We start from the raw sequence: 57,671 nt of genomic DNA on the forward strand, positions 1-57,671 counted from the left end.
GACGATTGAAACCGGGGCGAAGATCTGGTTGCGAACCAGTTCCATGCTGCACGACTATCCACCGGAAGGAATCGATCTACCGATTATACTCGGCGATGCCACCGTTATCAGCACCAAGGTGGTTAGTTCGTCGCCGGGCAGAATTATCATTGAGTTAGACGACGGTCATCTCCGACGTCTAACGCCGGGCGCTTCCGGCTTTTCGGCTCGCGGATTTCCAGGCGCGGAGTGGATCGTGCAGCGGCGCACGTAACTAGTCGGTGGGTCGACTATTGCGCGTCGAGAGAAGCGATTGATACCGATCAATCTGATTTGCGAGCCGAACCCAGCTTTGCGACAGAGATTTGAGAAGTCTTGCCTCGGTTTCGTTCCGCGTTGCTTGCATCAAGCTGAGGCATTCAATCGATTGGGCTCGGCACTGTTTCGGGGTTTCCACGAGCATATCTCCATCCTAACCACGAAGTAGCTTCCACAAATTTCGACCGAAAATCTGTATATCAGTTCACATTTTCGAAGATTCCACTTACGCCCGCGTTCACTCCCTCAGGGCGGGCCGCCGCTCCCGGCACTTCTCTCAGGATGGCGGTCGCCGGCGGCCTCGCACGAAGTGCCTGAACGCATCGATTGCTCGAGCTACGGGCGATAATGGTCTGCTGCGGCGTGGTGGAATGACGATCAGAAGATAAAGCACATTCAACAGCAACCAGCTGCCGAGCGCGAGCAAAATAGCCTTCATAAAAGCTTCCGGAGCAACCGGCGATAAACGATCTTTGGAAAAAACGCCGCTATCGAAGCGCAGCTTGCTCCCGACTTCAAGCACAACCTTTGGTCAAAGGCTGCCGCGCGCCCTCAGGGCTGCCGCCACTCCTTCTCGCTGCACTCTCCGCGGCCGAAGCTCAGGAACGACGCCCCCTTTAGTAGCGACGCTTGTTGCTGTCTCGGGAGACAGTTTTGGACGCTTCAAGCCGTGCGCGTCTCCGTTGATTCCAGCGGGCCAGCATTTCACCAAGCTCGCCCTGGGGAGGCGCTTTATCATTGCGGTTGGCAGCCGGCGGACGCAACCATTCGGGCTGGGTGTAGGCGGTCCAGATCCGGGCTTCGGCGCGCCGTCGACGAGAGATGAAGTCTCTGGTCAGGTACCCGGCCCCAAAAGAGACCGATAGCAAGGCTAACAGAATGCCTACTGCTAGCACGCAACCAAACTCCGTTTAATCACTGGGGATGTGACTGTTAAGCCGGTGCGATCAAAGAGCTCCTGCAAATGGCCGAGCTTAAGGATCTGAGATCCCAGCGAAGTTGATAACCCTCAAATTGCGCGACACCAGGCAGCGCTCTCAATTCTTGGAGGAACCAATGGGAAAGGCCGCGAGAAACGAAGTGCGAAGACACCGCGCTCTGTTCTTCATCTGTATGAGCGCCGGGGCCGCGCTCTTGGCGATGGCGATGATGGCGGCGCCGTTTTTCCTCAGATCGATGCTGGCGTTGAATTTGAGGGCGATGCTTTTGGCTGCCTGCCCAGCTCTATTGTTTTCTGTACTGTCATGGTTTTGGCATCTGCAAGCGATGCATATTGCGTCTGAGCTTGAAGACTGAGCGCTGCTGAGGCCTCGGGCTTGCCTGAATGCTTCACTTGGAGAGACGCCCGGCTATCCCCTCATGGCACCTGCTTAGTATGCGCCGCATATCGCTCGATCTGATTGGCCAATCGAAGCCAACTTTGAGCCAAATCTCTCAGCATCCTGCTTTCCGTCTCGTCCTGCGTCTCCCGCGACAATCGATAGCATTCCAACGATTGATCTCTGCAATGTTTTGAGGTGTGCATCAGTCTCCCCCTGGAACGGGAAGGCAGCCACGCTGTTCGAAACCGTGCATTTAACAAAGTTAATGGCACTTCACTCGGCTTGGCTTTCGCTTCTTGGTCACGTCTTGCGCCGTGGGCATCCAGCGAGGATTTCGTCAGGCGCTGTCATCAGCGCAGACTAGCTCGCGCAGCAGGCGAGGCATATGAACTGGATAACAACTCATAGCCAGTTCCTCAGGGGGGTATCACGCCCACTCCGCTGTGGCCGACAGCGAACCCCTCAATTATTGCTCCGGTTCGCGCTGCGAAAGCTCTTGATCTCCGACACGCTGCCGTCGCGATAGGTCAGCTCCACCGAGACGGATTTCGTGCTCGGCGCGAGCTTCATGTAGAGCGGCATGCCGGCGCTGACCGCGCCGGGGTCGCGCATGTCGCAGGGCGGCATCTTCAGCACCTGGTTGGGCACGGCGGTGTCGATGCCGATGCGCACCTCGCGGATGGCGCAACGGTAGGAGACGAGATGCGTGTAGTAGACGAGCAGTCCGTTGAACTCGCGGAACGACAGCCAGCTCGTCGAGGTCATGTCGAGGATCTTGCGCTGGTCGCGGATCAGCGCGGCCTCGGGATCGAACCTGATCGGGAAAGGGCCCTGCATGTCGCCGGACTGATCGACGTAACGGACCTCGATGGTCCCGGCCTGCGCATCCGGCGGCAGCTCGATCGACGGGTTCGGCATCCGCTTGCGGGTGCGCGGATCGAGCGTGTCGATGAACCCGGTCTCGCGGAAATCGCCCGTGCCGGCCATGCGCCAGGAAATGCCGAGTGTCGGATCAGCGAAGGAGAAGGTCACGCTCCAGCCGCCATTGTGCCGCGAGAAGCTCGCGATCGGCGCGTTGAGGGTCTCCTCCTTGGGCATCTGCGGCACCGACACCGGCGGCAGCGCCGCAAGCTTCGTTGGCGGCGGATCGTCCGAACGCGCGACGGCGTCCTTGGCGAGGCCGCTGAGGAACACATCGTCGACCATCTGGTCGAAATAGACCGGCACCTGCCTGTGCTTCACGGTCTCGGCCATCTCGCTGACGGCGCGGCGGGTGCGCTGCGCCACCTGCACCAGATTCTCGCCGGGCTTGAGCAGCTCCTTGGCGAAAGTGCGCGTGAACACCGAGTTTGGATTGGCGTCGTCATTGGAGAGGCGATCGAGCGCGGTCTGGCGGGGACCCGCGGAGAACACCGAGAACACGCCCTCCGGCAGCTGCGTCATCGGCGCGAGCCCGCCGCCGCCGGCAACCGCGCGAGTGCCCTTGCGCTCGAACGGATTGTTGCGGCAGGCGTCGAACACCAGGATCGAAGTCCGCGCCTTCTTGTTCTGCAGCCGCTCGACGATGCGGTCTGCCAGGATCGAGGCGTCGCGGACCAATTCTTCCTGCCCTTCGGTCGCCGCCGGCACGTCGGTCGGCAGCAGATAGTTCTGCCCGGCGATCTCGAAGCCGTGGCCGGCGTAGAAGAAGAACGCGGTGTCGCCAGGCTCGATGGCCTTGTCGAAGGCGAGCAGCGTCTCGGAAAATTGCTGCCGGCTCTGGTTCTCGGCGACCATCACCGAGAAGCCGAGCTGCCTCAGCGTGTCGCCCATGGTGCGAGCGTCGTTGACCGCCTTGAGCAGCTTCGGCACGTTCTTGTAATCGTTGTTGCCGACGACGAGCGCGACGCGCTTCTCGGCCCAGGCGGGCGCTGCGAAACTGCTCAGGCCCGCCACGAGGCCAAGGGCCGCCAGAATTCTGAAAAGCCGACGCGTCATCGCAAGATTTCCCGTTGCAGACCCGGCCCTGCCGCCGATCTTCGAACGGCAGTTCATGGGGACCCCCTGCCGCTGTGTGATAGTCGGCCCAGACCTGACCACGGTTCAAGGACCCCGGGGCTCCGATTGTGCGATCCACGCCATGGCCGATTCCGCTGGAATCTGCTTCCTTTTAAACCATTTCGCCGGGAGCGAGGGGCTGCCGTGTTGCACTGGTGTACGGACGAGGTCGACCCGAAGGATCGCTTCGACTATTGGCGCGAGGTGCGCGCCAAGGGGTTGTTCGGCGTCACCGCCGAGCTCGCGCGCGAGCGGCGCGCGGACTTCTTCGGCGAATTCTCGCTGCGCCAGCTGGGCGGCGCCGGCCTCGTCGAGCTGAAGGCCTCGCCCTACACGGTCGAGCGCAGCGCGTCGGACATCGCCGACGCCCCGGGTGAGGCGATCTGCGTCTACCAGCAGCTCGGCAGCGGCGGCTGGTTCGGCGGCATGCGCACAAGCGACTTTGCCATTGCCAATGGCAGCTTCGCCACTAGCCACACCGACCTGCCCTACCGCACCGCCGCGCTGGTGGGCACCGGGGGCTTCCACCTGCGGATCCTCAAGATCCCCGTGAGCAGCATCCCGGTACAGGACAAGCGCCTGCGCGAGCTTGCACCCCGGACCTTCAACGATCCCGCCCTGGCGCCCCTGCTCGCGGCCTGCTTTGCCGATCTCGGCGAAAGCGCCGCGGACGATGCGGCCTCAGCAGTCAAGACCTCCCCAGGCTTTGGCCCATCTGGCGCTGATCGAGCGCGGCATCGTGCGGCCCGGCAGCCGGCGCGGACAGGCGGCGCTGCGGACCGCCCGCCTCTCGCAGGCCCGGCGGCTGATCGCGCGCCACCTTCAGGACCCCAATCTGGCGCCGGCCATGGTGGCCGACCTGCTCGGCGTGTCCGTGCGTCACCTGCACATGCTGTTTGAGATGGCGGAGAAGAGCTTTTCCCAGACGGTGACGGACGAGCGCCTGAAACAGAGCCGCCGCCTGTTGCGCGAGGCGCCGGAGCGGCTGATCGCCGAAATCGCGGCCTCGTGTGGCTTCGAGAGCCTGGCGACCTATTACCGGGTGTTCAATGCCGCCTATGGCATGGCCCCCGGTGATTTCCGGGCCGAAGGCACGGACAGGCGGTAGCTGCCGTCTTGGCGGTTTGCGGCCGGGCCGCGGGGGCTCGGGGAAAACCCCAGCCGCGCCCGTGATTTGGGCAAAAACCTCAGGTTTTTTAGGCTCTTCCCGCGCCCGCTCCATTGACTTTGGCCAATTCCCGCCTATGTTCCGGGTCGACGCGGCTCAGATCGAAGAGCGATTCCTGAGCCTTGCGCTTTGTCCGCGTGAGTCAGCACCCCCAGCTTCTTTGAGAGCGCGCCGTTTCGGGGTGGAACGCGACAGCCTTATTACCCTCGATTCCGAACGGCGGTTTCGACCAGAGGCTCAATGTCCTTTTCAAATCTCGGACTGTCCGAAAAAGTCCTCGCCGCAGTGGCGGCCACCGGTTACACCACCCCCACCCCCATTCAGGAACAGGCGATTCCCCACGTCCTTGCACGCAAGGACGTGCTCGGCATCGCCCAGACCGGCACCGGCAAGACCGCGGCCTTCGTGCTGCCGATGCTCACCATCCTCGAAAAGGGCCGCGCCCGGGCGCGCATGCCGCGCACGCTGATCCTCGAGCCGACCCGCGAGCTGGCGGCCCAGGTGAAGGAAAACTTCGACCGCTACGGCGCCGGCCAGAAGCTCAACGTCGCCCTCCTGATCGGCGGCGTCTCCTTCGGCGATCAGGATGCCAAGCTGATGCGCGGCGTCGACGTGCTGATCGCAACCCCGGGCCGCCTGCTCGACCACACCGAGCGCGGCGGCCTGTTGCTCACCGGCGTCGAGCTGCTCGTCATCGACGAAGCCGACCGCATGCTGGACATGGGCTTCATCCCTGACATCGAGCGCATCTGCAAGCTCGTCCCCTTCACGCGGCAGACCCTGTTCTTCACCGCGACCATGCCGCCGGAAATCCGGCGCATCACCGAAGCCTTCCTGCACAATCCGCAGAAGGTCGAGGTCTCAAGGCCCGCCACGACCGCCGTCACTGTTACGCAAGCCCAGGTGCCCGCTGGCCGCGAGGCGCACGAGAAGCGCGAATTGCTACGCCGTTTGCTGCGCGAGGCCAAGGACCTCAAGAACGCGATCATCTTCTGCAATCGCAAGCGCGAGGTCGCGATCGTTCACAAATCGCTGCAGAAGCACGGCTTCAGCGTCGGCGCCCTGCACGGCGACATGGACCAGCCGGCCCGCATGGCCGCGCTCGACCAGTTCCGCAAGGGTGAGCTGCCCCTCCTCGTCGCCTCCGACGTCGCCGCCCGCGGCCTCGACATTCCCGAGGTCAGCCACGTCTTCAATTTCGACGTTCCCCACCACGCCGACGACTACGTCCACCGCATCGGCCGCACCGGCCGCGCCGGCCGAACCGGCACCGCGATCTCGATCGTGACGCCGCTCGACCAGAAGTCGATGGCGGCGATCGAGAAGCTGATCGGCCAGAGCATTCCGCGCGCCGAAGGCGACTATGACGTCCACGCCGAAGCGGGCGAACAGGGCGAGCGTCCGCGCGAGCAGCGCGGCCGCGAGCGTTCACGCGGCGGACGCGGCAAGTCGCAGCGCGGCGAGCGGCGCGGTCATGACCGCGAACGCGGCCACGAGCCGCGCGAGGCACGTGGCGAGGCACGGCCGGCTCCCGAGGCGAGGCCCGCACGCGAGGCACGGCCTCCGCGCGAGGCCAGGCAATCATCCGAGCCGCGCCATGGTGCGCGCCCGCAAGCGAATTCGTCGCATGTGCCCTCGATCGGCCGTCCCGAGCCGCGCCGCCAGCGCGAGATCGACAGCGAGCCGGGCGATCATTCGCATCTGCCGGCGTTTCTGCTGCGGCCGGTGCGCTCCCCCGCCGGCGCCTGAAGCGCGCCGGCGCTCCAGATTTCGGTTGAAAGCCCTCGATTTGCAATTTTTTGGATACCCCGTGAACGTATATTTACGGGGCGTTCACGATCGTCCGTTAGCCTACGAACATAATTTAGGGATTGCTGCGGTCGATGGCGCGTCGGCCGCTGTGGGGATGATCAGTGATCAAGGTGCTCGACGAACACGAACGCACGCTGGCGTTCGCCGAGGTGGCGCTCGGTCAGATCCGATCGCTCAGACAGACGGCCATTCCCCGCAATTACGAGATCTGGTACGTCTACGCCACCGGCTACAACGCACCACTCAACAAGATCATCAATGAGACGCTGGCGCGCAGCGGCAAGCTGACCGAGGCCGATCTCGAGCAGATCTACGAGACCTATCTCTCCCACATCAAGACCACCGACCGCATCGATAAGGTCGGCGCGCGCGTCGTCGGCGAGATCGACGACGTCGTGAAGGTGCTGGGCGAGGCGCTCGGCATGACCGGAGCCTACGATACCAGCCTGTCGGACGCGGCCGAGAAACTGTCCTCGGCGGAAAGCCGCGACCAGATCAAGGCGATCGTCGAGGCGCTGCTGCGCTCCACCAGCGAGATGCGCGAGACAAACAAGGCGCTGGAAGACCGGCTGACGCTGTCGAAGAACGAGATCAGCAATCTCCAGCAGAGCCTGGAGGCGATCCGCGCCGAAAGCCTGACCGATCCGCTCACGGGCCTGGGAAATCGCAAATATTTCGACCGCATGATCGGCATGGCGGTGCAGAGCGCGCTCGCCTCGGGCGAGCCGCTGTCGCTGCTGCTGTTCGACATCGATCACTTCAAGTCGTTCAACGATTCCTACGGCCATCTCACCGGCGACCAGGTGCTGCGGCTCGTCGGCCTTTCGCTGAAGCAGACCATCAAGGGCCAGGACATCACCGCGCGCTACGGCGGCGAGGAATTCGCGGTCGTGCTGCCCAACACCGCGCTGCGCCAGGCGCTGACGGTGGCCGATCACATCCGGCGCGCGGTGATGGCAAAGGAATTGAAGAAGAAATCCACCGGCGAGCTCCTCGGGCGCGTCACCATCTCAGTCGGCGTTTCCATGCTCAGGGAGGGCGACGACACCGACGCGCTGATCGAGCGCGCCGACGCCTGCCTCTACGCCGCCAAGCGCAACGGCCGCAACCGCGTGATCTGCGAAGTCGATCCGGAATTCGCGGTTGAGAGCCACAGCCGGGTGGCGTGACGCGGCCGTCGTCCGTTCTTGACATTCCAACTTGCCAACCGACATCTTCCTCGCCGCCGTGGCGCCTGACCGCGGCTTCGAGGACTTACGCCTTGCCCAATCCTCATGATTTCCATACGCCGCAACCGTCCTACACCAGGGGCGAGCTGCTGAGATCGAGCGAAGGCGGCTATTTCGGTCCGGGCAACGCGCAATTGCCTGCGCCGCCGATGCTGATGATGGACCGGATCACGGAGATCAGCCTGGACGGCGGCGAGTTCGGCAAGGGCCATATCGTCGGCGAGCTCGACATCACGCCAAGCCACTGGTTCTTCGATTCCCATTACCGCGGCGACGCCATTATGCCTCCGACGCTGGCACTGGACGCCATGTGGCAGATGGTCGGCTATTGGCTCGGCTGGTCAGGTTCGCCCGGCAAGGGCCGCGCTATCGGCGTCGGCGAAGTTGAGGGCACCGGCGAGATCACACCGAACACACAACGCGTGCGCTACGAGGTCGCCATGCGCATGGTCCGGCGCGGCAAGCTGGTGCTCGGGATCGCTGATGGGCGTGTGCATGCGGATGGCATCTGCGTGTTCACGGCGAAGGACATGAGGGTCGGCCTGACCAAGGCCACAGACTGAGGTCTCGTAGGGTGGGCAAAGGCGCAAAGCGCCGTGCCCACGATTTCGGCACGATTATCTTGAGCCGTGGGCACGCTTCGCTTTGCCCACCCTACGCACCGTTTTCCTGGCAACCTTCTTCGCCACATCCTTCTTCGGCAGTACCTTCTTCTTCGCCTTCGGCCGCTTTTTCACCTTGGCGCGCTGGGCGGCGGCGAGGGCCGCCCTCGCCCATTGCGCAAGCTCCTGGGAATCGTCGAACAGGCGCGCCGGCAGCTCCCAGTAGGAATTCACCACCACGGTCTTGGTACGGGTCGAATACTGGAACGGCTTCGAGCCTTCGGCTTCGAAGTCGGGAATGGTCGTCTCGTCGGCGCGAAAGAACAGGCCGGCACGCAGCGACAACGCGAAATTGACGCCGTCGGCGGAGATGCCGTAGCCGGAGAACATTTTCCGGATGGTGACCGGGCCGAAATCGGCGAACAGGTCGATCAGGAATTCGCGGTCCATCGGAGGCTTCCCTGCCCAAGCAAGTGAGCCTTCATAGCATTTCCGTCATTGCGAGCGAAGCGAAGCAATCCAGACTTCCGCCGCGGAGACAGGCCGGATTGTTTCGTCGCCAGCGCAAAATTGCTTCGCAATTTTGTCGCGGGCTCCTCGCAATGACGCTGGAGAGTCTACCCGTCGATCTTGGCCGGCCGCAGCTCGACCGATTCGCCGCAACCGCAGGCGGAGATCTGGTTGGGATTGTTGAAGACGAACTGGGCCTGCATCTTGTCGGCCTTGTAGTCCATCTCGGTGCCGAGCAGGAACAGCACGGCCTTGGGATCGACCAGGATCTTGACCCCCTTGTCCTCGACGACCTCGTCGGTGGGGCGGATCTCGTGGGCGTATTCGACCGTATAGGACTGACCGGCGCAGCCGCCGTTCTTCACGCCGACGCGCAAGCCCACGATCTCCGAGTCTGCACGTTGGGTCAGCTCGGTGATGCGCTGGGCAGCGGCATCCGTCAGCCGCATCACCTGCGGGCGCGGCCGCCGCGGCTTGGAAGTGGATGCTGGTGTTGCCTGGGTCATATTGTCTATGTGGTCCGTTGCGGAGCGAATTCAATGCGGGCCGAGGGCGTCACCACATGTTCAGCACGAGGCGGGCCTCGTCGCTCATGCGCTCGGGCGACCACGGCGGCTCCCAGACGACCTTGACGTCGACCACGCCGACGCCGGGCACGCTCGCCACCGCGTTCTCGACCATGGTCGGCAGCTCGCCTGCGGCCGGACAGTTCGGCGTCGTCAGCGTCATCTGCACGTCGACGGAGCGGTCGTCCTTGATCTCGACCTTGTAGATCAGGCCGAGCTCGTAGATGTCGGCGGGGATTTCCGGGTCGAACACGGTCTTGAGCCCGGCGATGATCTCGCGGGTCAGCCGCTCGGTCTCCTCCGGCGGCAATGCCGAATGGGTCTCCATCGGATTGGCTTTGATTTCGGCCGTGTCACTCATGCGAACAAATCCCGCGCCTTCAAAAGCGCCTGTGCCAGATGATCGACTTCTTCCCGCGTATTATACATGCCGAACGAGGCCCGGCAGGTGGCCGTGACGTTGAACCGCTCTAAAAGCGGCATCACGCAATGGGTGCCGGCGCGCACCGCGATGCCCTGGCGGTCAATCACGGTGGCGACATCGTGCGCGTGCGCGCCCCTCAGCTCGAAGGAGATCACCGGACCCTTGCCCCGCGCCGTGCCGATCAGCCGCAGCGAGTTGATCGCGCGGAGGCGCTCCTGGGCGTAGGCGGTGAGGTCGGCCTCGTGGGCGGCGATGCGCTCCTTGCCGATCGAGTTGACGTAGTCGATGGCGGCGCCAAGGCCGACGGCCTCGACGATCGCCGGCGTGCCCGCCTCGAACTTATGCGGGGGATCGCCATAGGTGACGACGTCGCGTGTGACCTCGCGGATCATCTCGCCGCCGCCGTTGAAGGGGCGCATCGCGACGAGGTGGTCGTACTTGGCCCAGAGCACGCCGATGCCGGTCGGGCCGTAGACCTTGTGACCGGTGAAAACGTAGAAGTCGCAGCCGAGGTCCTGGACGTCGACGGGCAGATGCACGGCGCCCTGGCTGCCGTCGACCAGCACCGGGATGCCGCGGGCATGCGCAATCTTCACGACATCCTTGATCGGGACGATGGTGCCGAGCGCATTCGACATCTGCGTGATCGCGACCAGCTTGGTCTTCGACGTCAGCAGCTTCTCGAACTCGTCGATGAGGAAATTGCCCTCGTCGTCGACCGGCGCCCATTTGATCACCGCACCTTGGCGTTCCCTTAGGAAATGCCAGGGCACGATGTTGGAATGGTGCTCCATGATCGAGATGACGATCTCGTCGCCTTCCCCGATATTCGGACCACCCCAAGAAGACGCGACCAGGTTGATTGCCTCCGTCGCGTTGCGGGTGAAGATGACTTCTTCGGTGCGCCCAGCGTTGATGAACTGCGCCACCTTGGTGCGGCCGCCCTCATAGGCCTCAGTCGCGGCATTGGCGAGGTAGTGCAGGCCGCGATGCACATTGGCGTATTCGGATGTATAGGCCTGCGTCATGCGATCCAGCACGGCGCTCGGCTTCTGCGCCGAGGCGGCGTTGTCGAGATAGACGAGCGGCTTGCCGTAGACCTGCATGGCGAGCGCCGGAAAATCCTGGCGCACGCGCGCAACGTCATAGGCCCCGTTCTTGACTGCCGGATGCGTGCTCATGACCGCCGCTCCAGCCAGCGCTCGGCGATGCCGATCACGTGCTCGCGCAAGGTGTCATCGGCGATCTGCTCGATCGCCTCGCCGACGAAGGCCTGGATCAACAGCGCCTGGGCCTGCTTCTCCGGCAGCCCGCGCGCCTTCAGGTAGAACAGCAGGCTGTCGTCGAGCGCGCCGGCGGTGGCACCGTGGCCGCAGGAGACGTCGTCGGCAAAAATCTCGAGCTCGGGCTTGTTGTCGGCCTCGGCTTCGTCCGACAGCAGCAGCGCACGAGTCATCATCTTGCCGTCGGTCTTCTGTGCGTCGGGACGGACGATGATGCGGCCCTGGAACACCGAATGGGCGCGGTCGTCGATCACGGCGCGGAAGGTCTCGCGGCTGACGCAGTTCGGCACGGCATGGTCGACCACGAGCGTGGTGTCGCCATGCTCGGTCTTCTTCAAAAGATTCACGCCGTTGACCGAGAGCTCGCTGCCCTCGCCCGCCAGCATGATGAAGCCCTGCAGGCGGCTCACCGCGGCGCCGGTAGTCATGTTGAAGAAGTTGAACTTCACATTGGCGCCGATGGTGACGAACTGCGAGGTGACGTTCACTGCGTCAGGTGCGTCGTCCATCAGGCGGATGTGTGCGACGTCGGCGTTGTCGCCGACCGAGACGATGACGGCATCGTTGACTTGGTAGGCCCCGGCTTCCGCCGCAACAAAAGTCTCGACGATGGTGACGCGAGCGCCCTTCCCGACCGCAACCTGCGAGCGGGTGAACGCCGACGCCGACGCAGCAGTCGCAATGTGGATGATCTGGATCGGCGCGGACAGCTGGGCGCCGTCAGCGATCGACAGCACGACGCCGTCGGTCGCCAGCGCCGCGTTCAGCGCGATCACGGCATCGGTGGACGTGGTCTTGAGGAGACCGGCGTCCTTATCCAACACCTCAGGCAGAGTCTTGAAACCTGCCTCGGCGGCAAGCGCCTTCACGTCGGAAAGTTCAGCAGCGAACACGCCATCGACCAGCACCAGCTTGCTAGCGCCGTCGACCGCATGCGCCTTCACCGCGTCCGCAGCGCGCTTCAGCGCGGCGGCATCGGGGGTGGCTGCCAGCGGCAGCACCTCGCCGACCAGCGCACGCAGGTCGGTGTATTTCCATTCCTCGATCCGGCGGTGCGGCAGCCCGAGGCGCTCATAGCTCTCGAACGCCTCGCGGCGCACCGCGATCACGTCAGGCGAACCCGGCAGGCGGCCTTCAGCGCTGGCGAAAAGATCGCTCACTGCGCGGCCCTTTCCGGTCTTTGCCACAGCAACGTTCATTGCAAACAATCCTTACGCGGCGTCCTCGAACTGGGCGTAGCCGGACGCTTCCAGCTCCAGTGCCAGCTCCTTGTCGCCGCTCTTCACGACGCGTCCCTTCGACATCACGTGCACGAAATCAGGCACGATGTAGTTCAAGAGCCGCTGATAGTGGGTAATCACGATCATCGCGCGCCCCGGCGAACGCAGCGCGTTGACGCCGTCGGCGGCGATGCGCAGCGCGTCGATGTCGAGGCCGGAATCCATCTCGTCGAGGATGCACAGGCTCGGCTCGAACAGCGCCATCTGCAGCACCTCGTTGCGCTTCTTCTCGCCGCCGGAGAAGCCGACATTGACGCCGCGCTTGAGCATGTCCTGCGGGATGTTCAGCGACTTCGAAACCTCGCGAACCTTCTTCAGGAAATCAGGCGTCGAATATTCGCCCTCGCCGCGCGCCTTGCGCTGCGCGTTCAGCGCGGTGCGCAGGAAGTTCATGGTGGCGACGCCGGGGATCTCGACCGGGTATTGGAACGCCAGGAACACGCCCTTGGCGGCGCGCTCGTCGGGATCCATCTCCAGCAGGTCCTCGCCCCTAAACAGGATCTGGCCGTCGGTAACTTCATAGCCGGGCTTGCCGGCGATGACGTGCGAGAGCGTCGACTTGCCGGAGCCGTTCGGCCCCATGATCGCGTGCACCTCGCCCTCGTTTACGGTCAGCGTCAGCCCGTGGAGGATCTCACGCTCCTCGACACGAACCTTGAGGTCTTTCACTTCAAGCAAAGCCATCTTGGTATCCAGTCTATTCAATTGATGTTGGAGCGCCTGAGCGCACCGCGAGGGTCGGCGATCAGCCGACCGACCCTTCGAGCGAGATCGAGATCAGCTTCTGCGCTTCCACCGCGAACTCCATCGGCAGCTGCTGCAGCACGTCCTTGACGAAGCCGTTGACGACGAGGCCGACCGCTTCTTCCTGGCTGAGCCCGCGCTGGATGCAGTAGAACAGCACGTCCTCGGAGATCTTCGAGGTCGTCGCCTCGTGCTCGAACGTTGCCGACGAGTTCTTCGCTTCGATGTAGGGCACGGTGTGCGCGCCGCATTTGTCGCCGATGAGCAGCGAGTCGCAGGCGGTGAAGTTGCGGGCGCCGGTCGCCTTGCGATGCGCCGTGACGAGGCCGCGATAGGTATTCTGCGACTTGCCGGCGGCGATGCCCTTGGAGATGATCCGGCTCGACGTGTTCTTGCCGAGATGGATCATCTTGGTGCCGGAATCGACCTGCTGGAAGCCGTTCGAGATCGCGATCGAGTAGAACTCGCCACGGGAATTGTCGCCGCGCAGAATGCAGCTCGGATATTTCCAGGTGATCGCAGATCCGGTCTCGACCTGGGTCCAGGAGATCTTGGAATTGGCGCCGCGGCAGTCGCCACGCTTGGTGACGAAATTGTAGATGCCGCCCTTGCCTTCCGAATTGCCGGGATACCAGTTCTGCACCGTCGAGTACTTGATCTCGGCATCGTCCAGCGCGACGAGCTCGACCACGGCGGCATGCAGTTGGTTCTCGTCGCGCTGCGGTGCGGTGCAGCCTTCGAGATAGGAGACGTAGGAGCCCTTGTCGGCGATGATCAGCGTGCGCTCGAACTGGCCGGTGTTGCGCTCGTTGATGCGGAAATAGGTCGACAGCTCCATCGGACAGCGCACGCCGGGCGGCACGTAAACGAACGAGCCGTCGGAGAACACCGCCGAGTTCAGCGTCGCGTAGAAATTGTCCGAGGTCGGCACCACCGAGCCCAGGTATTTCTGCACCAATTCAGGGTGCTCGCGGATCGCCTCGGAGATCGGCATGAAGATCACGCCGGCCTTCTTCAGCTCGGCCTTGAACGTGGTCGCGACCGAGACCGAGTCGAACACCGCGTCGACCGCGATCTTGCGGCGGGCCGGATCGTCCTCGCCCACCTTGGGCTCGATGCCCTCGAGCATGGCGACTTCCCGCAGGGGAATGCCGAGCTTCTCGTAGGTCTTCAGGATCTCCGGATCGATCTCGTCGAGCGAGGTGACCGTCTTCTTCGGCTTTGGTGCCGCGTAATAGTGGATGTCCTGGAAGTCGATCTTGGGATAATTGACGCGCGCCCAGGTCGGCTCGGTCATGGTCAGCCAGCGCCGATAGGCTTCCAGCCGCCACTGGAGCATCCAGGCGGGCTCGTTCTTCTTCTGGGAGATGAATTTTACGATCTCTTCCGACAGCCCCTTGGGAGCCTTCTCGGAGTCGATCAGGGTCTCAAACCCATAACGATACTGGTCGACGTCGATGCGCTTCACGCGCTCGACCGTCTCTTGTACGGCTGGCATTCCATCCTCCGCTCGCGGTTTCAAGGACCGCGGTGGATCAAACTCGGACGAGTATTACGATATTTCGCTGCGGAAAGCACGGGCTTAGAACCATTCAAGCCGTGTTTCGTCGCTCAACCCTTAAGTAGGGTATTAACAAGCTTTCGCCAAGCCTCTAACGCCCGATTGATGTCCTCAGGTTCGGTGGACCAGCCCAGACTGAGACGCACCGCTCCCTGGGCCACCCCGGGATCATAGCCCATCGCCGACAGGACGTGGGACGGCTGTACCTTTCCGGAAGAACAGGCGGAGCCGGAAGAGACCGCGATACCCGCCAGATCGAAGCCAATCACGGCGGTTTCTGCCTTCAGGCCCGGCGCCGTGAAAAGCACGGTATTTGGCAACCGCGCCACGTCGTCCGCAAAGACTGTCGTCCTGGGATTATCGCGAAGGCCATTTTCCAAACGATCTCTAAGGCTTGCCATGCGCTTCACATCTTCCGGCAGAGCCTGAAGCGCAGCCTTCACCGCAGCCCCAAAGGCGGCGATTCCGGCAATGTTTTCGGTTCCGGCCCGGCGGTTGAGCTCCTGCCCGCCGCCCCGCAGCACCGGCTCCAGGCCGCCTATCCCCTCGGTCATCACCAGGGCGCCGACCCCCTTGGGGCCGCCGATCTTGTGCGCAGAAAAGGTCGCAAGGTCTGCGCCCACCGAATTGATATCGAACGGCATTTTGCCAAGCGCCTGGATTGCATCGACATGCAGCAGGCCGCCTGCCTCGTGGACAATGTTTGCGGTCTCCGTGACGGGCTGAAGGGCGCCGGTCTCGTTGTTAGCGGCCATGATCGAGACTAGGGCCGGCGGGCCGCCCTTGAGCAGCGCCTTCAAATGATCGAGGTCGACCACGCCGGAGCGCGTGACCTGGATCAGTCCGATCTTGTCGGCCGGGAACCGGCCGCCTGATAGCACCGAGGCGTGCTCGACCGCCGAGACCAGCAACCGCTCGACAGGTCCGGCGGAGGCGCCCCGCAAACCCGGCGAGAGCGCCAGCGCATTGGCCTCGGTTCCAGCAGAGGTGAAGACAACGTTGCGCGGCTGCGCCCCGACAGCGGCTGCAAGCGTCGCGCGAGCCTCTTCGACTAGCCGCCGCGCCTCCCGCCCCTCGGCATGGACCGAGGATGGATTGCCGACCAGGTCGAAGGCCGCGACCATCGCCGCCCGCGCCTCGGGGCGCAGCGGCGTGGTCGCATTCCAGTCGAGATAGACACGGTTCGGCATCTGGCCCTCTTAGCACCTTTTGTCGTCCGGCCAATCGGACGAGGTGCGGTCGTCAGGCCGGCTGCTGCTCCACCCTTCGCAGGGTTCGCGGCACCACCCGCAACCCGAACAGCGGCCGCAGCCAGGCAACGCGCCGTACGATTTCGTAGCTCGCCACACATGTGAGCGCGGTCCCGAGGATGACAATGGACGCTTCGATCCCAGCCGACAGGCCGCTGTCGTGCAATTGATGCGCGATCACGATGATCGCGGTCTGATGGAGGATGTAGTACGGGAAGATGGCGTCAGTCAGATAGCGCCGCGCCGGGCTGTCGGCTGCGAAGGTGCGCCGCGCAAAGCCCAGCACGGCGGCGATGGCGAGCCATTGATAGCAGCCATAGGCAAGGGCCGCGAACCACCTCAACATGGACGACGGCGCAAACAGGCCGGCGCGTACCAGGATGAAGGCAGCGAAGCAGGCGGCGGCCGCCAGCAGGGCCACGGAACGCTGGCGCTCAAGATCGCGCCAGATTCCCTCCTGCTTGGCCAGCAGGAAACCGCTCAGGAAGGCCGTGGCGTGGTCCGCGTGGTTGTACCAGTCGCCAAACAGGGCGTGTGTCGAAGGGAAAGCCGGGAACAGCACAGGCGCCAGCCCGCATACAGCAGGCAGGGCGCGATCAGGAGCCATGGGCCGGCGAGCACGCCAGCCAGCTTCCGGCCAAGCCAGTCAGCTCCGGCCGGCCATAACGCGAGCACGCCAATCAACGCCATCGTGTAGATCCACAGATAGACCACGAACCAGAGATGGTTCCAGGTCGGCAACACGATGCAGGGATTCGGACAGAACTGCGCGCCGAAGGCAAAGTAGTGCCTGGTATAGAAATCGAAGAAGCCGGCGGGATAGCCGAGGCTTTCGACGATCTGGAGATAGGACTGCGGCGGCACGATCACGAGCATGCCGAAGATGAGCGGGATCAGGAGCCGCGCCGACCGCGCGCCGGCGAGCGAGGCGAGGCTCGACTTGCCGAGCATGAAGCGGGTGGCAACCCCTGATACCAGGAACAGTAGCGACAGCCGCCATGGGTTGACGAACAGCATCACCGGTTCCAGCCAGGTCAGCCGGTGCACACTCTTGATGTGAAATCCCCAGGACACGTAGAGCATGCCGACGTGGTAGAAGATCAGGAGCCCAAAGGCTAAAATCCGCACCCAGTCCAGGTCGATACGCCTGTCCGAGCTTTGGAATGGCTGTGGTGTTGTCATGGTTTTCTGCTCCTTGACGGGACGACGAACGCGGTTTTGGGGCCATGGCTGACACCGAAAATGCTCCGCCTGCAGCGCACGTCGAGCCGGTTTGGGATCAGAATCGGACGCGAGGGGATGAGCCGCCGGCGGCTGGGACAAGTCGTGGATCTTCAGGGACCAGCGGCGGCGACCGGATGATGCTCGCGGCGATCGCGGGCGTCACGCTCGCGATCGGAGTAGTCAATGCGTTTTCGTTCGCCCAGGACGCGGCCTGGCGCGGCGACAACTACGACATCGGCCGGCGGCTGTTCTGGGAGATGTCGAGCATCGCCGTCATCCTGCTGTTGCTGCCGGTTCTCATTTTGGCGGTCCGCCGCATGCGCCGGACACCAGGCTTCGCCGCTCAGGCGGCCATCGGGGCGATCGCCGTGCTCGGCTTCTCCACCCTCCACATCACCGGCATGGTCTGGGTGCGGAAGCTCGCGCTCTGGCTCGCCGGCGGCGCCTACGATTTCCATTTCTCGCTCGCGACGGTCCTGTACGAATTCCGCAAAGACGCCGTGGCCTTTGTCCTGATCGCCGCCGCGATATGGCTGCTCGAAAGCCGGCGTGAGCTGAAGAGCGCGGCAGTCGCATCGTCGGCGCCGCCGTCCTCACCACAGCCATCGTCACCCGATCTGATCTGGCTGCGCGACGGCACGAGCCGCATCCGCGTGGTGCCGCGCGATATCCTCTGGGTCGCGTCCGCCGGCAATTACATCGAATACAGTCTCGCCGACGGGACCCAGCACCTCATACGCGGCACGCTGGCGGCGGCGGAAAGCGAGCTGGCGCGCTTTTCGATCGTTCGCGTTCATCGGACCAAGCTTGCCAATCTCGACCGGGTGCGCGGCGTGGACCTCAAGCCTTCGGGAGATTTCGAGCTCGCCTTCGACAACGGCCAGACGCTGGGCGGCAGCCGGCGCTACCGGCCGGCGGTCGCCTCGCTCGGAAGCCGAACGGCGCCGGCGGGAAGCGCCACCGGCGCTTCCTAAACAATCGGGATTTCAATGGGTTGAACACTGCCCTCCGGGCAGGACGGCCGGCTCTTGCCGTGCTTGAGTTGATTCAGGCAGGTTCCGAGGCTCGGAGGCAAGCCAGAGATGACATTGCAATGACCGGCTAAGCTCTTGAGCTCATTGAGAGATGTCGAAGAAGCTTGCTTTTTGACCCTGGCCTTGTGCTAGAAGCGCGCGTCAGTTCACCTGCGCGCCACTCGCGCATCATCCGAGGGCGCGCCTCTCCACCTTTCATCCGTGCTCTCGTTGGCGGCAACGCTGCGAGAGCCACAATCGGACGATTGCGCAGGGATCACCTCCAAGGGACTTAGATCAGAGATCATCGATGCCTGAAGTCATTTTCACCGGCCCTGCCGGTCGCCTCGAGGGCCGCTATCACCCGGCCAAGCAGAAGAACGCGCCGATCGCGATGATCCTGCATCCGCATCCGCAGTTCCACGGCACGATGAATCATCAGATCGTGTACCAGTGCTACTACGCCTTTGCCCATCGCGGCTTCTCGGTGCTGCGCTTCAACTTCCGCGGCGTCGGCCGCAGCCAGGGCTCGTTCGACCACGGCACCGGCGAATTGTCCGATGCGGCCGCCGCGCTCGACTGGGCGCAGACCATCAATCCCGAGGCGCGCGCCTGCTGGGTCGCCGGCTTCTCCTTCGGTGCCTGGATCGGCATGCAGCTCTTGATGCGCCGGCCCGAGGTCGAGGGCTTCATCTCGATCGCGCCGCCGGCCAATCTCTATGACTTCTCGTTCCTCGCGCCCTGCCCGTCCTCAGGCCTGATCGTGCATGGCGAGAAGGATGCGGTGGTGCCGCCCAAGGACGTCAACACGCTGGTCGAGAAGCTGAAGACGCAGAAGGGCATCGTGATCGACCAGCAGATCATCCCCGGCGCCAACCACTTCTTCGACTCCAAGCTCGAGCCGCTGATGGAAACCATCACGGCTTATCTCGACATGCGCCTCGCCAACGTGCGGTGAGGGCTGCGGCTCAAGCCAGCTTGAGCGCGACGATCCCCATCAAGACGAGCGCGATGCCGGCAAGCTTCATCGCGCTCAAGGTCTCGCCGAACAGCACCACGCCCATCAGGAAGGTGCCGGCCGCGCCAATGCCGGTCCACACCGAATAGGCGACGCCGACCTCGAGCACCTTCAAGGCGCGCCCGAGCAGGAATACGAAGGCAGCGAGCAGCACGAGCGAGGCGACGCTCCAGCCGGCACGGGTATACCCTTCGGCATATTTCATCGCGATCGCCCAGCCGACGTCGAGCAGGCCCGCGATCACCAGCATCAGCCAAGCGAGGGATTGCGACATCGGACCGGGCTCACGCGGCGAGCTTGAGCAGATGCGCGTCGTGGCGAACGAGGAAGGCGCGCAGCAATTGCGGATAGTCTTCGCCGACGGCAGTGCGGACACTTGGACGTTTCGCCAGTTCGGCGCGCCATGCACGGACCTTCGGAACATCCGTGAAGATGCCGTGCTCGGTCAGTTCGTCGAACAGATCGAAGTAACGGAAGACAGGTGCGAACACCGCATCGACCAGACTGAACGCCTGGCCGGCGAAGTACGGGCCCGCGCCGAGCGCTGCCTCGACCCGCGCGAATTTTGCCGCGAGTGCCTGCCGCTTGCTTTCGAACGTCGCGGCATCGGTGGTCGTTTCCAAGCCCCAGAGGTCGCCGAGAATTGCCGAGCCGAACTCCATCCACGCACGGTGCTCGGCCCGCTGCAACGGATCCGCCGGATGCAGCTTGCTGCCTGCTTGCGTCTCCTCGATGTATTCGCAGATCACGTTGCTTTCGAACAGCGCGACCTCGCCCCGATCGGTCGTCACCACCAGCACCGGCACCTTGCCGAGCGGCGAGAGCTTCAAGAACCAGTCCGGCTTGTTGGCGAGATCGATATCGATCTGCTCGAAAGGCACGTCCTTCTCCTTCAGCGCGATCACCGCACGCTGCACGTAGGGACAAAGCTTGTGGCTTATCAGTTTCAGTGAAGCGGTCATGGCAACGATCCCGGCAGTTAGATGCAACTGCATCAAATATAGATGCACTTGCGTTCACCCGTCAAGATCAATGCATTTGCATCAACCGGGCGTGATCGTCAGGCAGTATCTTCAGGGCCTGGCGATCACCCCGCCGGTCATCGGCATCGGCACGCCCGTCGTCGCCGGATAGGACAATGGCAGCCCTTTCATGCCGCGGACGGCGAGAAAGCCGAAGGCCTGGGCCTCGATGGCGTCGGAGGCCCAGCCGAGCGTTTCGGCCGCCTCGACGGTGGCCGAGCCCACCCGTTCCCGCAGCATCCGTAGCATGGTGAGGTTGCGCGCGCCGCCGCCGCAGACGATCCAGCTGCGCGGCCGCCGCGGCAACAGCGGAATGATGCGGGCGATCGCGGTCGCAGTGAAGGCGGTCAGGGTCGCCGCGCCGTCGGCAGGCAGCACGTCGCCGAGCCGCAGGGCCGCAAAATCGTTGCGGTCGAGCGATTTCGGCGGCGGGCTTGCGAAGAAGGGCAGCTCCAGCGCCCGCGCAATCCAGGCTTCATCCACCTTGCCGAGCGCGGCGAATTTGCCTTCCGCATCGAACGCCTGGTTCATGGTGCGGTACATGAAATCGTCCAGCAACGCGTTGCCGGGGCCGGTGTCGCAGGCGATCAACGTATCATTGCCGTCGATATAGCTGATGTTGGAGACGCCGCCGATATTGACTACGACGATCGGCCCTTCGCGCTCCAACGACTGGGCCAGCGCACGGTGGTAGACCGGCACGAGCGGCGCGCCCTGCCCGCCGGCTTCGACGTCGGCGGCGCGGAAGTCGTACATCAACGGAATATGGATGGTCCTTGCCAATGCCGCCCCATCGCCGATCTGCACCGTCAGCCGTCTTTCGGGCCGGTGCAGCACGGTCTGGCCGTGGAAGCCGACAATGTCGATGTCCTCCGCCCGCATCCGGTTCTGGGCGAGGAAGGCTGCGACCGCCTCGGCATGGGCTTGCGTCACCGCATGCTCAGCATCGCCCAGAATGCCCGGGCGGGCATCGCGTTGCTGCAGATGCACGGCCTCGCTCAGCGCCTGGCGCAGCAGGTTGCGCTCGGCCGGGCCGTAGGGCCGGTAACCGGTCGGCCCGAACGCCTTCACCTGCTTTCCGTCGGTTTCGATCAGCGCGACATCCACCCCGTCCAGGGAGGTGCCGCTCATCAAACCGAGTGCCGTCAACATCATGGACCAGCGTCCTCAAGCGACCTGCCCTGGCATGCCGATCTTGTGCCAGAGGGACACATCTTATAATGCCAACGCGCCAAGTGGCGGGCGGCCAATCGGGTTCCCGCGGAAGACCCTTAAATTGCCCCCAAAACGGTAAACCAAGAATTGTCAGGCACGCCGACAGATGACTGCATTTAAATCGGATTTCCTCAACACCCTGCAGGAACGTGGATTCATCCACCAGTGCTCCGATTTCGAGGGGCTGGACGCGCTCGCCGCCAAGGGCGAGGCGACGGCTTATGTCGGCTACGATTGCACCGCCCGCTCGCTGCACATCGGCAACTACCTGACCATGATGATGCTGCACTGGCTGCAGCAGTCCGGCAACAAGCCGATCACCCTGATGGGCGGCGGCACCACCATGGTGGGCGATCCCTCCGGCAAGGATGAGACGCGCGCGATGCGCACCATCGCCGAGATAGAGGCCAACAAGGAATCGATCCGCGGCGTGTTCGCCAAGGTGCTGCGCTATGGCGAGGGCAAGAGCGACGCCGTCATGCTCGACAATGCGGAATGGCTGACCAAGCTGAACTGGATCGAGATGCTGCGCGACGTCGGCCGGCACTTCTCGGTCAACCGCATGCTGACCATGGATTCGGTGCGGCTGCGCCTCGAGCGCGAGCAGGAGATGAGCTTCATCGAGTTCAACTACATGGTCTGCCAGGCCTACGACTTCGTCGAGCTGGCCAAGCGCACCGGCTGCCGCCTCCAGATGGGCGGCTCGGACCAGTGGGGCAACATCATCATGGGCGTCGATCTCGGCCGCCGCATGGGCACGCACCAGCTGTTCGCGCTGACGACGCCGCTGCTGACGACCGCCTCGGGCGCCAAGATGGGCAAGACCGCGCAAGGCGCGGTGTGGCTCAACGCCGACCAGTTCTCGCCGTACGACTTCTGGCAGTACTGGCGCAACACCGAGGACGCCGACGTCGGCAAATTCCTGAAACTGTTCACGACGCTGCCGATGGCCGAAATCAGGAAGCTCGAGGCGCTCGGCGGCTCGGAGATCAACGAGGCCAAGAAGGTGCTCGCGACCGAAGCGACCGCGCTGCTGCACGGCCGCGACGCCGCGCGCGAAGCCGCCGAGACCGCGCGCCGCACCTTCGAGGAAGGCGCCCTCGCCGAAAGCCTGCCGACGGTGGAAATTCCGCGCGGCGAGTTCGACGCCGGCCTCGGCGTGCTTAACGCCTTCGTCAAGGCCGGCCTCGTCGGCTCCAACGGCGAAGCGAGGCGCCAGATCAAAGGCGGCGGCCTGCGCGTCAACGACGCGCCCGTCACCGACGAGAAGATGGCATTGTCGGCAGGCAACCTGACGCCGGAAGGCGTGATCAAGCTGTCCTTCGGCAAGAAGAAGCACGTGCTCATCAAGCCTGCATAGGCGTATGAGCTTTTCACTGCTTGTCAGGGCGGACGGATGCGCGCTCCCTGACGGCAATGGACCAGAACACGCCCAGGGAAGCGTCGGGGGAACACACGCGCAGTGTGCGGCAAGGCGCTGTGCGCACCGCCCTCGTCGTGCTCGCACTGTGCTTCACGCTGGCGGTGCTCGGCCGCGGGCTCAGCGAGAGCTTCACGGTCTTCCTCAAGCCGATCTCCGAAAGCCTGGGCTGGGATCGCGCCCAGGCCGTCTCGATCTACTCCCTCACCTGGCTCGTCAGCGGGCTGACCGCACCCTTGGTTGGGCGCCTGTTCGATCATTCCGGCCCGCGCCTCGTCTATGCGCTCGGCCTGCTCCTGCTCGGTTCGGCCTTTCTGATCGCAAGCCACGCGCAGGCGCTGTGGCAATTCCAGCTTTCGATCGGCATCTGCGTCGGCATCGGCGTTGCCTTCATCGGCAATGTGCCCAACTCGATCCTGCTCGGCCGCTGGTTCGGACCACGTCTGCCAACCGCGATGGCGGTGGTCTATTCGGCAATGGGCGGCGGCGTGCTGGCCTTGCTGCCAGCCTCGCAGCTTCTGATCGATCATCTCGGCTGGCGCGAGACCTACCAGGTCTATGGAATCGTCGCGCTCGGGCTGCTGGTGCCGCTGCTGCTGCTGCCCTGGCGCATGTTCGCCGCCGGCTCGCCGCACGTCGCCAAGAAGAGCGATCCTGACTTCGTCGACAGTGGCTGGACGCTTGCGAGCGCGATTCGGCACCATGCCTTCTGGGCGCTGTTCTCGACTTTCTTCTTCACCGCGGTCGGCATGTATTCGATCGCGGCGCAGATCGTGGCCTATCTGATCGACGCCGGCTTTCCGCCGCTCCAGGCTGCCACCGCCTGGGGCTTCTCCGGCGTCGTGTTGGTGTTCGGCATGCTCGGCGTCTCCGCGCTGGACGGCCTGATCGGACGCCGGCCGTCGGTGCTGCTCAGCTACGCGATCTCGATCCTCGGCATCATTCTGTTGTGGCTGCTGCAGTACTATCCGAACGTCGTCCTGCTCACCGGCTTCGTCGTCTGCTTCGGCAGCATGATGGGCTCGCGCGGACCGCTGATCAGCGCCACCGCGATGAAGATCTTTCGCGGCAAGCGCGTCGGCACGATCTTCGGCACGATCTCGATCGGCAGCGGCCTCGGCTCGGCCTTCGGCTCATGGAGCGGCGGCCTGATCCACGATGCCACGCGCGGCTACAATCTCCTGCTCGTTTTCGCACTTGCGAGCGTGATCCTCGGAATGATTCCGTTCCTGGTCGTCCCTGCTTTGCGGGAATAGGTCTCTTCGAGGTAACCAGGGCAAGTGCGTGTCACCGGGAAACTACTGACGGAACCTGCGTCTCGCGCGAGACGAACACATCAGCCTGCGGTGTTTTGCCCGACATGACGAAAATGTCAGCGTGGAATTGATCCTCAGTGGCTTGCGAGACGAAACTGAATACGCTCCAAGTCGCGCATTGGATGGAGGGCACAAACCAATGGACTTTCCCTATCTCTCTCGCTTTCAGCCGGTTCTGCTGAGCCTGTTTCGCTTCATCACCGGCCTGCTGCTGTTCCAGTACGGCGTCGCCAAGCTGTTCAAGTTTCCGGCTGTTCCGATGTTCGCCAAGGTCGAGCTGCTGTCGCTTTACGGCGCGGCCGGCACGCTCGAGCTGGTGCTTGGCGGATTGTTGATGATCGGCCTGTTCTCGCGACTGACAGCCTTCATCTTGTCCGGTGAAATGGCTTTCGCCTACTTCATGGGCCACATGTTCAGGGGCGAGACGCCGGTCTTCCTGCCGCTGCTCAACGGCGGCACTGCGGCGATCCTGTTCTGCTTCGCCTGCCTCTATCTGGCGGCATCCGGCGGCGGCTCGATCAGCGTCGATGCCGCAATGGGCAAGGAGAGCGACGCGGGCGGCGCGTACGCGCGGCGCTGACGCGGGTTTCTGAATGGCAAAGACGGCACCGGCAGACCGGCGGTGCCGTCTCAGCGCGTCCCCAGCACGTTCCAGATCAGAACGAGGGCCGCGACGAGCAGCAGAGACATGATGATGCGATGAACGAATCGAGTCATTGCATGTCCGTCCAAACTCTCTAGCTGCCAAAACCCAAGATCGATTCCCTTCCCCAGACGGGCTGGAGCCCGTCTGCACGGCGATTTGCCTGCATGATTGCGCACGCGCCTGCGAACGTTGTCCGCGCGGCAGGCCGCCGCATGCCTCCATTCATGATTGGTAAGAACTTCATGCTACCGGTGCGAGCAATAACAACCATTCCGTAGGGGCTGTGATGAAACTGCTGAGTCATCTGAAGATCCGTACCAAGCTTGCCAGCATGGTCTGCCTCGCGGCTGTCACGGTCACGGCCATCATCGGCGTATCGGCCGTGCTCAGCAAGAGCCGGATGATGGAGGACCGCGTCCAGCAGATGCGGACCGCGGTCGAGCTCCTCTACAACTACGCCCAAGCGCTGCAGGACGAAGTGACTGCCGGCAAGCTGACGCCGGCCGAGGCCAAGAGCCTGTTCCACCAGCGCGGCCGCCGCATGAACTTCAACGGCAACCAGGGCTATCCGGTGGTTTACAATCCGGACGGCTCACTGGTCGTGAACGGCGCCAATCAGCAGCTCGAAGGCAAGATCACCGGCGCCAAGGATTCCAACGGCGTGCTGATCGCCGACGCCATCATCAAGGCCGGCAGCGAGACTGCGCAGGGCGGCGTCACCTCTTATCTCTATCCCCGTCCCGGCCAGACCGAGCCGCTCCGCAAGACCGTGTTCGCGCGCAAGTTCGCGCCCTGGAACGTGATCATCAGCTACGGCCTCTATGTCGACGACATCGACGCCGACGTGCGCGCCTTGACGCTGGAGCTTGGCGCCATCGGCATCGGCCTGATGCTGCTGATGGCGGCGCTGTCCTGGCTGATCGCCCGCGATGTGCTCGGCGCGCTCGACCGTCAGAAGAACCGCATGCAGGCGATTTCCGAAGGCGCCATCGACAAGCCGGTCGAGGAGACCGACCGCGGCGATGAGATCGGCCGCATGGCCGAGACGCTCGAAATCCTCAGGCAGACTGCGCTGACGGCCCGCACGCTGGAGGCCGAGCAGGTCGCGGCCAAGGCCCGCAGCGAGCAGGAGAAGCGCGAGGCCCTGATCGCCCTTGCCGACCGTTTCGATGCCTCCGTCGGCCAGCTCGTCGGCCTGATGGCTTCCGGCTCCGGTGAATTGGAGAGCACCGCCAAGTCGATGTCGTCGACCGCCGAAGGCACCAATCGCCGCGCCGCCGTGGTCGGCTCGGCCGCCACCGAAGCCAGCCAGCGCGTTCAGACCGTCGCCGCTGCCGCCGAGGAGCTCTCCTCTTCCATTACCGAGATCAGCCGGCAGGTCGCGCAATCCGCCGAGGTCACCGGCCGCGCGGTGGACAGCGCCCGCCGCACCGACACCATCGTGCGTGCGCTGTCCGACGGCGCCCAGCAGATCGAGCACGTCGCCGAGCTGATCTCCAACATCGCGGCGCAGACCAACCTGCTCGCCCTCAACGCCACCATCGAGGCCGCCCGCGCCGGCGAAGCCGGCCGCGGCTTTGCAGTCGTCGCCTCCGAGGTGAAGTCGCTGGCGAGCCAGACCGCGGAAGCCACCCGCGAGATCGGCGACAAGATCGCCCAGATCCAGGGTGCGACCAAGGAAGCGGTCGATGCGATCGGCGGCATCACCGCCACCATCGAGGAGGTCAGCCGCATCGCCACCTCGATCGGCGCCGCGATCGAGGAGCAAGGCGCCGCCACCGCCGAGATCGCCCGCAGCGTCTCGCAGACCGCGGAGGCAACCAAGGAGGTCACCACCAATATCGGCGGCGTCAGCACGGCGGCCAACGAGACCGGCAATGCCGCCGGCATGGTACTCGCCGCGGCGAGTAATCTCTCCAAGCAGGCCGAGCAGCTCTCCGGCGAAGTCGGAACGTTCCTGAAGGGCGTGCGCGCGGCCTAACGCGCCACTCCAGTCTCAAAACGTTTGGCGCGAAAGAGTCGCCACATTCGTCATGGCCGGGCTTGTCCCGGCCATCCACGTTTTTAACCGCGCCGCACGAAGAACGTGGATGCCCGGGACAAGCCCGGGCATGACGAGCACCTGGGAATGTGGGTGGTTACCGCCGTGCGAGGGTGCAGCCGCTCGACAGCTGGCGGGTCGACCCGGTCGAGCCGTCGTTCGACTGCGACGGGAATTCATCGAACGGCGAATTCTGCTTGCCGGTGTTGAACTCGAAGATCTTGCGGAACAGGCCCGGCGCCATCGCCGAGATCGGATTGACGCGCATCACGGGCGCGGCCGGCGTGCCGACGACCTCGTAGGTCACGCCGATCAGCCCCTCATTGTTGCCGCCGCCGAGGAAGATGCCGAATAGCGGGATCTGGCCGAAGATGTTGTTGACCCCGTACATCGGCACGAAGGTCCCGCTCATGCAGACCTGGTTGCCGGGATAGTCGATCGAGCCCTCGATCGTGGCGCCGATCATCGGCCCCTTGACCACGCCGTCGCGGATCGTGAGCGCGCCGTTCTGCCGGGTGAACTCGGCGCGCAGCGCGCTGAAGGAGACGCCGTTTCCGGTCCCGTTGGGCGCGCCGGCAGCCACGCGCTCCAGCTGCGCCTCGCCCTTGACCGTGAAGTCGCGCACGTTGATGAGGCCTTCACGCGCGGTGTTCGGCTCGGAGGCCGGCGGCTCCATCGCCACCACCATCTGGCCGCCGACCGCCTTGGTGTAGGTGTCGGTGAAGCGCAGCAGCGCGCCGGCATCGTTGGTCTGGAGATAGATCACCTCGCGGTTGCCCTGCGCGCGGCCGCCGCGCAGGTCGGCAGCGACAGGCGTGTCGCGGCCGATCTTGCCGCTCAGCGTGAACGCTTTGATGGCACCGTTGCGCTTCGACATCTTGGCGTCGAGACTGCGCATGGCCTCGCCGTTGAAGCCGGCGACGGCACCGAGCTTCACGTCGATGTCGAAATCGACGTTCTTCAGCTTGTTCTTGTCGTCCTTGGAATTGCCTGAGATCGCCGACTTCAGGAAGCCGCGGCCGTCGAACACGTCGCCGCGCATGGTGCCGCGCAGCACACCGTCCTGGCTGCGCTCCACTCTGAGCGAGGCCTTGTCGCCGTCGGACGGCGCGTAGGTCGGGAAGTTCGCGTTCACGAGATCGCCGTTCGCGTCGAGCTCGAGCGAGCCCTTGATCGAGGCGCCGCCACCTTCGATGACGATGTCCTCGAAACGCGTCGATTGCGCCGTCGGCACCACCTTGAAGCTGGCCTTCCCGGACTTGCCCGGCAGCTTGACCCAGCCGGGCAGGATGTTGTCGAGCCTGACCGCGGTCAGGTCGGCCTCGACGCCGAGCTTCGTCGTCTGATCCGCGCCGCTCGCGATCTTGCCCGACAGTTTGATCGGCAGCGATCCGCTGACGGCGGGGCTGAGATCGAAACCGAGCCGCGAACGGCTGGCATCGTCCAGCGTCGCCTGCAACCTGACGTCCGCGTCGCCCTCGGCCGGCTTGCGATAATCGAGCGAGGCCGCCTGGCCGTTGATCTTGACGTCGCCTTTGACCTGATAGCCCTGGTTGTTGGCGAGGATCTTGAGGTTGTTGGCTTCCAGTTTCTGGTTCATCACCAGCTTGTCGGCGGCAAAACCGTTGAGATCGGCCGTGACGGCGTAGGTGGTGTCGGCCTTGGTCAATTCGCCCTTGACCGGCATGCCGAGCTGGATGTTCGCCGAGAACGTTCCCTTGCTGGTGTTGGGATCGACGACGGTCGCCGACAGGTCGCTCAGCCGATCATTGGCGAGCATTTCAGCGGCCGCAGGCACCGGCCCTTCCACACGGAACCTGCTCCGCGATGGCGACGGCTTGGGCGCCATGTCGGGCACCTCGAACACGAAGTCGGAGATCGTGACCTTGCGGCCAGCGGGGGTATCGGCAATGCCCTGCCCGATGTTGACGGTCGCGGTCCGTCCGGTCACGCGCGCCTTCAGATCGGCATCGCGCACCACCGGCATACCGTCCACGGGTCGGACCGCAACGCCGCTCGCCACGATATTGACCGACAGGCCGTCGTCCGGAATGGGCGGGCCCTTGCGCGGCAGGTTCCTGGTCGGCGAGTTGACGCCGATCTCGATGCGCTGGAGCGTTCCGCGCTCGATCCGTTCGATCACCCATTCACGCAATTCGGGGACGATCAGCGTCGGCCACATCCGCTTCAAGGCGGAGGCCGACATCGGCGTGCCCGCAAAGCCGAGGGTGAGCCGCGGCTCGCCCGAATAGTCGAGGGCGCCGGTGCCGGCGACGCCGATCTCGCCGTTGGAGACGTCGGCCTGCGTCAGCAGGATGCGCTTGTGGTCGGTATCGAAGCGGAAGCCGATCGCAATGCGGTTGAAGACGAGCGGCGGCTCGTTCTCGATGCCGCCGAGCAGGATCGACCCACCGCTGAAGCCGAGCTGCCAGTCGTTGATGTTGCCGTTGGGCGGCTCCAGATGGGCCAGAAGCGTCAGGCGGTTGGCGCCCGAGAGAATCTTGAATGGTGCGACCAGTACCCGCCGGTTCGCATCCCACTCGACATTGATCTCGGCCGAGTCGATGGCCATCGGGTAGTCGGGCGTGTCGGTATCGATGATGTTGCCGGCGCCGACCGCGATCTTGCCGCGGAAGAAGGTCGGCACGCCGTCGCGGCCGAGCTCGCCCTTGAGCTCGCCCGTCAGCGGCAGGTCGGCGGTGTAGGTGAGGTCCTTCACCCGCAGCGCCAGCAGGATGTTGGAGGTCGAGACCTTGTCGGCCTTGATGTCAACCGAGCGCACGCCGTTCTCGGCCGGGCCGATCGTGGCGCGCAGCATCCACGGGCGCGCGCCCTCCTCGCCGAGGCTGAGCGCGACGCCGCCGCGGCTCGGCCGGCGCAGGCTGAGCGTGATGTTCTCGAACGACCATTTGCTGCCGCGCTGCTGATCGTCGACAATCAGGACGCCGTTCTTCAGACCGATCTCGTTGAGGTTCTGACCGTCAAGGCCCGTCATGCTCAGGCTGTCGAGCCAGTCGAGGCCCTGCAGGATGCCGCTCTGCGCGGTCGCCTGCGGTGCGGCCTGCGATGCGTCCGGGGTCGCAGGCGCGGTCGCGAATGGCGGCGGGGGGATACCGCTGCGCGGGAATGTCGGCGGCAGGCCCGCGTCCTTCTTGGACGCCACACCGGTCGCCAGCGGCTTTGCGGTGTCGCCGGCGGACACGGTGACGGTGCCGTCGGGCGCAATGCGGATGGCGAGCTCGGCATCGACCAGATTGAGGCTCTCGGCACGCAGATGCCCCATCAGGAGAGCCGCACCCGACAGCTTCACCTCGGCCTTCGGCGCGCTGGCGACGACGGCATGATCGCGGTCGCGAACGATGATGTCTCGGATGCGGACGGCAATGCGGACCCGCCCGGCACGCTCGATCTGAGTACCGCCGACCTCCACCGTGTTGCCGTGGCCGATATTGTCCTCGATCGCGGCTGCGAGCCACGGCGTTGCGATGTCCAGATTGATGGGACCGGCGCCGAGCCGCCACCACAGCGCACCGAAACAGCCGACGAAAATGACGATAATGGTGGCGACGGCCACGGCCATGCGCCTCAGCCAGCGACCCCCACCCGCCCAGCGGCGCAGCGCGCCGTATCCGCCACCGAAGCGAAGGAAGCCCGAACCGGAACGCGCCAGCAACCGGCGTGCGCGATTGCGCGCCGCCGCTTCCTGATCCGGGTCCCAGTCGGCGTCGTCCCATTCCTGCGGCTCAAATTGGCCGCCGCGCCGATCAAGATCCCGGTTGTAGTCCTGGGGCGACGTATTCCTTGCCATTGCCTCTCGATACAGGCGCCCATCATAGGATTGAGCGCCGCCGGGACCGCAGCCGTTCGCGGGAAGCGAAACTCCCTGCGCCGGCACTGCCGCCATACCTCGAATATTCCTGCTGTTCGTCATTTCGCCCCGGGAGCGCGTTCAACGAGCAGTGGGGTGGTGCGTGGAATTCCTTGTAACCAGACTCCGGCGTCGTCAGACTTGCCCACAAGAGGGCGCGATTCCGGCTCACCGGACGAGAGCTGCAATACCGCCTCGGTTGACCTGCCGAAAGCGTCGAAAGGAAGGCGTATGTCCAAGAAATCCCGAAAGAAATCGTCCAAAGCGCCCTCCGGCAGCCCGACCGCTAAAAAGAAGTCCGCAAAAACGCGGGCATCGACTCAAACAAGGTCCGCGAAAACGCAGCGGACACCGGCACGCAAATCAACCGCGACCATAGCAAAAGCAGGATCACATAAGGCCGCATCGAAACAGTTAAAATCCTTCAAATCGGCCTCCTCCCCAGCTGCGGCGATGTCCGGATTGGCCGAGGGCCAAAAGGCCCCCGCCTTCCGCCTGCCGCGCGACGGCGGCGACGTGGTCACGCTGGCCGATTATGCCGGCCAAAAGCTCGTCCTGTTCTTCTACCCCCGCGCCGACACCCCCGGCTGCACCAAAGAGGCGATCGACTTCACCCGCCTGGCCGACGCCTTCGCTGCCGCCGGCACCGCGGTCCTCGGCATCTCCGCCGATCCGGTAAAGGCCCAGGAGAAGTTCCGGGACAAGCACAAGCTCGGCGTTCCCCTCATCTCGGACGAGACGCATGAGATGCTGGAGGCATACGGAGCCTGGGGCGAAAAGTCCATGTATGGCAAGAGCTTCGTCGGGATTCTTCGCACCACGGTCCTGGTCGGGGCGGACGGTAAGGTAGCGCGGATCTGGCGCAATGTCCGGGTCGACGGCCATGCCGACGAGGTGCTGGAGGCGGCAAGGAGCCTTTAACCAATCCTTTAAATTCGCGCATTCCCATTTGCTGAAAATTAACCATGAGCGGCCCAGATTGCTGCGGCAATTGAGCCGCAAGGAACCCATCCGACCGGCGCGGGAGTGCCGATGTCGAAAAGTTCTGCCCAATACTCGCAGTACCTCCAACATCATCCTCACGACCACGGACGGGCCTTCCAGCGCCGTCCGGCCGCCCCAGCGGCGGCAACCGCGATTCCCCTGGCCGCCGCCGACGATGCCTACACCATCGTCCATGCCGGCAAGCAGGTCCGCTTCGGGCCCGTGGTGTTCTGGATCGTGGTCGGCACCGTGGTGCTGCTCGGGTTATGGTCGGCCGCCACTGCCACCTATTTCGCGTTCCGCGACGACGTCCTGACCCGGCTGATCGCCCGCCAGGCCGAGATGCAATACGCCTATGAGGACCGCATCGCCGAGCTGCGCGCCAAGATCGATCGCACCACCAGCCGCCAGCTGCTCGACCAGGAACAGTTCGACCAGAAGCTCGACCAGATCATGAAGCGCCAGACGGCGCTGGAGTCCCGGGCCACGGCGCTCGGCGCCATGCCCGACGTGACCGGCTCGATTCCCCGCGCTGCCCCGCAGCGCGGCGATTCAAGCCAGACCACGCCAAAACCGTCGCCGATCAGCGACACCGTGATCTTCGTGGCGCCACCGGATCGCGAAGCACGCCTCGAATCGCGCGCGCCGAGCGTCGTGGCAGCGCCGACCAGCCAGTTCGCCAAGAACCAGGGTTTCGACAACGTGCTGGTCCGGCTCACGACCTCGCTTGATCAGGTCGAGCGGCGTCAGATGGCGACGCTCAACGCGGTCGAGGAAAGCATGGATTCGCGCATGCGCCGGATGCGCAGCGTAGTGAGCGATCTCGGCCTGAACCTTTCCCATCTCGAAGCTGCCGTGCCGCGCAGCGCGATGGGCGGACCGTTCGTCCCCGTCAAGCTGACGGCGAATGCCGGACCGTTCGAAAAGCAGCTCCATCGCATCCACACCACGCGCGCCGAGATGGACCGTCTCAACCGCACGCTGGCGCTGGTGCCCTACCGCAAGCCCGTCATCGGCGAGGTCGAGTTCACGTCCGGCTTCGGTGTGCGCAGCGATCCTTTCCTGGGCCGGCCCGCGATGCACACCGGCCTCGATTTCCGCGCCGCAAGCGGTGACCCCGTCCGCGTCACCGCCTACGGCAAGGTGGTTTCCGCCGGCTGGTCCGGCGGCTATGGCCGCATGGTCGAGGTCGATCACGGCAACGGGCTATCGACCCGCTACGGCCATCTCTCCGAGATCAACGTCAGGGTCGGCGAAGTCGTGAAGATCGGCCAGGTCATCGGCCTCGTCGGTTCGACCGGCCGCTCCACGGGTCCGCACCTGCACTATGAGACCCGTATCGAGGGCGAAGCGGTCGACCCACAGAAATTTCTGCGCGCCGGCGTGCGCCTGAGCGCAGGCTAGCGCGGGCAGAGTTGGCGATCACTGGCTTCGCTCGTGGTGAGGCAGCGCTGGAACTTACGCGGCGCGACGCAGCGGGTCGAACGCACGTCCGTCGATCACCAATAGTGCGCTGCCGATGACGAGCGCGCCCGCGATCTCACGCATCGAGATCGACTCGCCCAGCACCAGCCATCCCAGAAGGATCGCGGTGACGGGAATGAGCAGCGTCACCAGCATCACGTTGCTCGCCCCCGAGCGCCGCACGATCTGAAAGAAAACGATGTAGGCGAGCGCAGTCGAAAGCGCGGCGAGCCCGAGTACCGCGAACCAGGTCGCAACGCCCGGGATCGGAAGACGCCACGGCTGCTCCATGACGCCGGCCACGACCGCCATCATCACCGTCGATGCCATCAACTGAAATGTCGCCGTTCCAAGTGGGACCGAATCCTTCAGCAGCCGCCGCGCCGCCAGCGCCGCAAAGCCGTAGCTCAGTGCGCCGCCAAGGCAGAGCAGGACGCCGAACCCCTGCCCCGGCCTCGTCTCGAAGCCCCATCCGCGCAGAAGGATCACGCCGGCGAGACCCAACGCCACCCCGGCCATGCGGCGCATCTGCAAGGCCTCCTCGCCCGCGACAATCATCACGACCACCGTGAACATCGGCGTGGTCGCGTTCAGGATCGAGGCCAGCCCACTCGGAATGAACGTCTGGCCGATCACGATCAGCGAGAACGGGATGACGTTGTTGAGCAGCCCGATCGCGATGAACGGCGCCCACCCCGCCCAGCTCTTGGGAAAGCCGACGCCATGTGCGCGCAGCAGCGGCAGCAGCATGGCCGCGCCGAGCGCCACGCGCAAAAACACCAGCGTCAGCGGCGGCAAGTCCCGCAACGCCGCGCCGTTGAAGAAGAACGAGCCGCCCCAGAGGATCGAGAGCAGAGCAAGCAGCGACCAGTCTCGCGCGTCGATCCGGTGGTCGTTCGGGGGCATGGACTCTCACATCGATAGTCGAGCCCGCTGACCTAGAGCGACGGGGCGAACAGTGCCACCCGATTTCCGATGAAATGCCGGCTTCGAAGCTGATACCAGGAATGAATGCGGCGATCGAATTGTCCCGCGCGATGCTGGCCGGCCAGGACTTGTAACTCATAAACCCGATCGGCGCGCGCGGAGGCGGCGCCTTGTCCACTCAGTTTTCAATAGCGGACATGGCGAGGTTGACCCAGCTGGTCGGCTAAGGGCCACAAGCAGACTCAAGCGTTGCTGCAAATCTCAGCCTGTAGCGCGGATTGGTTTAGTGACGGGTCTGCCGGAGTGAGAGGTTGGCGAGAGGCTAATTAGCAAAGAGCCGTGCGCATGCTCGCGCTCGCTGCCTGTCGGATATCAGCTCGCCCGACCACCGCTTCGGTCATGGAGGCGCCAGCTCGGACGTAAAGATAAATTTAGCCTTCCGCACCATGTCGCGGCGGGCACTCGGACGCGTCCTCGAATGCTATCTTGCGAGCGAATGGCTTTCGTTTTCAGGCAAATAAAAAGTCCTTTTCCGTGAGTGAACCCGTGAAGTTGTGCAGAGTAACTTGATCTTCTCCTGCGGTAATGACGGTGTCAGTTGCACTTTGGGTGATGACGAGATCGTCGAATGACTGCACGCCCGCCACATCGATGAACTTGATCTGATCGTGTTGGCTCTGACTGAAGTCTTCGATGGTGTTCTGGGTCCCGACTGTCATCACGCCGTCGTCCTTGAACACGAACTGATCTCGGCCGCCCTCAGCGCCGCCTGACAATAACCCGTCACCCCACATCACGTTGTTGACAGTACTGCCGGCTGCCGCGGTCCCGGCATACAGGATATCGTTGCCGCCCTTGCTGCAGCCGGACAAGGACAGCGCGTCGCCGTAGAGGAAATTATTGAGCTGACCACTGCCACTGTTGCTGCCGCCAGTGAGAACATCGTTGCCGCCGTGTGCGAAGTCCGACATGGCAAACGCGTCACCCCGGAGAATGTTCTCTCCACCGCCGCTCGTGTTGCCGCAGGTTAGGTAATCATTGCCGCCAACTGCACGACCCGACATCGTAGCGGCGTCGCCAGTGACCTCATTGAAAGTCGAGCCGCTGGCCATGAAACTGTCATTTCCGCCCTCAGCATGGCCGGACATGTTACCGGCCGCATCACCGTAGAAGGTGTTGGATACGCCAAAAGTGGCCGCCAGAACCGTGAAGGTATCGTCACCGCCTTTACTATGATTGGAAATGTGGCCGCCGGCATCGCCGACGAAAGTGTTGACGAAGCTTAAGGGTCCCCCCGTGAAGGTATCGTTGCCGCCCTCACTGTGGTCCGACATGCTATCGCCGGCATCGCCGTAGAAAGTGTTGACGGAGTGTAAGGATCCTCCCGTGAAGGTATCGTCGCCGCCTTTACTGTGGTCCGACATGTTGCGGAGCGCGTCACCGTAAACAATGTTGATGACGTTGAAAGATCCTCCAAAGAAGGTGTCGTCGCCGCCCCTGGAAAAGTCGAACATGCTGCCGCCGGCATCGCCGACCAGAAAATTTGTGATTGGTCTAGGTATAGTGTTGTCGGCGCCGGTGAGAATGTCGTCGGTGCCCCATTGATGGTCGGTCAGATCGCCCAGGGTAAATGGAACGCGCTTGAACATTGTAGCCTCCCGCGGATTCACCCCCAGGCATCAGAATAGTCTGGAGGATTGACGTAAGGAGATAGTTGGGTTTGCGACGAAGGAGCGCCGTCGTGCGGTCACTGCCGCGCGGCTCTTAGGGTTCCCGCCGTTCGGTATTCGTCAGAATATTACTTCTCAGGGTTCGAATGCTCACCATCGACCCGCCCACTGTGGAACAGCACGGCATTCTTCGCCTTGCGCGCACGCTACCAAAGATTTAGCGACCGCAATTGACGAGCCTCAAGTTTGGCCAGCAGCGCGCAACGGGTCAGCACACGGCACACCGGTCGTTAGGCGGCATGGGTCCCGACGGCGGTTGGCGAGCTAAGCTGTTGGTCTCGCGGTGGAGCGGTCACTCACGGCCCTTAGCCGAAGTAGTCTTCGTGCCTAATGTCGGCCTTGGGCCACAAGTCGCCGTATACCCTCGAGGTCGGAGAGTTCCGCTTTGCGTAAGCTGAAATTTATGAGTACACGCCCTAAGCATGCTTCTTCGGCTGCGACACCAGCTCGATCATCCGCCCTTCATCCTCATCCGGCATTGCCGCCTTCGCCTGCGCGTAGGCCTCGACCGCGGCGCGTGCCACCAGCGGCTTGTCGGCGAGGAGGCTCTCGGCGAGCTTCACCGCATAGGCCGCGTCCTTGTGCCGGAGCGCTGCCGTGAAGGTCGCGCCGCTGAAATCACGGGCGACCATGCGCTTGGAGTGACGCGCTACCTGCGGGCTTGCAGCGACGCCAGCCTGGATCGAGTCCAGCACCAAGTTCATGTCGAGCGCGGCCTGCTCGGCAATCGCAAGGCCCTCGGCGAGGCCGGCGATCTGGATCGCGCCCATGAGATTGTTGATGAGCTTGTAAACCGTGCCGGAGCCGACCGCGCCGAAATGGCGGATGGTCGAGCCGATCGGCGTCAGAAACGGCCGCGCGCGGTCGAGATCGGCCGCATCGGCTCCGACCAGAAGCGTCAGCTTGCCGGCCGCCGCCGCGTCCGGCAATCCCGTCACGGGGCAGTCGATGTAGATCAGCCCGCGCGCGTTGAGCTCGCGGCCCATCTCGCGGGCGTGGTCATATGAGACGGTGGAGCATTCGATGGCGATGGTGCCGGCCTTCGCCGTCTTGGCTGCTCCTTGCGGCCCGAGCCAGACCGCGCGCGAGGCCTCGTCGTCGGCCACCATGGTCACGACCGCGTCGGCATCGATCGCGGCATCTTCCGGCGAGGTCGCCCAAATCGCGCCGCGCGCGATCAGGTCCTCGGCCTTTGCCTTGCTGCGATTCCAGACCGTTACCGTGAAGCCGGCATCGAGATAGCGGCCGGCCATGCCGTGGCCCATCCGCCCAAGCCCGATGAACGCGACGCGGGGCATGGCTAGTCCACGTCCTCGACGTCGCCGGCGGTGGTGCCGAAAGCGCGCTGCGCCAGCGTCGCGGCCATGAACTCATCGAGCTCGCCGTTGAGCACGCCCGCGGTATCGGAGGTCTGCACGCCCGTGCGAAGGTCCTTCACCATTTGATAGGGCTGCAGCACGTAGGAGCGGATCTGGTGGCCCCAACCGATGTCGGTCTTGGCGGCCTGGTCGGCGGCGGCCTTCTCCTCGCGCTTCTTCAGCTCGATCTCGTACAGACGCGCGCGCAGCATGTCCCAGGCCTGCGCCCGGTTCTTGTGCTGGGAACGGCCGGCTTGGCAGACCACGGCGACGCCGGTCGGGATATGCGTCAGGCGCACCGCGGATTCGGTCTTGTTGACGTGCTGGCCGCCGGCACCGCCCGATCGCATGGTGTCGACGCGGACGTCGGATTCCTTGATGTCGATCTTGATGCTGTCGTCGATGACGGGGAACACCTGCACGCTCGAGAACGAGGTGTGCCGCCGCGCATTGGAATCGAACGGCGAGATGCGCACCAGGCGGTGCACGCCGGCTTCGGTCTTCAGCCAGCCATAGGCGTTGTGGCCGGAGACCTGGATGGTCGCCGACTTGATGCCGGCCTCTTCGCCCTCGGACTCTTCGAGGTACTCGACCTTGAAGCCATGCGTTTCGGCCCAGCGCGTGTACATGCGCAAAAGCATCTGCGCCCAGTCCTGGCTCTCGGTGCCGCCGGCGCCGGCATGGACTTCGAGGTATGAATCGAAGCGGTCGGCTTCGCCCGAGAGCAGCGCTTCGAGCTCGCGCCGCGCCACTTCCTTCTTCAGGTTCTTCAGCGCAGCTTCGGCTTCCGCGACGACGCCCTCATCGCCCTCGGCTTCGCCGAGTTCGATCATGCCGATGTCGTCTTCGAGCTCCTGCTCGACCTTGCCGATGCCCGAGAGTGCATCCTCCAGCGAGGTGCGCTCCTGCATCAGCTTCTGGGCTTTCTGGGGGTCGTTCCAGAGGTTGGGATCTTCTGCCAGCTTGTTCAGCTCAGCGAGGCGCGCCGTCGATTTCTCGACGTCAAAGATGCCTCCTCAGCAGCCCGACTGACTGCTTGATCTCTTCTACCAACCGTTCGATTTCGGCGCGCATGTTGTTCTCTGTCTTGCGGAATCCCGCGTGCAGTTCGAGAGGGGATGTAACGGCGGCGGCCGCAAAGCGCAACCGCCCGAACCGTGATCGTCGGCCTTATCCGCGGCCTACCACAACCCGCCGGTGCCCGGCCGCATCAGGAAGCCGGAATCCGGCTGCTGCGAGGCCGGCATGCCGCCGCGTCCGTCGGCGTCGGCAACGCCGATGACCGAGTAATTGTCCGGCGGCGCCGTGCCCGGCTTGAAGGCTTCGAGGATGGTTCCCCCCGTCTCGCCGGGGCCGGCGCGCATGCCGGTCTTGGCGACGACGCGGACGAGCTTGATGCCGGCAGGTACCTTGAACGGGACCGCAGGCTTGTCGGCGAGCGCGAGCTTGAGGAAGTCACGCACGATCGGAGCAGCCAGATGGCCGCCGGTCGCGGCATTGCCCTTGCCGAGCGGACGCGGCTTATCGTAGCCCATGTAAACTGCGACCGCGATGTCCGGCGAGAAGCCGACGAACCAGGCGTCCTTGGCCTCGTTGGTGGTGCCGGTCTTGCCGGCGACGGGCTTGCCGACCTCCTTGATCACCGTGGCCGTACCGGACTGCACCACACCCTCCATCAGCTCCGTGATCTGATAGGCGGTCATGGAGTCCAGCACCTGCTCGCGGCGGTCGATCAGCTGCGGCTCGGGCTGGTTCTTCCAGCCGCCCGGTGCGTCGCAGCCACGGCATTCGCGCTGGTCGTGCTTGAAGATGGTGCGGCCGTAACGGTCCTGGATGCGGTCGATCAGCGTCGGCTTCACGCGGCGGCCGCCATTGGCGAGCATCGAGTACGCCGTGACCATGCGCATCGCCGTCGTCTCGCCGGCGCCGAGCGCGTAGGAGAGATAGTTCGGCAACTCATCATAGACGCCGAAGCGGCGGGCATATTCGCCGATCAGCGGCATGCCGATGTCCTGCGCGAGGCGCACCGTCACAGTGTTGAGCGACTGCCGCAACGCATTGCGCAGCGTCACCGGTCCCTGGAATTTGCCGGAGGAGAAGTTTTCAGGCCGCCACACGCCGGCACCCTGGCCCTGGTCGATCTCGATCGGCGCGTCGAGCACGACGGTCGAGGGCGTATAGCCGTTGTCGAGCGCGGCCGAATAGACGATCGGCTTGAACGACGAGCCGGGCTGCCGGTAGGCCTGCGTGGCGCGATTGAACTGGCTCTGGTCGAACGAGAAGCCGCCGACCATTGCGAGCACGCGACCGGTCCAGGGATCCATCACCACCATCGCGCCGGAGACTTCCGGAATCTGGCGGAGCCGGTACTGGCCTTCGACAGGGTGGCCGTCCTTGTAGAGCGGATCGGCATAGATCACGTCGCCCGGCTGGAGCACCTGCGACACCGCGGTCGGCGTCTTGCCCTTGGCGCCGCCCTGCACGGCCCGCGCCCAGCGCACGCCGTCGACCGTGACAATGCCGGTCTCGCGCTGCTTGCTGACGGCCCCGCCGAGCTCGCGGCTCGGCTGGAAGCCGATGCGCGCCGACTGGTCGCTGGTCTCGAGCACCACCGCCATGCGCCACGGCGAAATGTCTGACAGCGACTTGATCTCGGCGAGTTTCACGCCCCAGTCACCCGAAATGTCGAGCTTGCTGATGGCGCCGCGATAACCCTGCTGCTCGTCATAGTTCACGAGGCCCGCGACCATGGCCTTGCGCGCCATGACCTGGATCTTCGGATCGAGCGTGGTGCGAACCGACAGGCCGCCTTCGTAGAGCTTCTTCTCGCCGTAGCGCTCGAAAATGTCGCGGCGGACTTCCTCGGCGAAATATTCGCCGGCGAAGGTGTGGGCGCCGTTGGAACGGCTGGTGACGGCGAGCGGCTCCTTGCGCGCCTTGTCGGCGTCGGCCTGCTTGATCCAGCCGTTTTCCAGGAGACGGTCGATCACGTAATTGCGACGCTCGACGGCGCGGTCGCGGTTGCGGACCGGATGCAGCGTCGCCGGCATCTTCGGCAGCGCCGCCAGATAGGACGCTTCCGCCACGGTCAGCTCGTTCACGGACTTGTCGAAATAGACCAACGAGGCCGCCGCGATGCCGTAGGCGCCGAGGCCAAGATAGATCTCGTTGAGATACAGCTCGAGGATCTTGTCCTTCGAATAGGTCTTCTCGATGCGCATCGCCAGCAAGGCTTCCTTGATCTTGCGGGCGAAGGAGACCTCGTTGGTGAGCAGGAAGTTCTTGGCGACCTGCTGGGTGATCGTGGACGCACCCTGCGGACGGCGGTTGGAGCCGTAGTTCTGCAGATAGAGCAGGCCTGCGCGCGCCATGCCGGTGTAGTCGATGCCGCCGTGCTCGTAGAAATTCTTGTCCTCGGCCGCGAGGAACGCGTTGATCACGAGCTTCGGCACCGCCTGGATCGGCAGATACAGCCGCCGCTCCTTGGCGTACTCGCCGACCAGCGAACCGTCGACCGCGTGCACACGCGTCATCACCGGCGGCTCGTAATCCTGAAGCTGAGAGTAGTCCGGCAAGTCCTTGGAGAAATGCCAGATCAGGCCTGCCACGGCCCCGACACCGACAAGGAACACCACTGTTCCCGCGGCGAACAGGAAGCCCATGAACCGCACCAGCAAGCGCATTATCTGTTTATCCGTTCAAACTCTGGATCAGCCCAGTATCAGCCCCACAGGACCTAAAAACTGGCACCCCAAAACTGGCGCCAACCTCACGTCGCGAATTCACCGGCTTACGCAATCACATCGAGGCCGGACTTAAGACGCTTGCCGAACAGGATTCTCGCCGATTCCGGAACCCTCTACCGGTTTCTATAAAGCGTCCGCTGTGGCCAAACTAGGGCCTTCGGCTCGGCAAGAACGAACAAGAACAAACCGGCTCAGTTCGACGTCCCGGCCGTGGCCATCCGCTTGGTCAAAAATCCGTCGATCGCCTGGGCCATCGAGCCGACGGCGCGGGACCGCCAGCCTTCGGAGACCAGATGCTCGAGATCCCCCTTGTTGGAGACGTAGCCGATCTCGACCAGCACCGATGGCACGTCGGGCGCTTTCAGGACGCGGAAGCCGGCGGATTTCAGGGGATGCTTGTGCATCCGCACCGTCTGCTTCATTTCGCTCATCAAAAGGCGGGCGAAACGGTTTGAGAAGGTGCGGGTTTCGCGCTGCGTGAGGTCGATCAGGATGTCGGCGACGTCGGTCGGCTCCTCCGCGAGGTTGAAGCCGGCGATCGCATCGGCGCGGTTCTCCGCATCCGCCAGCCGCTGGGCCTCGGCGTCGGAGGCCTTGTCGGAGAGCGTGTAGATCGTCGCGCCCTGCGCATCGCCCTCGGCCCGCGGCAGCGCATCGGCGTGGATCGAGACGAACAAGGCCGCCTTGAGATTGCGCGCGATCTTGGTCCGGTCATTGAGGGGAATGAAGGTGTCATCGTCCCGCGTCATGACCACGCGGTACTTGCCGGCTTTTTCCAGCTTGTCGCGGAGCGCCAGGCCAAAAGCCAGCACCAGGTTTTTCTCGCTCTCGCCGCTCGACTGCGTCCCGTTGTCGATGCCGCCATGGCCGGGATCGATCACGACCACCGGTCGACTATCGGGCTTCTGCTGCCCGGCATCCGGGGCCGGCGCACTGGGAACCGTGGCCGGTGGCGCTTCCGCGATCGCGGGCCGCAGCTCGGGACGGTTTTCGGGAGCACGCGACGACACGAAGGCGGTGCGGTCGACCTCCTCCAGCTCGAGCACGAGCCGGGCCGGTTGGCCGTTGGCCGCCTCCAGCACGTAGGAATTGGCGATCTTCGCTGGCCCGGTCAGGTCGAATACGATTCGCGAGCCGCCGGGCATGACGAGCCCGTAGCGGAAGGCCTTGACCAGCCCCCGCCCCCCAGTTCCAGTCCCGGCGGGCAACTGGAAATTCACCTGCGGCACGTCCACCACCACGCGATAGGGGTCGGCCAGCGTGACGGCGCGGAAGGTGACGGTCTGGTCGAGGTCGAGGATGAAGCGGGTCTGCTTGCCGTCGCCGGCCAGGCGGGCGGCCGAGGCGACCGGAAAATTCGCCGCGACGGCAGCAGGTTGCAGGCGGCTTTCCGCAGCGATCAGGCGCGAGGAATCAGCACACGGCAATGCCGCGGTGCACAGCAACACGCCCCCCAGCAAAATCCGTCGATTTGTGCGGCTCGCCACCGATTCCGTGCCTCCGAGCAGCTCTCTTAACGCAATAGAACCACAGGGTTAATCGATCCTTAATGACGGAAATGCGAAACTCGCCGACTGTGACCGCCGTGCGACGCTCCCTTGCACGGATGGCTCATTCCTCGTATGTACGGAATGCTGACGGCCGATATTTCCGGTTGTGTCGCATTCAGCCTCCCGGTGCAGCGCCGGAACTCTCAACGTTTGAGAATTCCAGCGTTTTCCGCTTCCCTCTACGACCAGCGCGGTGCGCGGCAGCGAGGTGGAGCGGGTCAAGCCCCGGCGGCGGACGGTCTCGGGTTACCACTCATGTTACCGGGACGGTTCTGACAGCGGCGTAACCCATTACCCGGCCCCTTGGTCCCAAGGGGGCGGTTCGTGATCCCCAAGGCGAGCGCGCTCGCGCCGTGCCTGGCCAGCAGCAACTGATTGAAGGGCGGCCTCGCCGCCCAGTGTTTCATACGGGCCGACGCTTGATGCGCCAGACTGTGCCGACGAAATCTGAAGGAGCATTCGCGACGCTGCGGAGTGACAATCCCGCGCGTCGCAATGGTCCTGAAGCTTCCGGTTCGGCAAGGCGCGAGAGACGGCGCTTCGGCCTTCCCCTCACCCCCGAATCAGGTGGACCGTCGCGTCACCCGGCGGCGCGGTACGCGCCCACGGCTTATCGCGTCCGCCGCCGCCAAGAGTTAAGACATGCCCAACAAGATGTTGATCGATGCCACCCACCCGGAAGAGACCCGGGTCGTCGTGGTCCGCGGCAATCGCGTCGAAGAGTTTGATTTCGAGACTGCGCAACGCAAGCAACTGCGCGGGAATATCTACCTCGCCAAGGTCACAAGGGTCGAACCCTCGCTCCAGGCCGCCTTCGTCGAATATGGCGGCAATCGCCACGGCTTTCTCGCCTTCAGCGAAATCCATCCCGACTACTACCAGATCCCGGTCGCCGACCGGCAGGCGCTGATCGAGGCCGAGGAACAGGCCCATCGCGAGGCCGAGGAGGAGACCGAGAACCGCTCGCACGGCCGTCGCCGCTCGCGGCACCGCAACGCCCGCCGCCGCGGTCATGGCGAGCGCGTGCGCAGCGACATCGTCGAAGGTCTCGAAGCCGGCGCCGATCCCGCCGCCCAGCCGGTCGAAGGCGCCGCGCTGCCGGAGCACGCCGAGGGCGAGCATCTGCACGCCGATACGGAGCGTCACGGCGAGCACGAGGGCCACGATCATGATCATGGCGACCATGATCATGACGAACATCGTCATGCCAACGATGACGAGCACCATCACGCTCACGATGACGCCCACGGCCGCGAGGACGAGCGCGATCATCACGATCGTGATTACACCGACGAGACGCCCGCGCCTGTCGCGGCGGTCGGCGCCGAGCCCGCGGTCGAGACCGATGCCGAGCCGCAGCCGGCTCCAAGCTTCGAGACTCCCGCTCCCGAAGCTTATGCCGCGGAAGCGCAGGCGGAGCCTCTGGCAGAAGCCGTGGCATCGGCCGCCGAGCCGGCCGATGCCGTCTACGCCGCCGGCGAAAGCACCGAAGCCCCGCAAGCGGACGCCGTGGAAGCAGCCGACGAGGACGACGAGGACGAGGACGGCGAGGATGCCGAAGAGGAAGTCGTCGAATCGGTCGGCGGCGACGACGTGCTGGAGGAAGTGCCGGAGCGTACCTTCCGTCCGCGCCGCCAGTACAAGATCCAGGAAGTCATCAAGCGCCGCCAGGTGATGCTGGTTCAGGTCGTCAAGGAAGAGCGCGGCAACAAGGGCGCGGCGCTGACGACCTACCTCTCGCTCGCCGGCCGCTACGCCGTCCTGATGCCGAACACCGCACGCGGCGGCGGTATCAGCCGCAAGATCACCAGCGCGCAGGACCGCTCGCGCCTGAAGGAAGTGGTGCAGGACCTCGACGTGCCCGAGGGCATGGGAATCATCCTGCGCACCGCGGGCGCCTCCCGCACCAAGCCCGAGATCAAGCGCGACTTCGAATACCTGATCCGGATGTGGGAGACGGTGCGCGACCTCACGCTGAAATCGCAGGCCCCGACCCTCGTCTACGAGGAGGGCTCGCTGATCAAGCGCTCGCTGCGCGACCTCTACAACAAGGAGATCGACGAGATTCTGGTCGCCGGCGAAGCCGGCTACCGCGAGGCCCGCGACTTCATGAAGATGCTGATGCCCGCCAATGTCGGCGTGGTGAAGCAATATCGCGACGGCCAACCGCTGTTCTCGCGCATGGGCGTCGAGAGCCAGCTCGATGCGATGTTCTCGCCGACCGTCCAGCTGCGCTCCGGCGGCTACATCGTCATCAACCAGACCGAGGCGCTGGTCTCGATCGACGTCAACTCGGGACGATCGACGCGCGAGCACCACATCGAGGACACCGCGCTCAAGACCAACATGGAAGCGGCCGAAGAGGTCGCCCGCCAGCTCCGCTTACGCGACCTCGCCGGCCTGATCGTCATCGATTTCATCGACATGGACGAGAAGCGCAACAACCGAGCGGTGGAGCGCAAGCTGTCCGACTGCCTCAGGCAGGATCGCGCGCGCATCCAGGTCGGCCGCATCTCGCATTTCGGCCTGCTCGAGATGTCGCGCCAGCGCATTCGCGCCAGCGTGCTGGAGTCTTCGACCGATCCGTGCCCGCATTGCGGCGGCACCGGCCACGTCCGCTCGGTGTCCTCGGTGGCGCTGCAGCTCCTGCGCGGCCTCGAAGAGATCCTGATGAAGGGTGCGACCCACAATCTCGTGGTCCGCACCCGCACCGACGTTGCTCTCTATGTGCTGAACCACAAGCGCGGCCATCTGCGCGATCTCGAGAACGGCTTCAAGGTCACGCTGTCGGTGATCGCCGATCCCGGCGTCAGCGGCCCGCAGGCCTATGTGATCGACCGCGGCGAGCAGGTGCATACGCTCGAAGCCGCCAAGGCGCTGCTCGCTGCGCAAGCCGCTGCGAGCCCGCCGCCACTGGCCGAAGAGGCCTATGACGACGAGGACGGCTTCGACCTGGAGACTGAATCCGAGGTCGAAACCGACGAGACCGAAGGCCTTGCCGACGAGCAGGCTGGCGGCGAGGCAGCCTCGGAGCAGGATGGCCAGCGCCGCAAGCGCCGTCGCCGCCGGCGCGGCCGCGGCGGCCAGCGCGAAGGTGAGTTGCGCGAGGATACGGCGCCGGCCCTGCCTGAGCCCGCGATGATCGCCGGCGAAAGCGAGGACGAGACCGAGTCCGAACAGGACGGTGAGGAAGGCGACGAACAGGCGGCCCGTGGCGAGCAGCAGGGCGGCGGTGAGCGCCGGCGCCGGCGTGGTCGCCGCGGCGGACGCCGCCGTCGCGGTGGCGGCGAGGAAGGTCTTGCCGGCTCCATCAGCGACGAGCTCGGCACCGGCCAGCCGCCGGAAGCTGCCGATGCAGTGGCCGATTTCGATGGCTTCGGCAGCCAGGCTTCGCCCTCGATCGCAGAGGCCGAGCCGACCGGCGAGCCGCAAGTTGCGCAGCCTGAGCCGCCCGCGGAGATACAGACCGAGGCGCCGGCCCAGTCGGAGCCCGCTGCCGCCGCGACGACCGCAACGCCGGACGAAGAGCCTGCCGGCGACAAGGCCGCGCGGCGCCGCTCCACCGTGCGCGAAAAGGTGAGCTTCCTGCTCAACAGCCAGCCAGAGCCCGCAACGCCTGCGGCGCAGGCCACCGAGCCGGTTGCTGCAGCCACGCCGGCGCCTGAGCCCGCGCCGGAGGCGGCAAGCGAAACCCCGGCCGCCCCGCGTCGGGCCGGCTGGTGGTCACGCCGTTTCGGCGGCGGCGAGTAAAGGGACAAATGGAATTGAAACCGCCCGGCCCAACCGGGCGGTTTTGATTTGATGAGGTCAGTTGCGATGCAAAGCGCGATCATTCTCGGCGGCGGCATGGTGGGCGTGGGCGCGGCGCTGCATCTGCAGCGGCGCGGCTGGTCGGTGACGCTGATCGATCGCAGGGAGCCGGGCCGCGAGACCAGCTACGGCAATGCCGGGATGATCCAGGCCGAAGCGGTACGCCCCTATCCGATGCCGCGCGACCTCGCTTCACTCTTGAAGATCGCGACCGGCCGTACCAACGACGTGCGCTACAGCCTCTCCTCGCTGCATCTCCACATCGAGCCCCTGCTCCGCTATTGGTGGCATTCGGCGCCGAAGCGGCATCGCGAGGCGATCGAGGCGTGGGCACGGCTGATCGCCTACGCAACGGCCGAGCACGACACCCTGATCCGCGAGGCGCATGCCGACAATCTCATCCGCCGCGCCGGCTACCGAGCGCTGTTTCGCGATGCCGCTTCATTGGATCTCGCGGTCAAGGCTGCCGAGGAAGACCAGCGCGAATTCGGCGTGAACTACCGCGTGCTGTCGGGCAGCGAGCTTGCCAGAGCCGAGCCGATCCTGCGCGACGATCTCCCCGGCGCAATCCATTGGCTCGACACCTGGACCGTGTCCGACCCCGGCGCGCTGGTCACGGCCTATGCCGAGCTGTTCGCGCGGCTCGGCGGCAGGATCGTGCTCGGCGATGCGCAGTCGCTGCGACAGACCGCGACCGGCTGGTCGGTCGATACCGACCAGGGCCGCATCGACGCTGCACACGCCGTCGTGACGCTCGGGCCGTGGTCGCCCGATTTGTTGTACAAATTCGGCTATCGCATCCCGCTGGTGCGCAAGCGCGGCTACCACATGCATTACAGCGGCGGCGCTTCGCTCGACCTGCCGCTGGTCGACAAGGCCCGTGGCTACGCCATGGGACCGATGGCCAAGGGCATCCGCATCACCACGGGTGCCGAATTGACCGGCGCGGACGCGCTCGCAACACCAGTGCAGCTCGCCAGCGCCGAGGCCTCCGCGCGCGAGCTGATCGACCTCGGCAAGCGGGTCGAGCCGGATCCGTGGTTCGGCACGCGGCCCTGCACGCCCGACATGCTGCCGGTGCTCGGCCCCGCTCCGCGCCACCCCGGCCTCTGGATGAATTTCGGCCATGGCCATCAGGGCTTCACGTTGGGCCCTGCGACCGGACGCCTGCTCGCGGAGATGATGAGCGGCGAAACGCCGGCGGTCGATCCCACGCCGTACCGGCCCGAGCGGTTCTAGCCCAAAGAAAAGGGCTGATCGAGATCTCGACCAGCCCTGTTGCTTCAAGGCCTGCAGCGCAGCTCGCGCTGCCGGAGCCGGATCAGTCGGTCGTGATCGCCGTCTCCATGTCGGTCGGATCGATCTCCTTGGCGAGGTTGGCATTGAGCTTGTCGCGGTCGAGCTCGCCTTCCCACCAGGCGACGATCACGCAGGCGACGCCGTTGCCGCACAGATTGGTCAGCGCGCGGCACTCGCTCATGAACTTGTCGATGCCGAGCACGATCGCCATGCCCGGCACGAGGCGCGGATCGACCACCGCGAGCGTCGCCGCCAGCGTGATGAAGCCCGCGCCGGTGATGCCGGAGGCGCCCTTCGAGGTCAGCATCGCCACCACTAGGATGGTTATCTGCTGGCCGAAGGAGAGTTCGACGCCGAGCGCCTGCGCGATGAACAGCGTCGCCAGCGTCATGTAGATGTTGGTGCCGTCGAGGTTGAACGAGTAGCCCGTGGGCACGACGAGGCCGACCACCGACTTCGAGCAGCCGAGCCGCTCCAGCTTCTCCATCAAGGACGGCAGCGCGCTTTCCGAGGACGAGGTGCCGAGAACGATCAAGAGCTCGTCCTTGATGTAGGCGAGGAACTTGAAGATCGAGAACCCGGCCATGCGCGCGATGAGGCCGAGCACGACGAACACGAACAGCGCAGCCGTGACGTAGAACGTCGCGATCAAGCCGAGCAGATTGAGGATCGCGCCGGTGCCGAACTTGCCGATCGTATAGGCCATCGCGCCGAACGCGCCGATCGGCGCCGCACGCATCACGATCGAGATGACGCCGAACACCGCGTGCGCGGCATCATCGATGAAGCTGCGGATGGTGTGGCCGCGCTCACCGAGGCTCATCAAGGCAAAGCCGAACAGGATCGCGAACAGCAGCACCTGAAGGATCTCGCCTTGCGCGAAGGCGCCGACCACGGTGTCCGGAATGATGTGCAGTACGAAGTCGACGGACTTCTGGCCGGCGGCCTGCTTGGCGTAATTTGCAACGGCCGCCTCGTTTGCCGCCGCGTTGCCGAAACCGGAGCCCGGCTTGACGAGATTGCCGACGACGAGGCCGAGCACCAGCGCGAAGGTCGAGACCACCTCGAAATAGACCAGTGCCTTGACGCCGATGCGGCCGACCTTCTTGGCGTCCTGGATATGGGCGATGCCGGAGACTACGGTGCAGAAGATGATCGGGGCGATCACCATCTTGATCAGCTTGATGAAGCCGTCGCCGAGCGCCTTGATCCACTCGTTGGTGGCGACGGACGGCCACAGCCATCCGACGATGGCGCCGAGCACGATGGCGATCAGCACCTGGATGTAGAGGACTTTGTACCACGGCTTGGCGACGGGCGGCGCGACCGGCGCCCCCGCTATCGTTGTCGTCGTCATCGGCGTCACTCCCCTCACAACATTTGGCCAGCCAAGATCAACTTGGCCGGCCCTGTCAATTGGAACTACGCGTGTTGGCGCGCTTTACCGGCGAGGCTCGACCAGCCGGCGCGCCGCCGGCATCAGGGTCGCGCCGAGCGCATTCTTGACCAGCGAGGCCGCGATGAACGGCACGATGCCGACCTGCCAGGCCTTGGCGGCGCCGAGGCCAAGGCCGAACGCCAGCCAGCCGAACCCGGTCGCGAGAATGACGATGTGGCCAACAGCCATCGCCGCAAACAATAGCACGACGCTGCGATCCCAGCCGCGCTCGGCGAGCCAGCCGGTCACGAACGCGGCCAGCACGAAGCCGAACAGATAGCCCGCGGTCGGGCCGACCAGCGGCGCGATCCCACCCACGGGGCCGGCGAACACCGGCAGCCCGATCGCGCCCTCGGCGAGGTAAGCGATCATGGTTGCGCTGCCAAGGCGCCAGCCATAGGCGGCACCGATCATCAGCACCACCAGCGTCTGCAGCGTCATCGGCACATAGGGCAGCGGCAGATTCACCTTGGCCGACAGCGCCATCAACGCGGTGCCGAGCGCAATCAGCACGACGGCACGGAGCGCCCCGACGGCTTCGCCCGGTCGCGTCGGCCACATCAATGCGGCGAGAGAAGAATGTGGCGTAGCGGCGGACGGGGCGGAACGGTCAGGCACGTCGAACTCCGGAAGGCTATCGAAAACTGGCCGCTATTTAAGCCAGTGAGCGATCCGGTCAACTGCCTCCCGCATCTCATCGAGCGAGCGTGCATAGGAAAAGCGGATGAATGAACGGCCATGGACAGGATCGAAGTCGAGGCCGGGCGTTGCCGCCACGCGCGCCTGCTCCAGCATCTGCTTGGCGAACTCGAAACTGTCCGAGGTGAAGTCCGAGACGTCGGCATAGAGATAGAAGGCGCCGTCAGCCGGCAGGAATTTCGTCAGTCCGGCCTTGGGCAAACCATCGATCAGGACACGCCGGTTTTCCTGGTAGCCGTGCTTGATCGCCTCCATCTCGGCCGCGCCATCGAACGCGGCCTCCGCCGCGATCTGCGACAGCGAGGGCACCGAGATCGAAAGGTTCTGCTGCAGCCGCTCGATCGGCCGCACCAGGATCTCGGGCACCACCATCCAGCCGACGCGCCAACCGGTCATGCAAAAATACTTCGAGAACGAATTGATCACGAGCGCGTGCTCGGACAAAGCGGCCGCCGTCACCGCCGGAAACGCGTAATCGAGCCCGTGATAGATCTCATCGGAGATGAAGCGGATGCCGGCGTCTTCCGCGGCCGTGATCAGGCCAGCGAGCGCTTCACGGGACATCATCGTGCCCGTCGGATTGGCGGGGCTGCCGACCAGAACACCTTTCAGCGGCGTCTTGCGATGGGCCGCGATCAGCGCCTCGCCGGTCAGCGCGTGACGCGTCTCGTTCGTGGTCTCGATCAGCACCGGCTCGCAGCCGAGCGCGGTCAGGATGTGTCGATACGGCGGATAGCCTGGCACCGTCACGGCGACGCGATCGCCGGGCTCGAACATCGACAGGAACGCCAGGATGAAGCCGCCGGACGAGCCCGTCGTCACCACGATCCGTTCGGGGCCGACATCGCAGCCATAGGTGTCGCGATAATGGCGCGCGATGCGCGCGCGCAAGGAGGGGATGCCGAGCGCCGAGGTGTAGTCGATTCGTCCGGCCTCGAGCGCCGCATGGGCGGCCGCGATCGCACTCTTGGGTGCGCCGGCCGCGGGCTGGCCAACCTCCATGTGGATCACATGACCGCCGGTGGCCTCGATTCGAGCCGCCGCGGCCATGACGTCCATCACCATGAACGGGGGAACATCGCTGCGGCGGGAGGGCTCGAGCCACTGCCCCAACCGGTTCCTCAATGTCGCGTCGTGCATCGATTTCTGCTATTGGCTGGCGAACCGGTCCATCCGGCCCGAAAATGGGGCGCTTGCGCCCCAGACTGGCCGCATTATACGGCTCATAAGGGCACCGTTCACAAGGGCATATCGCGTATCCGGTCCGCCGCCAATCGCCAAAACCAATCACGAAACTGCTTGACCAAGACCATTGACCGAGCCCCTTTTGACCAAGACCGCTTGATGTCGCTCCAGATCGCATCGCGCAAGAAGGCCTCCGCCCTCACCGCCCTCGTCACGGCCACGGCGATCGCGCTGACGCCGTTCTCGGCCGCGCGCGCGCAGGCCAAGGGGCCGCCAGTCCTGCGCGACACCGAGACCGAGCAGCTGCTGCGCGAATACACGCGCCCGATCCTGCGCGTTGCGGGCCTGGAGAAGCAGAACATCCAGATGGTGATCATCAACGACGGCTCGTTCAACGCGTTCGTCGCGGACGGCCGCCGCATCTTCGTCAATTGGGGCGCGATCCTGCAATCGGAGACGCCGAACCAGATCATCGGCGTGCTCGCGCACGAGACCGGACATCTGGCCGGCGGCCATCTGTCCAAGCTGCGCGAGCAGCTCGCCGCCGCCCAGACCCAGATGATCATCGCGATGCTGCTCGGCGCCGGCGCGATCGTCGCGGGCAGCACCCAGCGCAGCAGCACAGGCAACAACGGGCTCGCCAATGCCGGCGCCGCCGCGATCGCCGCTCCGCAGGAGGTGATCCGCCGCTCGCTGCTCTCCTACCAGCGCCAGCAGGAGGAGAACGCCGACCGTGCCGGCGTGAAATTCCTGGCTGCGACCCAGCAATCGCCCAAGGGCATGTACGAGACTTTCAAACGCTTCAGCAGCGAGAGCCTGTTCGCCGCGCGCGGTGCCGATCCCTACCTGCAGTCGCATCCGATGCCGGCCGAGCGCGTCGCAGCGCTACAGGAGTTCGCAAGCTCCAGCCCCTACTGGAACAAGAAGGACGATCCCGCGCTCCAGCTCCGGCACGACATGGTCCGCGCCAAGATCTCCGCCTTCATGGAGCGGCCGGAGACGGTGTACCGCCGCTATCCCCAGACCAACGACAGCCTGCCGGCGCGCTATGCCCGCGCCATCAGCACCTATCTGCACGGCGATCTGCGCAGCGCGCTCGCCCAGATCGACGCGCTGATCCAGGTGCAGCCGAACAACCCGTATTTCTACGAGGTGCGCGGCCAGGCGCTGCTCGAAAGCGGCAAGGCGGCCGAAGCGATTGCTCCCTTGCGTAAGGCCGTCGCCCTCTCGAACAACGCCCCCCTCATCGAGATGTTACTTGGGCAGGCTCTGGTCGGAACCGATAATAAGGCCTACACCGACGAGGCCGTTCGGATTCTCCGCGCCGCGGTGGCCCGGGAGCCCGAAGCGGCGCTCGGTTATACCCAGCTCGCGATGGCCTATGGCCGGAAGGGAGATTATGCGGAGGCAGATCTCGCCTCGGCCCAGGCCGCATATTTGCGCGGCGACAACAAGACCGCCCGCGAGCTTGCCACGCGCGCGAAAACCCGTTTCGCCGTCGGCACGCCCGGATGGGTCAAGGCCGACGACATCGTTGCGGCGAAGCCGCCGCGCAACTGACGCAATTCGAACGACGCCCGACCACGACGTCACGACACCGGGCTTGAATCCGCCGGGACGTTTCTCGAAACCTGCTTTGGATAAGAGGATTTGACTATGCCTTCGCTGCGCCTGCTCGCTCCTGCCTTGTTCGCGCTCGCCATGTTCGGCGCAGCCGCGCCCGCCTCGGCCGACAGCTTCTCCGATAGCCAGCGCACCGAGATCGAGAAGATCATCAAGAACTATCTCGTCAGCCATCCCGAGGTGCTCGAGGAGGCCATGGCCGAGCTCAGCAAGCGCCAGGCCGCGGCCGAGACGCAGAAGCACGAAGCCAGCATCGCGCAGAACGCCGAGGCGATCTTCAACTCGCCGCGCCAGGTCGTGCTCGGCAACAGGGACGGCGACGTCACCTTCGTCGAGTTCTTCGACTACAATTGCGGCTATTGCAAACGTGCCATGGACGACATGCTGACCCTCATGAAGGGCGATCCGAAGCTGAAGGTCGTGCTGAAGGAGTTTCCGGTGCTGAGCCAGGGCTCGGTCGAAGCGGCGCAGGTCGGGGTCGCCGTGCGCATGCAGGACCCCTCCGGTAAGAAATATCTCGACTTCCACCAGAAGCTGCTCGGCGGCCGCGGCGCCGCCGACAAGGCCCGCGCGATGCAGGCCGCCAAGGAAGCCGGTCTCGACACGGCTCGCATCGAGAAGGACATCGCCAGCCCCGAGGTGCGCGCCACCATCGAGGAGAATTTCAAGCTCGCCGAAGCGATGGGCATGAACGGCACGCCGAGCTACGTGATCGGCAAGCAGATCGTGATCGGCGCCGTCGGCGTCGAAAGCCTCAAGGAGAAGATCGGCATTGCCCGTTGCGGCAAGGCGACTTGCTGATCACAGGTTTTACCATACCGAGTACAGCAAAGGCCGGCAGACATGCCGGCCTTTTTCTTGCGGGGAACGTTGGCGCCTTCGTGCAAAGTCATTCATCTGGCGTTCAACAAACAAAAGCCGCGGAACAGTCGAAGTTCCGGAACAACTCAAATCTCCTTTCGTTGTCGGCGCGGGCAATGACGCGAATGAACACGTGAGGAGAATTCGATGTTGAACCGCTTTATGATTTCAGTTGCCGCAGTCGCCCTCGTCGCGGGCGCCGGTCTGGCGAACGCACAAGACAAGGGCCGCGACACTGGCGCTGGCTCGCAGCAGATGCAGCACTCCCAGCCCTCCGGCGGCGCCGCCGAGCGCGGTGGCTCGATGGGCCGGGATTCCATGAGCCATGACAAGGGTACCGTTGGCCAGGCCGGCGGCTCCGGCACGATGAAGTCCGAAGACAAGTCCGGCGCGATGAAGGACGAGCGCTCCTCGGGCGGCGCGATGAACAAGAACGCGGCCGAGGACAAGGCCGGTGCCACCAAGGGCCAGCGCACTGACGATCGCGCGCAGGGTCAGATGGACAAGTCCCAGCAGGACAAGTCCAAGAGCATGAGCCAGGACACCAGCAAGTCCGGCAGTAAGGACCAGAAGGACATGAAGGCTGAGGGCAGCAAGAGCGGCACCTCGACCAGCAACGCCGAGACCCAGAAGGGCACCGGCACGAGCACCAGCCAGAAGGCCCAGGGCCAGACCGGCACCAGCACCAACCAGAACGCGCAGGGCCAGACTGGCACCAGCTCGACCCAGAACGCGCAGGGCCAGAGCTCGACCACGGTCGGCCAGGCCGGCGCCGCTGCCAAGCTTTCGACCGAGCAGCGGACGCAGATCACGTCCGTGATCCGCGAGGAGCGTGTCGCCCCCGTGACGAACGTGAACTTCTCGATCTCGGTCGGCACCCGCATCCCGCGCGAGGGCATTACCCTGCACGCCCTGCCGTCGCGGGTCGTGACCATCTATCCGGAGTGGCGGACCTACAAGTACATCCTGGTCCGCGATGAGATCGTCATCGTCAATCCGGACACCTATGAGATCGTGGCCGTCCTGAACGTCTAAAGGCCGGACACCGGCAATCTCGGGGGCGGGCAGCTTGCCCGCCCCTTTGCTTGCGCTCGGCAGCCACGCTTTCGCCTGGTTAACAAGCAATTTCCGTAGTTTCCGCACAGGTTTTTGCGCACTGGATGAGGTGCTTGAACCCGGCCCTCAAGGCCCTTCAAGGCTTCCCCTCACGCGCTTTGTTACCTATAACCCCCGCCACGCCGAAACACCTCTTCCGGGATTGGAATGGCCGAACCTGCAACCGACACGATCCTCGTCCTGAACGGGCCGAACCTCAACATGCTGGGGACCCGGGAGCCCGAAAAGTATGGCCATGCGACGCTGGCCGACGTCGAGGCGCTGTGCCGGGAGACCGCCGCGACGTTCGGCCTGAAGGCGGATTGTCGGCAGTCCAACCGCGAGGGCGAGCTGATCGACTTCATCCACGAGGCGCATCGGCGCAAGATGAAGGGCATCATCATCAATGCCGGCGGCTATTCCCACACCTCGATCGCACTGCACGATGCGCTGCTCGCCGTGCAGATTCCGACGGTCGAGGTGCATGTGACCAACATCCACGCCCGCGAGAGCTTTCGTCACCATTCCTACACCGCGCGCGCGGCTTTCGCCTCGCTCTGCGGTTTCGGCATCGAAGGCTACCGCCTCGCCATCCAGGGCCTTGCCGCCAAGCTCGGCATCAAGCCCAACGCCTGACGCTCCCTTCCATCAGAACATTCGGATCAAACAACATGGCGCGCCAGCCAGACGACAAAGCAGCCGCAAAGTTTTCCAGCGAGGATTCGGCGCTCGTTCGCGAGCTAGCACTTCTGCTCGATGAGACCAGCCTCACTGAGATCGAGATCGAGCGGGCGGGCCTGCGCCTGCGCGTCGCCCGCAACATCAGCGTCGCCGCGACCATGCCGATGCCGATGCCAGCCGCACCCGCCGCGCTTCCGGCGGCCGCAAGCACCGCTGCGGCCGCCCCTGCCGCTGCCGATCTGTCGAAGCATCCCGGCGCCGTGACCTCGCCGATGGTCGGCACCGCCTATTGGGCGCCGGAGCCGGGCGCAAAGCCGTTCATCGACGTCGGCACCAAAGTCTCGGTCGGCCAGACCCTGCTGATCATCGAAGCCATGAAGACGATGAACCAGATCCCCTCGCCGCGCGCCGGCACGGTGACGCAGATCCTGGTCGAGGACGGCCAGCCGGTCGAGTACGGCGAGCCGCTGGTGATTATTGAGTGACGCGAATGGGGAATAGCGAATAGCGAATGGCGTCAGCCTTCCCTACTCGCCATTCGCCACTCGCCATTCGCTGCAGGACAACATGTTCGACAAGATCCTCATAGCCAATCGCGGCGAGATCGCCCTTCGCATCCTCAGGGCCTGCAAGGAGCTCGGGATCGCCACCGTCGCCGTGCACTCCACCGCCGACGCCGATGCCATGCATGTGCGGCTGTCGGACGAGAGCGTCTGCATCGGGCCGCCGGCGTCCAAGGACAGCTATCTCAACGTGCCTGCCCTGCTCGCGGCCTGCGAGATCACCGGCGCCGATGCCGTGCATCCCGGTTACGGCTTCCTCTCCGAGAACGCGCGGTTTGCGGAAATCCTCGCCGAGCACAATCTGCACTTCATCGGTCCGAAGGCCGAGCACATCCGCCTGATGGGCGACAAGATCGAGGCCAAGAAGACCGCCAAGCGCCTCGGCATCCCCGTGGTGCCCGGCTCGGACGGCGCCGTAGGTCCCGACGACGATGCGATGGCGATCGCGCGGAAGATCGGCTTCCCCGTGCTGGTGAAGGCGGCGGCGGGCGGCGGCGGCCGCGGCATGAAGGTCGCGCACAGCGAGGCGGACCTCCAGGTGGCGCTGTCGACGGCGGCCAACGAGGCCAAATCCGCCTTTGGCGATGCCTCCGTCTACCTCGAAAAATACCTGCAGAAGCCGCGCCACATCGAGATCCAGATCCTCGGCGACGGCCGCGGCGGCGCAATCCATCTCGGCGAACGCGACTGCTCGCTGCAGCGCCGCCACCAGAAGGTCTGGGAAGAAGGCCCCTCGCCCGTGCTCGCCGCCGCCGCGCGCGCGAAGATCGGCGAGACCTGCGCGAAAGCGATGCGCGAGATGAAATATCTCGGCGTCGGCACCATCGAGTTCCTGTACGAGGACGGCGAGTTCTACTTCATCGAGATGAACACCCGCATCCAGGTGGAGCATCCCGTCACCGAAAGCATCACCGACATCGACCTGGTGCTGGAGCAGATCCGCATCGCCGCCGGCGGCGACCTGCCGGCCAAGCAGGACGAGGTCCAGGTCATCGGCCATGCGATCGAGTGCCGCATCAACGCCGAGAATCCGCAGACCTTCCGCCCCTCACCCGGCCGGATCCTGCAATATCATCCGCCCGGCGGCCTCGGGGTGCGGATCGATTCCGCCGTCTACCAGGGTTACACCATCCCGCCTTATTACGACTCCCTCGTCGGCAAGCTGATCGTGCACGGCAAGACCCGCGCCGAATGCCTGATGCGGCTGCGCCGTGCGCTGGATGAGATGGTGGTCGAAGGCATCGAGACCACGCTGCCGCTGTTCCGTGCGCTGGTGCGCGAAGCCGACATCATCAACGGCGACTACCACATCCACTGGCTGGAGCAGTACCTGGCCGGCAAGGCGGAACCCGCCCCACGATAATCACCCCTCATGGAACCCTTGGCCCCCAATCGCGTTCTGGAGGGTTGGGGCCAGTTCCGAAGGGGCGTTTTGATCTCCATTGCACGAAAAACAGGTGAATCGTCGTGACGGCTGAAGGCCAGCGACGGCGCGCATTCTGGCAGATCCTGCTGTTCGCAGCGGGCCTCTTAGTGCTGACCGTGATCAGCGCCGGCTCCGTCTACCTCGTCAACAGGGCGCGAGAGGACAACAAATGGGTAATTCACACCATCGAGGCTCAAAACCAGATTAATGCCCTCCTGCTGGAAATCCGGCGTGCGGAAAGCACCGCCCGAGGCTACCTGCTGACCCGAAGATCGGATTTCAAGGAAGACCATGACAAGGCCGTAGCTGCGATCGTGCCTGCGCTCGACAGGCTCACACGCCTGATCGGCGACAATCCGCAACA

At 64.6% G+C, this 57,671-nt stretch carries 45 protein-coding genes and 1 pseudogene (1 of these 46 cut by a window edge); 22 read left to right on the forward strand and 24 right to left on the reverse strand.

Annotated features, from left to right (window positions below; genetic code table 11):
* Positions 1–1,353 precede the first annotated feature (1,353 nt).
* Complete coding sequence (locus tag HZZ16_RS27545) at positions 1,354–1,593, forward strand: hypothetical protein (RefSeq protein WP_197952971.1); 240 nt, start codon at positions 1,354–1,356, stop codon at positions 1,591–1,593.
* Between the two features lie 488 nt (positions 1,594–2,081).
* Here HZZ16_RS27545 and HZZ16_RS27550 read toward each other — a convergent pair whose 3' ends face one another.
* The gene (locus tag HZZ16_RS27550; protein WP_197952972.1) at positions 2,082–3,596 is read right to left on the reverse strand and encodes a caspase family protein; all 1,515 of its coding nucleotides are present in this window, start codon (positions 3,594–3,596) and stop codon (positions 2,082–2,084) included.
* 204 nt (positions 3,597–3,800) lie between these two features.
* On the opposite strand from HZZ16_RS27550, the pseudogene HZZ16_RS27555 reads away from it, so the two are divergent.
* The 4 genes and pseudogenes from HZZ16_RS27555 to fabA all read left to right on the forward strand — a co-directional run bounded on the left by HZZ16_RS27555 (position 3,801) and on the right by fabA (position 8,428).
* Positions 3,801–4,764: pseudogene (locus HZZ16_RS27555) on the forward strand (helix-turn-helix transcriptional regulator).
* Positions 4,765–5,064: 300 nt separating this feature from the next.
* Positions 5,065–6,573 carry a DEAD/DEAH box helicase gene (locus HZZ16_RS27560; RefSeq protein ID WP_197952973.1) on the forward strand — a complete coding sequence of 503 codons (1,509 nt, stop codon included), beginning with the start codon at positions 5,065–5,067 and terminating at the stop codon, positions 6,571–6,573.
* 164 nt (positions 6,574–6,737) lie between these two features.
* Entirely contained in the window at positions 6,738–7,805 is a 1,068-nt protein-coding gene (locus tag HZZ16_RS27565; RefSeq protein ID WP_197952974.1) for a GGDEF domain-containing protein, read from the forward strand.
* A 92-nt stretch (positions 7,806–7,897) separates the two neighbouring features.
* On the forward strand, positions 7,898–8,428 hold the full coding sequence (gene fabA / locus HZZ16_RS27570) for a bifunctional 3-hydroxydecanoyl-ACP dehydratase/trans-2-decenoyl-ACP isomerase (protein WP_197952975.1): 531 nt from the start codon (positions 7,898–7,900) through the stop codon (positions 8,426–8,428).
* A gap of 54 nt (positions 8,429–8,482) precedes the next feature.
* Here the strand turns inward: fabA and HZZ16_RS27575 are convergent, their stop codons facing one another.
* From HZZ16_RS27575 to HZZ16_RS37580, 10 genes are all read right to left on the reverse strand, one after another.
* Positions 8,483–8,917, reverse strand: a complete 435-nt coding sequence (locus HZZ16_RS27575; RefSeq protein ID WP_197952976.1) for a TfoX/Sxy family protein — start codon at positions 8,915–8,917, stop codon at positions 8,483–8,485.
* Positions 8,918–9,084: 167 nt separating this feature from the next.
* Positions 9,085–9,483, reverse strand: coding sequence for a HesB/IscA family protein (locus HZZ16_RS27580; protein ID WP_197952977.1), 399 nt, complete (start codon positions 9,481–9,483; stop codon positions 9,085–9,087).
* 49 nt (positions 9,484–9,532) lie between these two features.
* Positions 9,533–9,904 (reverse strand): SUF system Fe-S cluster assembly protein, encoded by a 372-nt coding sequence (locus tag HZZ16_RS27585; RefSeq protein ID WP_018641712.1) that lies wholly within the window; start codon positions 9,902–9,904, stop codon positions 9,533–9,535.
* A complete protein-coding gene (locus tag HZZ16_RS27590; protein ID WP_197952978.1) occupies positions 9,901–11,148 on the reverse strand; it encodes a cysteine desulfurase in 1,248 nt (415 codons plus the stop codon). The genes HZZ16_RS27585 and HZZ16_RS27590 overlap by 4 nt, the downstream gene beginning before the upstream one ends.
* On the reverse strand, positions 11,145–12,449 hold the full coding sequence (sufD, locus tag HZZ16_RS27595; RefSeq protein ID WP_197952979.1) for a Fe-S cluster assembly protein SufD: 1,305 nt from the start codon (positions 12,447–12,449) through the stop codon (positions 11,145–11,147). Before sufD ends, HZZ16_RS27590 begins: the two co-directional genes overlap by 4 nt.
* 12 nt (positions 12,450–12,461) lie before the next feature.
* Positions 12,462–13,214 carry a Fe-S cluster assembly ATPase SufC gene (gene sufC, locus HZZ16_RS27600; RefSeq protein ID WP_197952980.1) on the reverse strand — a complete coding sequence of 251 codons (753 nt, stop codon included), beginning with the start codon at positions 13,212–13,214 and terminating at the stop codon, positions 12,462–12,464.
* Between the two features lie 61 nt (positions 13,215–13,275).
* Complete coding sequence (gene sufB, locus HZZ16_RS27605; RefSeq protein ID WP_197952981.1) at positions 13,276–14,772, reverse strand: Fe-S cluster assembly protein SufB; 1,497 nt, start codon at positions 14,770–14,772, stop codon at positions 13,276–13,278.
* A gap of 113 nt (positions 14,773–14,885) precedes the next feature.
* Complete coding sequence (locus tag HZZ16_RS27610) at positions 14,886–16,025, reverse strand: cysteine desulfurase family protein (protein ID WP_197952982.1); 1,140 nt, start codon at positions 16,023–16,025, stop codon at positions 14,886–14,888.
* Between the two features lie 52 nt (positions 16,026–16,077).
* Positions 16,078–16,647 (reverse strand): acyltransferase family protein, encoded by a 570-nt coding sequence (locus HZZ16_RS37575; RefSeq protein WP_246510468.1) that lies wholly within the window; start codon positions 16,645–16,647, stop codon positions 16,078–16,080.
* Positions 16,566–17,267: an acyltransferase family protein gene (locus HZZ16_RS37580; protein WP_246510471.1), complete on the reverse strand. Its 702-nt coding sequence runs from the start codon at positions 17,265–17,267 to the stop codon at positions 16,566–16,568. Before HZZ16_RS37580 ends, HZZ16_RS37575 begins: the two co-directional genes overlap by 82 nt.
* A 176-nt stretch (positions 17,268–17,443) precedes the next feature.
* On the opposite strand from HZZ16_RS37580, the gene HZZ16_RS27620 reads away from it, so the two are divergent.
* On the forward strand, positions 17,444–18,283 hold the full coding sequence (locus tag HZZ16_RS27620; RefSeq protein ID WP_246510473.1) for a LytTR family DNA-binding domain-containing protein: 840 nt from the start codon (positions 17,444–17,446) through the stop codon (positions 18,281–18,283).
* Positions 18,284–18,632: 349 nt separating this feature from the next.
* Complete coding sequence (locus HZZ16_RS27625) at positions 18,633–19,280, forward strand: alpha/beta hydrolase (RefSeq protein WP_025036034.1); 648 nt, start codon at positions 18,633–18,635, stop codon at positions 19,278–19,280.
* A 10-nt stretch (positions 19,281–19,290) separates the two neighbouring features.
* Here the strand turns inward: HZZ16_RS27625 and HZZ16_RS27630 are convergent, their stop codons facing one another.
* The 3 genes from HZZ16_RS27630 to HZZ16_RS27640 all read right to left on the reverse strand — a co-directional run bounded on the left by HZZ16_RS27630 (position 19,291) and on the right by HZZ16_RS27640 (position 21,517).
* The gene (locus HZZ16_RS27630) at positions 19,291–19,614 is read right to left on the reverse strand and encodes a DMT family transporter (protein ID WP_197952984.1); all 324 of its coding nucleotides are present in this window, start codon (positions 19,612–19,614) and stop codon (positions 19,291–19,293) included.
* Between the two features lie 10 nt (positions 19,615–19,624).
* Positions 19,625–20,302 carry a glutathione S-transferase family protein gene (locus HZZ16_RS27635; RefSeq protein WP_197952985.1) on the reverse strand — a complete coding sequence of 226 codons (678 nt, stop codon included), beginning with the start codon at positions 20,300–20,302 and terminating at the stop codon, positions 19,625–19,627.
* 111 nt (positions 20,303–20,413) lie between these two features.
* Positions 20,414–21,517 (reverse strand): anhydro-N-acetylmuramic acid kinase, encoded by a 1,104-nt coding sequence (locus HZZ16_RS27640; RefSeq protein ID WP_197952986.1) that lies wholly within the window; start codon positions 21,515–21,517, stop codon positions 20,414–20,416.
* Between the two features lie 166 nt (positions 21,518–21,683).
* Between HZZ16_RS27640 and tyrS the strand changes: the two genes are divergently transcribed.
* The 4 genes from tyrS (at position 21,684) to HZZ16_RS27660 (ending at position 26,940) form a co-directional block, all read left to right on the forward strand.
* The gene (gene tyrS / locus HZZ16_RS27645) at positions 21,684–22,937 is read left to right on the forward strand and encodes a tyrosine--tRNA ligase (protein WP_197952987.1); all 1,254 of its coding nucleotides are present in this window, start codon (positions 21,684–21,686) and stop codon (positions 22,935–22,937) included.
* 56 nt (positions 22,938–22,993) lie between these two features.
* Positions 22,994–24,253 carry an MFS transporter gene (locus tag HZZ16_RS27650; protein ID WP_197952988.1) on the forward strand — a complete coding sequence of 420 codons (1,260 nt, stop codon included), beginning with the start codon at positions 22,994–22,996 and terminating at the stop codon, positions 24,251–24,253.
* Positions 24,254–24,452: 199 nt separating this feature from the next.
* Entirely contained in the window at positions 24,453–24,893 is a 441-nt protein-coding gene (locus HZZ16_RS27655) for a DoxX family protein (protein WP_197952989.1), read from the forward strand.
* Between the two features lie 352 nt (positions 24,894–25,245).
* Positions 25,246–26,940, forward strand: a complete 1,695-nt coding sequence (locus tag HZZ16_RS27660; protein WP_197952990.1) for a methyl-accepting chemotaxis protein — start codon at positions 25,246–25,248, stop codon at positions 26,938–26,940.
* A 157-nt stretch (positions 26,941–27,097) separates the two neighbouring features.
* Here the strand turns inward: HZZ16_RS27660 and HZZ16_RS27665 are convergent, their stop codons facing one another.
* Positions 27,098–30,904, reverse strand: a complete 3,807-nt coding sequence (locus HZZ16_RS27665) for a YhdP family protein (protein WP_197952991.1) — start codon at positions 30,902–30,904, stop codon at positions 27,098–27,100.
* Positions 30,905–31,099: 195 nt separating this feature from the next.
* Here HZZ16_RS27665 and HZZ16_RS27670 point away from each other — a divergent pair, with 195 nt between their 5' ends.
* Together HZZ16_RS27670 and HZZ16_RS27675 are read left to right on the forward strand one after the other, a co-directional pair.
* The gene (locus HZZ16_RS27670) at positions 31,100–31,789 is read left to right on the forward strand and encodes a peroxiredoxin (RefSeq protein ID WP_197952992.1); all 690 of its coding nucleotides are present in this window, start codon (positions 31,100–31,102) and stop codon (positions 31,787–31,789) included.
* Positions 31,790–31,900: 111 nt separating this feature from the next.
* Positions 31,901–33,256, forward strand: a complete 1,356-nt coding sequence (locus HZZ16_RS27675; protein WP_197952993.1) for a M23 family metallopeptidase — start codon at positions 31,901–31,903, stop codon at positions 33,254–33,256.
* Between the two features lie 54 nt (positions 33,257–33,310).
* On the opposite strand, the gene HZZ16_RS27680 is transcribed toward HZZ16_RS27675, so the two are convergent.
* From HZZ16_RS27680 to HZZ16_RS27705, 6 genes are all read right to left on the reverse strand, one after another.
* Entirely contained in the window at positions 33,311–34,222 is a 912-nt protein-coding gene (locus HZZ16_RS27680; protein WP_197952994.1) for a DMT family transporter, read from the reverse strand.
* Positions 34,223–34,752: 530 nt separating this feature from the next.
* Positions 34,753–35,892: a calcium-binding protein gene (locus HZZ16_RS27685; protein WP_197952995.1), complete on the reverse strand. Its 1,140-nt coding sequence runs from the start codon at positions 35,890–35,892 to the stop codon at positions 34,753–34,755.
* 497 nt (positions 35,893–36,389) lie between these two features.
* Positions 36,390–37,271 (reverse strand): NAD(P)-dependent oxidoreductase, encoded by an 882-nt coding sequence (locus tag HZZ16_RS27690; protein WP_197952996.1) that lies wholly within the window; start codon positions 37,269–37,271, stop codon positions 36,390–36,392.
* Positions 37,272–37,273: 2 nt separating this feature from the next.
* A protein-coding gene (gene prfB / locus HZZ16_RS27695) for a peptide chain release factor 2 (protein WP_197952997.1) occupies positions 37,274–38,405 on the reverse strand; the annotation gives its coding sequence in 2 pieces (ribosomal slippage) (positions 37,274–38,335 and positions 38,337–38,405; 1,131 coding nt in all).
* A 107-nt stretch (positions 38,406–38,512) separates the two neighbouring features.
* On the reverse strand, positions 38,513–41,014 hold the full coding sequence (locus HZZ16_RS27700; protein ID WP_197952998.1) for a penicillin-binding protein 1A: 2,502 nt from the start codon (positions 41,012–41,014) through the stop codon (positions 38,513–38,515).
* Between the two features lie 254 nt (positions 41,015–41,268).
* A complete protein-coding gene (locus HZZ16_RS27705) occupies positions 41,269–42,564 on the reverse strand; it encodes an N-acetylmuramoyl-L-alanine amidase (protein WP_197952999.1) in 1,296 nt (431 codons plus the stop codon).
* 705 nt (positions 42,565–43,269) lie between these two features.
* On the opposite strand from HZZ16_RS27705, the gene HZZ16_RS27710 reads away from it, so the two are divergent.
* Positions 43,270–46,377: an Rne/Rng family ribonuclease gene (locus HZZ16_RS27710; RefSeq protein WP_197953000.1), complete on the forward strand. Its 3,108-nt coding sequence runs from the start codon at positions 43,270–43,272 to the stop codon at positions 46,375–46,377.
* Between the two features lie 66 nt (positions 46,378–46,443).
* Positions 46,444–47,676, forward strand: a complete 1,233-nt coding sequence (locus HZZ16_RS27715) for an NAD(P)/FAD-dependent oxidoreductase (protein ID WP_197953001.1) — start codon at positions 46,444–46,446, stop codon at positions 47,674–47,676.
* 82 nt (positions 47,677–47,758) lie between these two features.
* Here the strand turns inward: HZZ16_RS27715 and HZZ16_RS27720 are convergent, their stop codons facing one another.
* From HZZ16_RS27720 to HZZ16_RS27730, 3 genes are all read right to left on the reverse strand, one after another.
* Positions 47,759–49,093, reverse strand: a complete 1,335-nt coding sequence (locus HZZ16_RS27720; protein WP_197953002.1) for a dicarboxylate/amino acid:cation symporter — start codon at positions 49,091–49,093, stop codon at positions 47,759–47,761.
* Positions 49,094–49,177: 84 nt separating this feature from the next.
* Entirely contained in the window at positions 49,178–49,735 is a 558-nt protein-coding gene (locus HZZ16_RS27725; RefSeq protein WP_197953029.1) for a biotin transporter BioY, read from the reverse strand.
* Between the two features lie 90 nt (positions 49,736–49,825).
* Positions 49,826–51,013 (reverse strand): pyridoxal phosphate-dependent aminotransferase, encoded by a 1,188-nt coding sequence (locus HZZ16_RS27730; RefSeq protein ID WP_197953003.1) that lies wholly within the window; start codon positions 51,011–51,013, stop codon positions 49,826–49,828.
* A gap of 204 nt (positions 51,014–51,217) precedes the next feature.
* On the opposite strand from HZZ16_RS27730, the gene HZZ16_RS27735 reads away from it, so the two are divergent.
* The 7 genes from HZZ16_RS27735 to HZZ16_RS27765 all read left to right on the forward strand — a co-directional run.
* Entirely contained in the window at positions 51,218–52,618 is a 1,401-nt protein-coding gene (locus tag HZZ16_RS27735) for a M48 family metalloprotease (RefSeq protein WP_197953004.1), read from the forward strand.
* 96 nt (positions 52,619–52,714) lie between these two features.
* Positions 52,715–53,482: a DsbA family protein gene (locus HZZ16_RS27740; RefSeq protein WP_197953005.1), complete on the forward strand. Its 768-nt coding sequence runs from the start codon at positions 52,715–52,717 to the stop codon at positions 53,480–53,482.
* 207 nt (positions 53,483–53,689) lie between these two features.
* Entirely contained in the window at positions 53,690–54,577 is an 888-nt protein-coding gene (locus HZZ16_RS27745; RefSeq protein WP_197953006.1) for a DUF1236 domain-containing protein, read from the forward strand.
* A gap of 228 nt (positions 54,578–54,805) precedes the next feature.
* On the forward strand, positions 54,806–55,273 hold the full coding sequence (gene aroQ, locus HZZ16_RS27750) for a type II 3-dehydroquinate dehydratase (protein ID WP_197953007.1): 468 nt from the start codon (positions 54,806–54,808) through the stop codon (positions 55,271–55,273).
* Positions 55,274–55,308: 35 nt separating this feature from the next.
* A complete protein-coding gene (gene accB, locus HZZ16_RS27755) occupies positions 55,309–55,803 on the forward strand; it encodes an acetyl-CoA carboxylase biotin carboxyl carrier protein (protein ID WP_197953008.1) in 495 nt (164 codons plus the stop codon).
* Positions 55,804–55,885: 82 nt separating this feature from the next.
* On the forward strand, positions 55,886–57,244 hold the full coding sequence (accC, locus tag HZZ16_RS27760) for an acetyl-CoA carboxylase biotin carboxylase subunit (RefSeq protein WP_197953009.1): 1,359 nt from the start codon (positions 55,886–55,888) through the stop codon (positions 57,242–57,244).
* A 104-nt stretch (positions 57,245–57,348) separates the two neighbouring features.
* A protein-coding gene (locus tag HZZ16_RS27765) for a sensor histidine kinase (protein ID WP_197953010.1) crosses the window boundary here: on the forward strand, positions 57,349–57,671 show its start. Its footprint extends 1,204 nt past the window's final position; 323 of the gene's 1,527 nt are visible here — the first part of the coding sequence; it begins with the start codon at positions 57,349–57,351; its stop codon lies beyond the right edge, outside the window.

Source organism: Bradyrhizobium glycinis, assembly GCF_016031655.1.
GTDB classification, from domain to species: Bacteria; Pseudomonadota; Alphaproteobacteria; order Rhizobiales; family Xanthobacteraceae; genus Bradyrhizobium; species Bradyrhizobium glycinis.

What these genes read in the sequence shown, in the direction of transcription:
- HZZ16_RS27545 (WP_197952971.1), top strand. Translation starts at nt 1,354, where the DNA reads ATGGGAAAGGCCGCGAGAAACGAAGTGCGAAGACACCGCGCTCTGTTC.
- HZZ16_RS27550 (WP_197952972.1), bottom strand. Translation starts at nt 3,596, where the DNA reads ATGACGCGTCGGCTTTTCAGAATTCTGGCGGCCCTTGGCCTCGTGGCG.
- HZZ16_RS27560 (WP_197952973.1), top strand. Translation starts at nt 5,065, where the DNA reads ATGTCCTTTTCAAATCTCGGACTGTCCGAAAAAGTCCTCGCCGCAGTG.
- HZZ16_RS27575 (WP_197952976.1), bottom strand. Translation starts at nt 8,917, where the DNA reads ATGGACCGCGAATTCCTGATCGACCTGTTCGCCGATTTCGGCCCGGTC.
- HZZ16_RS27580 (WP_197952977.1), bottom strand. Translation starts at nt 9,483, where the DNA reads ATGACCCAGGCAACACCAGCATCCACTTCCAAGCCGCGGCGGCCGCGC.
- HZZ16_RS27585 (WP_018641712.1), bottom strand. Translation starts at nt 9,904, where the DNA reads ATGAGTGACACGGCCGAAATCAAAGCCAATCCGATGGAGACCCATTCG.
- HZZ16_RS27590 (WP_197952978.1), bottom strand. Translation starts at nt 11,148, where the DNA reads ATGAGCACGCATCCGGCAGTCAAGAACGGGGCCTATGACGTTGCGCGC.
- sufD (WP_197952979.1), bottom strand. Translation starts at nt 12,449, where the DNA reads ATGAACGTTGCTGTGGCAAAGACCGGAAAGGGCCGCGCAGTGAGCGAT.
- sufC (WP_197952980.1), bottom strand. Translation starts at nt 13,214, where the DNA reads ATGGCTTTGCTTGAAGTGAAAGACCTCAAGGTTCGTGTCGAGGAGCGT.
- sufB (WP_197952981.1), bottom strand. Translation starts at nt 14,772, where the DNA reads ATGCCAGCCGTACAAGAGACGGTCGAGCGCGTGAAGCGCATCGACGTC.
- HZZ16_RS27610 (WP_197952982.1), bottom strand. Translation starts at nt 16,025, where the DNA reads ATGCCGAACCGTGTCTATCTCGACTGGAATGCGACCACGCCGCTGCGC.
- HZZ16_RS37580 (WP_246510471.1), bottom strand. Translation starts at nt 17,267, where the DNA reads ATGACAACACCACAGCCATTCCAAAGCTCGGACAGGCGTATCGACCTG.
- HZZ16_RS27620 (WP_246510473.1), top strand. Translation starts at nt 17,444, where the DNA reads ATGATGCTCGCGGCGATCGCGGGCGTCACGCTCGCGATCGGAGTAGTC.
- HZZ16_RS27625 (WP_025036034.1), top strand. Translation starts at nt 18,633, where the DNA reads ATGCCTGAAGTCATTTTCACCGGCCCTGCCGGTCGCCTCGAGGGCCGC.
- HZZ16_RS27630 (WP_197952984.1), bottom strand. Translation starts at nt 19,614, where the DNA reads ATGTCGCAATCCCTCGCTTGGCTGATGCTGGTGATCGCGGGCCTGCTC.
- HZZ16_RS27635 (WP_197952985.1), bottom strand. Translation starts at nt 20,302, where the DNA reads ATGACCGCTTCACTGAAACTGATAAGCCACAAGCTTTGTCCCTACGTG.
- HZZ16_RS27640 (WP_197952986.1), bottom strand. Translation starts at nt 21,517, where the DNA reads ATGATGTTGACGGCACTCGGTTTGATGAGCGGCACCTCCCTGGACGGG.
- tyrS (WP_197952987.1), top strand. Translation starts at nt 21,684, where the DNA reads ATGACTGCATTTAAATCGGATTTCCTCAACACCCTGCAGGAACGTGGA.
- HZZ16_RS27650 (WP_197952988.1), top strand. Translation starts at nt 22,994, where the DNA reads ATGGACCAGAACACGCCCAGGGAAGCGTCGGGGGAACACACGCGCAGT.
- HZZ16_RS27655 (WP_197952989.1), top strand. Translation starts at nt 24,453, where the DNA reads ATGGACTTTCCCTATCTCTCTCGCTTTCAGCCGGTTCTGCTGAGCCTG.
- HZZ16_RS27660 (WP_197952990.1), top strand. Translation starts at nt 25,246, where the DNA reads ATGAAACTGCTGAGTCATCTGAAGATCCGTACCAAGCTTGCCAGCATG.
- HZZ16_RS27665 (WP_197952991.1), bottom strand. Translation starts at nt 30,904, where the DNA reads ATGGCGGCAGTGCCGGCGCAGGGAGTTTCGCTTCCCGCGAACGGCTGC.
- HZZ16_RS27670 (WP_197952992.1), top strand. Translation starts at nt 31,100, where the DNA reads ATGTCCAAGAAATCCCGAAAGAAATCGTCCAAAGCGCCCTCCGGCAGC.
- HZZ16_RS27675 (WP_197952993.1), top strand. Translation starts at nt 31,901, where the DNA reads ATGTCGAAAAGTTCTGCCCAATACTCGCAGTACCTCCAACATCATCCT.
- HZZ16_RS27680 (WP_197952994.1), bottom strand. Translation starts at nt 34,222, where the DNA reads ATGCCCCCGAACGACCACCGGATCGACGCGCGAGACTGGTCGCTGCTT.
- HZZ16_RS27685 (WP_197952995.1), bottom strand. Translation starts at nt 35,892, where the DNA reads ATGTTCAAGCGCGTTCCATTTACCCTGGGCGATCTGACCGACCATCAA.
- HZZ16_RS27690 (WP_197952996.1), bottom strand. Translation starts at nt 37,271, where the DNA reads ATGCCCCGCGTCGCGTTCATCGGGCTTGGGCGGATGGGCCACGGCATG.
- HZZ16_RS27700 (WP_197952998.1), bottom strand. Translation starts at nt 41,014, where the DNA reads ATGCGCTTGCTGGTGCGGTTCATGGGCTTCCTGTTCGCCGCGGGAACA.
- HZZ16_RS27710 (WP_197953000.1), top strand. Translation starts at nt 43,270, where the DNA reads ATGCCCAACAAGATGTTGATCGATGCCACCCACCCGGAAGAGACCCGG.
- HZZ16_RS27715 (WP_197953001.1), top strand. Translation starts at nt 46,444, where the DNA reads ATGCAAAGCGCGATCATTCTCGGCGGCGGCATGGTGGGCGTGGGCGCG.
- HZZ16_RS27720 (WP_197953002.1), bottom strand. Translation starts at nt 49,093, where the DNA reads ATGACGACGACAACGATAGCGGGGGCGCCGGTCGCGCCGCCCGTCGCC.
- HZZ16_RS27725 (WP_197953029.1), bottom strand. Translation starts at nt 49,735, where the DNA reads ATGTGGCCGACGCGACCGGGCGAAGCCGTCGGGGCGCTCCGTGCCGTC.
- HZZ16_RS27730 (WP_197953003.1), bottom strand. Translation starts at nt 51,013, where the DNA reads ATGCACGACGCGACATTGAGGAACCGGTTGGGGCAGTGGCTCGAGCCC.
- HZZ16_RS27735 (WP_197953004.1), top strand. Translation starts at nt 51,218, where the DNA reads ATGTCGCTCCAGATCGCATCGCGCAAGAAGGCCTCCGCCCTCACCGCC.
- HZZ16_RS27740 (WP_197953005.1), top strand. Translation starts at nt 52,715, where the DNA reads ATGCCTTCGCTGCGCCTGCTCGCTCCTGCCTTGTTCGCGCTCGCCATG.
- HZZ16_RS27745 (WP_197953006.1), top strand. Translation starts at nt 53,690, where the DNA reads ATGTTGAACCGCTTTATGATTTCAGTTGCCGCAGTCGCCCTCGTCGCG.
- aroQ (WP_197953007.1), top strand. Translation starts at nt 54,806, where the DNA reads ATGGCCGAACCTGCAACCGACACGATCCTCGTCCTGAACGGGCCGAAC.
- accB (WP_197953008.1), top strand. Translation starts at nt 55,309, where the DNA reads ATGGCGCGCCAGCCAGACGACAAAGCAGCCGCAAAGTTTTCCAGCGAG.
- accC (WP_197953009.1), top strand. Translation starts at nt 55,886, where the DNA reads ATGTTCGACAAGATCCTCATAGCCAATCGCGGCGAGATCGCCCTTCGC.